We start from the raw sequence: 54,844 nt of genomic DNA on the forward strand, positions 1-54,844 counted from the left end.
GAGGTTGGCGCCCGGAACGTTTTTCTTGATGACTTCGTCGACCCACGACAGGTAGCGCTCGGCGTAGGCCTCGATGGTGTATTCCCAGCCGCCGATCGCGGTGACAGTGAACTCGCCGTGCCAGCGGTCGTTGTCGCCCAGGGTCATCGGGCTTTCCTGCCACTTCTTGTCGCCGATCGGCCGTACCTTGAGTACGGCGGCCAGCTTGTCGTGGCCTTCCTTGTAGATGTCGGCGCTGACGGCAACTTTTTCGCCGATCACGCGCTTGATGGGAAAGCGACCGTTGTCGACCTGCGGCGCGATCGCTTCGATGATCACACGGGGGTAGTCTTTTGGAACCATTGTGCTGCTCCTAATTGCTGAACCGGCAAGGCCGGAAGTACACTCAAAGAAACGTCCAAGGCTCAGCCGGCGCGACGACGGGCGCGCCAGGCCCGGGCGCCCGAGGCGAGCCGTCGCCGCCGGGCGAAGAGGATCAAATCATTTCAGCAGCGAGTCGTAGAGCGCCTTGGTCTGCTGCGCGATGCTGGCCCAACTGAAGACATCGCGCGCCCTCTGCTGGCCGGCGGCGGCCATCGCCTCGGCGAGTTCGGGGTCGTCGAGCACCTTGTTGATGGCCGCCGCGAGGTCGCGCGAAAAGACATCCGGTACGACGGGTTCGAAGGGTGCGACGTGCAACTGCTCGAGCGGTACCAGGAAGCCAGTGACGCCATCGACCACGACCTCCTTGATGCCGCCGACCGCACTCGCCACGACTGCCGTGCGACAGGCCATGGCTTCCAGGTTGATGATCCCGAAAGGCTCGTAGATCGATGGACAGCAGAATACCGTGGCGTGCGAATAGAGCTGGATCGCTTCGTCCTTGGTGACCATTTCCTGAATCCAGATCACGTTCCGGAAGCCTTCCTGGCGGACGTGCTTGATCGCCGCTTCCATCTCGGCGAGAACCTCCTTCGTATCGGGAGCGCCGGCGCAGAGGACGATCTGGGCGTCGGGATTGATGTACTTGACCGCGTTGACCAGGTGCACGATGCCCTTTTGGCGCGTGATCCGGCCGACGAAGAGGACAATGGGCCTGGCCGGGTCGACGCCATATTTCTCCAGGGCGGACGTCTCGTCAGTTGGGTGGTACTGGTCGACATTGATGCCGTTGTAGATCACGGTGATCTTCGCCGGGTCGATGTCGAAGTGCTCGAGGATGTCGTTCTTGGTCCCCTGTGAAACGGCGATCACCGCATCGGCCATACCCAGGGAGGTACGTTCGATCCATGACGACATGTCGTAGCCGCAGCCGAGTTGCTCGCGTTTCCAGGGCCGCAGGGGTTCGAGCGAATGCACGGTATGGACCAGCGGAATGCCGTAGAGGGTCTTCGCGAGAATGCCGCCGAGGTGAGCGTACCAGGTATGCACATGGACAAGATCGGCATCGACCTGCTCGCTCAGCGTTTCGAGATTGGTCTCGAAAGTATCCAGCGCACCGCTGAGCTTGCGGTCCACGTGGGCGAAGCTGCCTTTCCCGAAGGGGAAGCCCTTGACCCGGACACCTTCGTTCACAGTGTCCTGGTCGCCAAAACAGCGAACTTCGACATGCATCAGTTTGGCGAGCTCGCCGGCCAGATACTCGACGTGAACACCGGCTCCGCCGTAGACGTAGGGAGGGTATTCTCGCGTGAAGAGCAGTACTTTCATCGAGGCACTTTCTATGCTGTGGTTGTGAGTGGGACGTGTTTGCGCACGTCTTCCGAAGTCCCTGCCATTGTATCGGGAAAGGCCTTGGCCGACCAATTCGGCACCTCTCGGCGTACGCTTTTCGCACTCAGGCGGCACCGGCCGTTCGGCCGGCCGGACACGGCGAACACGCGGCCGGTGCGCTGGGCATCCGAGGCGGGCGGCGACGCCAGCCAGCAGGACGGGTAGAATGCGACCGATGAATCTCTTGGCCATCGAAACGTCGACCGAACTGGGTAGCATCGCCGTCTGGCGTGACGGCTACCTGCTGCGGCGCGATTGCCCGGCCGGGCTGGCGCATTCGGAAACGCTGTTGCCCCTGATCGGCGCCACCTTGCACGATATGGGGCTGGGCTTCGCCGACCTGAACGGCATTGCCTTTGCCGCCGGTCCGGGGTCATTTACCGGGCTGCGTGTCGCCTGCGGCGTCGCGCAAGGCTTGGCGATGGCGCACGGACTGCCGGTTTTTCCGGTCGGTACGCTGGACGCCATGGCTTTGGCCAGCGGCGGCGAACGCGTCATCGTGGCGCTGGATGCGCGCATGGACGAAGTCTATTACGGGCTGTTTGTCGCGGCAGCACCGCTAGGCCCGATGGCGGTCTGCGCGCCGTCTCTCGTTCCGTTGCCCGACACCGGCGGCTGGCTGGCCTGCGGCAATGGCTTGCTAGCCTATCCGTCGCTGCGTGAGCGGTTGTCGGTTTGTGTGACACATTGGCAGCCCGACCGAATGCCTGACGCCGGTGCTGTCGCCCGTCTGGCGGCGCGGCATCTGCGGCGCGGCGCGGGGGTCGATGCGGCCGAAGCCGCTCCACTGTACGTTCGCAACAAGGTGGCCTTGACGGTTGTCGAGCGCCTGGCCCGGGGAGGCCGAGCGTGAGTGCCGTGCTACTGCCGCGCGTCGAGATGGTCCCCGTGCGTGTCGACGATATCGACGAGGTTCTGGCGATCGAAAGTCGCGTCTATCCTTTCCCCTGGACGCGCGGCAATTTCGTCGATTCGATCTCTTCCGGCTACAGTGCCTGGGGGTGTCGCATCGACGGCGAACTGGTCGGCTATTTCGTCCTGATGCTGGCGCTCGACGATGCTCATCTGCTCAACCTCAGCGTGGACGAGAAGCGTCAGCGCATGGGTTTTGGTGCGCGTTTGCTGCAACACGCCATGTTGGCCGCGCGACGGGCGGGTGCGACGACGCTCCTGCTCGAGGTGCGGCCATCCAACGAGAGTGCGTTGGGGCTTTACCGGCTCTTCGGATTCGAGCAGATCGGTGTGCGGCGCGGGTATTACCCGGCTGCCGCCGGGCGCGAGGACGCTCTGGTCCTGCGGCGCTCGCTGCTCGGGGTTTCGGCATGAGCGAGGAGAGGCGGTCGGCTGCCGGCTTGCCGCGCGCGCATCTGTTGCGCGAAATGGGCTTGACGCCGCAGTGGCGACTGCGCGAAGCGCTGGCGGCAGGGCGTCAGCGGCTCGCCGAGTCGGCAAACCCGGCGACGGCGACGGCCGGTCGCCGGGCGGTCGAGGAGGATCTCACTGGCCGGCCGGCGAGTCTTTCCATGGCCGCATCGCCCACCGATCGCGCGGCACGGATTGCTCGCCTGGGCTGGGACGAGTTGCGCGCCGCCGTCGCCGACTGCCGGGCCTGCGGACTTTGTGCCGAACGGCGTCAGGCGGTACTTGGCGTGGGGGATGCGGCGGCCGATTGGTTGTTCATCGGTGAAGGGCCGGGGGCTGAGGAAGATGCACGGGGCGAACCTTTCGTCGGTCCGGCCGGCAAGCTGCTCGACGCGATGCTCGCGGCAATCGATTTGCGGCGCGGTGACGATGTCTATATCGCCAATGCGGTCAAGTGCCGGCCGCCCAACAACCGAACACCCGAGACGGCAGAGATGGCGGCTTGCGCACCCTATCTGCAGCGCCAGATCGCGTTGCTGCAGCCGCGGCTGATCGTCCTTCTGGGCCGTGCCGCCGTGCATGCCTTGCTGGGCGACGTTGGTTCGCTGGCCAGCCTGCGCGGCAAACCCTTCGCGTTCTCCTTGCCCGAAGGTAATGGGCGCCCGATCCCAGTGGTCGTCACCTACCATCCGGCCTACCTGTTGCGCAGCCTGACCGACAAGGCCAAAGCGTGGGAGGACCTGTGCCGGGCACGCGCCCTGATGCGAGAGGCGAAGGCGGCGGGTAAGCCAGCCGCCTGACGGCCGCTTGCGCGACCTCGAAAAATCGCCTACCTTTTCCTTCTCGCTTTCCGACTTTCGAGGCCAATTCCATGCACCTGCCAATCGCCGCGCTTCTCGTGCTGCTCGCCGGCCTGCTTTCCGGCTGTGGCTACAACACCTTTCAGAGCGGTGACGAAGCGATCAAGTCGGCCTGGTCGGAGGTGCTCAATCAGTACCAGAGACGGGCTGACCTGATTCCGAATCTGGTCGGCACGGTCAAAGGCTACGCCAGCCACGAGAAGGATGTGCTGACGCAGGTGACGGAGGCGCGCGCCCAGGTCGGCGCAATCCAGGCGACGCCGGAACTGGTCAACAATCCGGAAGCCTTTGCCAGATTCCAGCAGGCGCAAGCCGGTCTGTCGAGCGCCTTGTCGCGCTTGCTGGTCGTCGCCGAGAACTACCCGCAGTTGAAAGCCGACACCGCGTTTCGTGACCTGCAGGCGCAGCTCGAGGGGACCGAAAACCGCATTACCGTCGCTCGCAACCGCTACATCAAGGCGGTCGAAGGCTATAACGTGGCGGTGCGCAGTTTTCCGAACAATCTCACGGCGATGGTTTTCGGGTATTCCGTCAAGCCGAACTTCGGCGTGGAGAACGAGAAGGCGGTCTCGACGGCACCGAAGGTGGACTTCGCCGCGCCATCAGCACCGACTTCGGTGAGGTCGACCACCAGTCAGTAGTCCGATGTGGGCTTTCTTCGCCCGGCTGGCTGCCTGGCTCTGCTGCCTGGCCATTCTGGGATCTGCGGGTCTTGCCGCGGGCGACGATGGGTCGCCGGCAGTTCCTCCGCTTGCCCGGGTTGGTGACCTGACGGCGACACTCAATGGCGAGCAGATTCGCTTCCTGGAAAGCAAACTGGCCGCTCTGGAGCGTGCGAAGGGGGTGCAGATCGCTGTCCTGATTGTTCCGACGGTAAAACCCGAAACCATCGAGCAGTATGCGCTGCGCGTCGTCGAGGCGTGGCGGCTCGGTCGTCAAGGGGTGGACGACGGCGCGCTGCTGCTTGTCGCCAAAGAGGATCGGAAAATGCGCATCGAGGTGGGCTATGGGCTCGAGGGTGTGCTCAACGACGCCAGCGCGAAGCGGATCATCAGCGAGACGATAGGCCCGCGCTTCAAGCAGGGCGATTTCTACGGCGGCATCGATGCCGGTGTCGAGGCCATGATCAGGCTGGCAAGCGGCGAAGCGCTGCCGGCACCGAGCGTAGGCTCGGCGCCCGCGCGCGCCGCCGGCGACGATAGTTTCGAGACCCTGCTGATCGTCGGAGTCATCCTGGTGTTGGTTCTTGGTGGCGTGCTGCGCGCCATTTTCGGGCGACTTCTGGCCGCCGCCATGGTCGGCCTGGCCGCCGCCGGGATCGCGTCCTGGCTGGTCTCGTCGATCCTGGTCGCACTTGTCGTCGGCTTCGCCGCTTTCATTGCTTCGCTGTTTCTCGGTACCTTGGGGGGCGCCGGCTGGTCATCGGGGGGCGCTTCCTGGGGCGGCGGGCGCACGGGGCGCGGGGCGGGCGGCGGCCGTTCCTGGGGAGGTTTTTCCGGTGGCGGCGGTGGCTTTGGCGGCGGTGGCGCGTCGGGAGACTGGTGATGCGACTGAGGAGACTGCTACGTCATCTGGTCCTGCCGGACTGGTGGGTCAGGCGGGTTTTCTCGCCGCGGCTGCGGCAGCGCATCGAGCAGGCGGTGGCCGCGTCGGAGTCGGCGCATTGCGGCGAGTTGCGCATCGTCATCGAAGGTGGGTTGCCTTTGTCGGTTCTGTTGCGCGACGAGCCGGCGCGCGCCCGCGCCATCGAGCTATTTTCGCAGTTGCGCGTATGGGACACCGCCGAGAACAGCGGCGTCCTGATCTATCTGCAGTTGCTCGACCGAAAGGTGGAGATCGTCGCCGATCGTGGTGTCGACGCCAAGCTTGGCCAGGACTTCTGGGACGGCGTCTGCCGTGCCATGGAGAAGGCGTTTCGGGCCGGTGATTACGAAGGCGGCACGCTGTTCGCTCTGACGACGATCAGCGAAGCCTTGCGACTCCACTTTCCGGCGTCGGGCGACAATCCGAACGAACTGGCCGACACGCCCTTGCTGCTCTAGCTTTCGGCATAGCGGATACGCTTGCTCGACCGGGTCGGCTGCGTCAGGTGGTCGAGCGGCAAGACGTGCGTCTGCTTGACGGTTTGCAGGGCGATGCTGGTCTTGATGCGGGCGACCCCGGGGAGCCGCAGCAGCCGTTTCATCATCAGCTCGGAAAACGCCGTCAGATCGGGAACGACCAGGCGCAGCATGTAATCGGCGTCGCCGCTGACCGAGAAGCAATCCATGACTTCCGGCATGGCGGCGACCGCCTGTTCGAAAGCTTCGCTGGCGGTGTCGCTGTGGCGTTCGAGAATGACCTGGGCAAAGGCGCTGATCCCCAGGCCAAGTGCCGACGGAGCGAGCATCGCCACGTAGCCGGCGATGACGCCGTCTTCCTCGAGGCGTTGGATGCGGCGGCTGATCTGCGACGCCGAAAGACGAATTTGTTCGCCAAGCGTCGCGTTGGTCGCGTTGCCCTTGCGCTGCAGCGCATCAAGCAGTGCAAGATCGTATCGATCGATGGTGATTTTTGACATTCTTGGCCAGATTCATGCACGAAATGTGCAGATTATAGGCATGTCCCCAAGTATTTCAAACACCTTTTTGCGCCTTCCGGCGGGCCCTCCGGGCCAACCATCGGCGATCAGTCGCCAAGCACGTCGGTGTTGGCCGGTGGAGTGAAGCGGAACAATGAGGCGTCGAGGCGGGGATTGCGCTCGAGACGGGTAAACCGTAAAGAGGTTGTTTGACCAAGGGTGTCCAACAGTTCCATCGCCTGCAGATCCTTGCCGGCGAAGCCCAGGCTGACTCGTTCGAAACCGCTGTCGGGAGCTCGCGGGATGGCGTCCACCCATTGCAGGCCGTTCTTTTCTCCCGCTTCGTGCAAGCTGAAGTTCTTCTCGATCGTACTGTCGCCGGCGAGCAGCGCGGCCGGCGTGGCACCGAGCGCAGCGCCGGCCTTTCTTACGGTCACCTGGCGAAGGTCGGGGTCGTGGATCCACACCTTCTCGCCGTCGCCGACCAGCAACTGCGCGTATGGCTTGTCGATCTGCCAGCGAAACTTTCCCGGCCGGGCGAACATCATCACGCCGCTCGCGAGCTGCGGTTTTTGTCCGTTGCGGCCGACGACGCTTTGCGCGAAGTCGGCTCGTACGCTCCTCGTCGACTCGAAAAACTGATGCAGCTTGTCGATCGCACCGGCGCCGGCGGCCGGGGCGGTCGCCAGGCAGACGGCGACGAGCAGTGTGCGGCAGATCATTCGTCATCCTTTCGGGCAAGGACTTCCCGACCACCACGGGCGTCCATCGCCGAGACCAGGCCGGCCTTTTCCATCGCCTCGATCAGGCGTGCCGAGCGGTTGTAGCCGATGCGCAGATGACGCTGAACCAGTGAAATCGAAGCACGCCGGTTTTTCAGCACAACCTCGACGGCCTGGTCGTAAACTGGATCGGCTTCGCCATCGGTGTCCAGGCCGCCATCCCCGCCGCTTTCGACGTCGTCTTCGGTGCCGCCCCCGAGAACACCTTCGACATAGGCCGGGGCGCCCGCTTTCTTCAGGTAGTCGACCACCCGGTGGACTTCCTCGTCGGCGACGAAAGCACCGTGAACGCGCGTCGGGTAGCCGGTGCCTGGCGCGAGGAAAAGCATATCGCCCTGGCCGAGCAGAGTTTCCGCGCCCATTTGGTCGAGCACGGTGCGCGAGTCGATTTTCGACGAGACCTGGAAGGATATTCGCGTCGGGATGTTGGCCTTGATCAGGCCGGTGATCACATCGACCGACGGCCGTTGCGTCGCCAGGATCAGATGAATTCCCGAGGCACGGGCTTTCTGCGCGAGGCGAGCGATGAGTTGTTCGACCGTCTTGCCGGAGACCATCATCAGATCGGCGAGTTCGTCGATTACGACGACGATGTAGGGCAAGAGGCTCAGAGGTTCGGGAGTGTCGGGAGTCAGCGAGACCGGGTTGGGGATTTTTTCGCCGCTTTTTTGAGCCTCCCGAATGCGGTGGTTGAGTCCCACCAGATTGCGCACGCCCATGGCCGACATCAGCTTGTAGCGCTTCTCCATCTCGCCGACGCACCAGTTGAGGGCGTTGGCCGCCTGCTTCATGTCGACCACGACCGGCGCCAGCAGGTGGGGGATGCCTTCGTAGATCGAAAGTTCGAGCATTTTCGGGTCGACCAGGATCAGTCGCACCTGATCGGGTTCCGCCTTGTAGAGCAGCGACAGGATCATCGCATTGATGCCGACCGATTTGCCGGAACCGGTCGTTCCGGCGACCAGGAGGTGAGGCATCTTGGCCAGGTCGACGACCGTCGGCTGGCCGCCAATGTCCTTGCCGAGCGTCATTGTCAGCGGCGAAGCCATGTCGCTGTATTCCTTGCTGGCAATGACCTCAAGCAGGCGTACCATTTGCCGCTTCGGGTTCGGCAACTCGAGTGCCATCGACGACTTGCCCGGAACTGTCTCGACGACGCGCACCGAAACCAGCGACAAGGAGCGGGCCAGATCTTTCGCCAGATTGAGAATCTGCGCCCCCTTGACACCAACCGCCGGCTCGATCTCGTAGCGCGTGATGACCGGGCCGGGGTAGGCTGCGGTAACGGCTACCTGGACGCCGAAGTCGGCCAGCTTGCGCTCGATCAGACGCGAGGTGAACTCGAGCGTTTCCGGTCGGATCTGGTCGGTGTGCGGAGACGCCGGTTCGAGCAGATGGAGCGGCGGCAGCATGCCGCCGGCCACCGCCTCGGGGAACAGGGGAGCTTGCCGCTCGCGATCGATCCGCTTTTCGATCTTGGCCGGCAGCGGCGCCGGTGCCGGCGGCGCTGGTTCGTCGGCCGCGGCCGGCGGATCGGCCGGCGCCTTGGCTGTCGGTGGCGAGGCAATGGGGCTGGCTGGCTCGCTGAGCACCGGTTCATGACGAACGCTCTCGGGCGGCCGTATGAGCTTCGGCGACGGCTTGGCCGTCGCCCGGCTTTTATCGAGTGGTGTCGGATCGTGGGCTTCTCCCCGCTTCTTCTCTTCTTCGACCACGGCTTGACGCTCGCGGGCGACCTCGCGGCCGATACGCCGATCCTGCCAGCGCTCGAAGAGTTTGCCGACGCCGCGGATCGTTGCTTCGAAGAGCGAACCGACGCGTTCGGCGGCGGTGATCCACGACATTCCGGAGAAAATGCTCCAGCCGAGCATGAGCATGGCAAACAGGGCCAGTGTGGCGCCGGTGTAGCCCAGGTAGCGCACGGCGAAGACGCCCAATTCGGTGCCGATGACGCCTCCCGGACCCGCCGGCAGCGTCGCCTTCAGCGTGTAGAAGCGCAGCGTCTCCAGTCCGCTGCTGGCCACGAGCAGGACGACAAAGCCGGCGATGGCGATGTACAGAGGGCGTCGATCACCTCCCCGTTGGCCGTCCAGATTCCGGTAGCCCCACCACACGAAGGCGATCAGCAGGATCGTCCACCACCAGGCGGAAAGGCCGAAAATGTAAAGCATCAGATCGGCCAGCCAGGCGCCGCTGCGACCGGCCGGGTTGTGCAGGGTCGTCGTGTGTACGGCGTGCGACCAGCCCGGGTCGGCGCGATGATAGCCCCACAGCGCAAGCGCGAGAAAGCCGGCGACGGCGGTCAGGACAAGCCAGCGTGCTTCCAGCAGCAGACGGGCAATTTTTTCCGGCAACGGGCTCGGCGCGCTCGACGCGTAGGCGGCTCGGCCGGCAGTCTTGTTCAGCAAGGCCATTGGTGTGAAGTCGCTCGCTGCGGATTAGGGTCGGCCGGCCGGCGCTGGCGCGGCGCCGGCGAGCAGGCGCTTTTCAATGATCACGATGCGCCCCTCTTCGACCCGGAAGTAGCCTCGGTTCTCGAGATCCTTCATCACCCGGCTAACCATCTCGCGCGAGGCACCGATCATCTTGGCGATGTCCTGCTTGGTCAGGCGGCGCTTGATCACCCGCTGGCCACGTTCTTCTTCGGAAAAATCGATCAGCAGCTTGGCGACCCGGCCATAGACATCGAGCAGGGCCAAGCTTTCGATGTTGCGGTCCGCTTCGCGCAAGCGCTGGACAAGGCTCTTCATGATGTTCAGGCAGAGATCGAAATTCTCGGCCAGGCAGCGCTTGAAGTCGCTCTTGGTGATCACCAACAGTTCGCAGGTCTCGGTCGCGACGACATCGGCCGAGCGGGGGCTGCCATCGATCAAGCCCATTTCACCAAAGAACTCGCCCGGGCCAAGCAGGGTCAAAATAACCTCCCGCCCTTCTTCATCGCTGTTGAGCACCTTGGCGCCGCCGCTGATCAGCACGTAAAGGGAGTCCGTGCTGTCGCCTGCGCGTACGATGGTCGTCTGGCGCGGTACTCGGCGATGAAAGGCGACCTTCGCGATCTGTTCGAGCTGCGAATCCGGTACGCCGGCGAACATCGGGATGCTGTGCAGCAAAGTCAGGCTGGGTCCTCTTCTGGGTAGCTCGACCTGTGTGTTCATGAGGCATTCTTTCGTCAAGTGAAATGATTTCTATCAAAGGCTTGCGCGCCGATTATAAGGCACTTTGCAGGTCTTCGACGTACCCGAGGCAGCAACTTGCCGCGGGGAGCGCCGAAGTTGCCGGTTATAATTTTTCCATGACCCATCACCCGAGCCAATCAAGATGACCTCAGATACTCGCCATTGCCGCTTGCTGATCCTCGGATCCGGTCCTGCCGGATATACCGCCGCCGTATACGCCGCGCGTGCGAACCTGAAGCCCGTACTGATCACCGGTCTCGCGCAGGGCGGTCAGTTGATGACCACCACCGACGTGGACAACTGGCCGGCGGACGCGCAAGGCGTGCAGGGTCCCGATCTGATGCAGCGCTTCGAAGAGCATGCGCGTCGTTTCGCCACGGAGATCGTGTTCGATCATATCCACACGGCTCGCCTGACCGAAAAGCCATTCACGCTATTCGGTGATTCGGGCACCTATACCTGCGACGCACTGATCATCGCCACCGGCGCCTCGGCCCAGTACCTCGGACTGCCATCCGAGGAGGCGTATGCCGGGCGTGGCGTTTCAGCGTGCGCCACCTGCGACGGCTTTTTTTATCGTAATCAAGCGGTCGCCGTGATCGGCGGCGGCAACACCGCCGTCGAGGAGGCGCTTTACCTGGCCAATATCGCCAGTCATGTGACGCTGGTCCATCGACGTGACAAACTGCGCAGCGAAAAGATCCTGCAGGACAAACTGTTCGCCAAAGAGAAGGCGGGCAAGGTGACGATCCGCTGGAACAGTGTCCTCGACGAGGTGCTCGGTGATGCGTCCGGCGTCACCGGCATGCGCATCCGGAACAAGCTCAGCGGCGAGGCCGAGGACATTGCGCTGATGGGAGTCTTCATCGCCATCGGTCACAAGCCGAACACCGAACTCTTCGCGGGCCAACTCGAGATGGAAGGCGGCTATCTGATCACCTACGGCGGGCGGCAGGGCAACGCTACAGCCACTTCGCGGCCGGGGGTTTTCGCGGCCGGCGACGTGCAGGATCACGTCTATCGCCAAGCCTGTACTTCCGCCGGCAGCGGCTGCATGGCGGCGCTCGACGCCGAGCGCTACCTCGACAGCTTGGGCCTCGCCGGCTGAAGCTCGGCGCCGCCGCCGAGCAGGCCGACACAAGGTGGTGCTCAACGAAATGTGCCTAGGGAGAGGGACCTCCGATGACGCGGGGACATCGACCAAGCCCGGACGATTTGGCGGCTTTTCACGCTGCGGTGGCGGGTACGACGCCGTTGCGTCACGTCGACCGGGTCAGCTTCGAAGCGCCGAAACCCCGGCCGCAACCGCGTCAGCGCCAACTCGACGACGCAGCGGTAATTGGCGAACTGCTGTCCGGGCCGCTGGCGATCGATGACTGGCTCGACCTGGGCGGCGCCGACTCTTTCCTGCGCACCGGCCTGCCGCGCACGGTGCTGCGCGACCTGCGCCGCGGTCGCTGGAGCATTCAGGATCATCTCGATCTGCACGGCATGAACCGCCAGCAGGCGCACGAGCAGGTGACACGATTTCTCGTCGAGTCGCGCGGCGCCGGCAAACGCTGCCTGCGCATCGTGCATGGTCGCGGGAACGGTTCGCCGGGACGTGAGTCGGTCTTGCGCCAACTGGTCAAGGGCTGGCTGAGCCGCTGTCAGGAAGTCGTGGCATTCTGTCACGCACCGCCCAGCGATGGTGGTGATGGCGCTCTGTGGGTGCTGCTGAAGGCCGACAGCCGGCGCTGCTGAGATCGAAGCAGAGCGGACGCCGCGGGCGCACTCCATCGCCGGCGGGTGAGATCGGTTTGGCTCAACGGCCCGGACAGTCATCCGGCAGAGCGCCTGGTGTCGTCCTGATCCTAGGGGCTTGCGACAAGACGGACGCTCGGCGCGCCGAAAAGAGGCGTCGCCGTCGGTCAAATCGCCGATTCGTCGGTCTCGCCGGTGCGGATCCGCACCACCTGCTCGACCGTGGTGACGAAGATCTTGCCGTCACCGATTTTGCCGGTGCGCGCCGCTTTGACGATCGAGTCGATGGCGCCGTCTACCGCGCCGTCGGCAACGACGATCTCGATCTTGACCTTGGGCAGGAAATCGACCACGTACTCCGCTCCGCGGTAGAGTTCGGTGTGACCTTTCTGGCGGCCAAAACCTTTGACTTCGGTGACGGTCAGGCCAGTGACGCCAATTTCGGACAAGGCTTCGCGCACTTCGTCGAGCTTGAAGGGTTTGATGATGGCTTCAATTTTTTTCATGGCCTAGGCTCCGGGAAAGATCGTAAGGAAATCGTATCAGAAATCGGGTATCGACAAGCGATCAGTACAGGTCGCGGTAGCGATTGGTGATTGGATAACGCCAATCCTTGCCAAAGCCGCGCGGTGTGACGCGGATTCCGACCGGCGCCTGTCGCCGTTTGTATTCGCTGATCTTGAGCAGATGCACGACGCGGCGAACGTCGGCTTCGGCATAGCCGCGGCCAATGATTTCGCGTGGGCTGAGATCTTTCTCCATGTAGGCTTCAACGATGGCGTCGAGTACGTCGTAGGGGGGCAAACTGTCCTGGTCGGTCTGATTCGGTTTCAGTTCGGCCGATGGCGGGCGGCTGATGATCCGTTCGGGAATCGCGTCGGAGCGCGTGTTTCGCCAGCGCGCCAAGCGGTAGACAAGAGTCTTGGCGATGTCCTTGATGACCGCGAAGCCGCCGGCCATGTCGCCGTAGAGCGTGCAATAGCCGACCGCCATCTCGGACTTGTTGCCGGTCGTCAGCACCAGCGAGCCCGTCTTGTTCGAGATTGCCATCAGGAGCATGCCGCGAATCCTGGCCTGCAGATTTTCTTCGGTGGTGTCGGCCGGGAGACCGGCGAACTGCTTCTCGAGCATCGCGCCGAAGGTCTTCATGGCCGGTTCGATCGCGATTTCGTCGTAGCGCACACCAAGCAGGCGCACCATTTCGCGCGCTTCGGCCAGACTCAGTTCAGCCGTGTACGGCGACGGCATCATGACCGCCCGCACCTTGTCGGCACCGAGCGCGTCGACGGCGATGCACAAGGTCAGTGCCGAATCGATGCCGCCGGAAAGGCCGATGATGGCACCGGGAAAGCCATTCTTGCCGAGGTAGTCGCGCACGCCGAGCACGAGAGCCTGATAGACCTCCTCCTCCAGGCAGGGCGGCGTGGCGATCGGCCCGGCTTGCGGTTCGCTGTCGACCAAATCGATGATTCCCAGCGCTTCCTCAAACTGCGGCAACTGGTAGCGCAGCGTGCCGCGTGAGTCCAGGGCGAACGATCCCCCATCGAAGACCAGTTCGTCCTGCCCACCGGCCAGGTTGGCATAGACCACTGGAAGACCGGTGCTGGCGATGCGTTGCCGGAGAACGTCGGTGCGGCGCTCCCGTTTGCCGATGTGGTAGGGCGAGGCGTTGAGGACGAGCAGGACTTGGGCACCGGCTTCGCGGGCCAAGTCGGCCGCACCGGCTTCCCACACGTCGGCACAGATATTTACCCCGCAGCGCACGCCCTTCAAGGTCAGAACACACGGGCCTTCGCCGGAGTCAAAGTAGCGCTCCTCGTCGAAGACCTCGTAGCTGGGCAGCCGCTGCTTGTAATACGTCGCCACTCGCCGGCCGTCGCGGATCAGCGTCGCCGCGTTGTAACAGCGTGCGCCGCGCTTTTCCGGGTGGCCGACCAGCATGGCGATTCCCCTGACCCGGCTGGCCAGCAGATCGAGCTCTCGCTCGCAAGCGATACAAAAGTCGTCACGCAGCAGCAGGTCCTCGGGTGGGTAACCGCAAAGGGCCAGTTCCGGCGTCAACAGAAGATCGGCACCCTGGCCCTGAGCGGTCGCCGCAAAATCGGCCAGCCGCGCCGCGTTACCGGCGAAATCGCCGACCGTGGCGTTGACCTGGGCGATGGCAATCTTCAGCGCCATGAAGAGAAGCGCCGCCGCGAGGGGCGCTCGCGCGGTCCTCGCTCAGCAGGGGGCGCGGTTCGTTCAGAAAGCCGGCTTGTCTGCGGCATCGGCGTAGCGCTGCACACCGTCCATGATTTCCTTCTTGGCTTCCTCGCTGCCCAGCCAGCCGGCAATCTTGACAAACTTGCCGCGCTCGAGATCCTTGTAGTGCGCAAAGAAGTGCGCGATCTGATCGAGAATCACCTGGGGAAAATCGCGTGGCGTCTCAAGGTCGCGATACATCGGCGTCAGGCTATCGACCGGAACCGCCAACAGCTTGCCGTCCGGTCCGGCTTCGTCTTCCATCGCCAGCAGACCGATCGGCCGGCAACGTACCACGACGCCTGGAGGCAAGGCAAACTGGGTGACTACCAGCACATCAACCGGGTCCCCGTCGCCGGCGATGGTGTGGGGAATGTAGCCGTAGTTGCAGGGATAGTGCATCGCCGTCGACATGAAGCGATCGACAAAGACCGCGCCGCTGTCCTTGTCTACTTCGTACTTCACCGGATCCGCGTGCATTGGAATCTCGATGATGACGTTGAAATCGTTGGGGAGCGACTTGCCGGAGGGCACGCGGTCTAGGCCCATGGTCGTGATCTTTCTACGGGTTGCGAAGTGGCGATTATAACCGCCTGTCGGCGATCCGGTCGGTTTGGCACCAGACGCATTCCGCGCCAAGGCGGCCTAGGTTCGCCACCGGTGCGGTTGCCGCGGCAAGCGAAGCGCCGGACAAACAAAACTGTCGGGCGTCGGACGCTGGCCGGCAGGCGCCTCGCGCCTGCCGGGGGGAATCACTTCTTGTAGATGCCGACGCCGAGAATACCCTCGTAGCCGGGGACACGGGCCACATAGCTCGATTTTGGAGCGAACTTCTTGGTCTGCGGGTCGGTGTAACTATAGTCGACCCAACCAGTTCCCTTCGCCTTGCCCAATTCGATCATCTCTTTGATAAAGAACTTGCCGTCCGGATCCTTCAGGTCCATCAGGTTCTTGCCGATCAGAGCCTTGTTCGCTCCCTGGGCAACTACGGTGCCGTCGAATTTGACGGCGAAGATGTACAAGTCCTTGTTGTGCCACTTGCCTTCCTTCTCGGAGAAATCGGCGAACGCCTTGTCCGGACCCACCGCCTTGATGTGCGCCAAGCCGTTCTCGGCCATCGCCTTGGCTTCGTCGGCCGTACCGCGCTCCTGCGCGAAGGCGAGCGAAACCGAGGCGAGCATGAACAAAGACAAAGCCAAGTGGCGGAAGAAGTGCGCGAGTTTCATGTTGTCTCCTTTTTAACGTGGATGAGTGCTGCGGGTGAAGTGCTCGGTTTAGGAAGTGTGCCTGGTCACTCTGCTGTGCCCTCCGTGGGTCAAGCCGTCTGTCTGGCTAGCGCCGGAAGCGGTTTACCAGGGCATGCAGGTTCGGCCATGCGATTGAGGTCCTGTGCTTCACCCTGGCTGCTGGCGGCGGCACTGTGGTTCGATTCGGCCATCTGCGCGATGCGCTCGACGTTTTGTGAGATCAGCGTACTCGCTTCGCTCTGTTCATGGGCCGCGGTGGAAAGGTCGGTGAGACGGGTCAGCGCGGCGGCGGAGCATTCACTGAGCTCTTCCAGCGGCCGCTGCAGGTTGCCGACCAAAGTGACACCGGCGTTGACCTGGCGGCCCGTCTCGCTCATTCTCTCGACGGCTTCCCCCGTCTGGGTCTGGACGGCATCTATCGTCCGTTTGATCTCGTCGGTAGACTTGCCGGTCCGCTCGGCAAGCTTGCGCACTTCGTCGGCCACCACCGCGAACCCCCGGCCCTGCTCGCCGGCCCGTGCCGCTTCGATCGCGGCGTTGAGTGCCAGCAGGTTGGTCTGGTCGGCAATCTCCTTGATCACGTTGGCGATATGACTGATCTGTTGCGAACTGGCTTGCAGCCCTTCGATGGTGCGCGCAGTGGTGCCGACGCTCTCGGCGATCTTGTTGATCTCGGTTGCTGCCTCCTCGACCAGTTTCTTGCCGTCGTTGGCGATGCGTGCCGTCTGCTCGGCGACGTCGCGAGCCGAGCCGGCATTATCCGACACCTGACCGATGCTGACCGTCAACTGTTCGACTGCCGCCGCGGTGCTCGATACGGCCTCGCTCTCGGCGCGCAGTGATTCACTGATGCGGTTGGCGGTGGTCGATACGCCAGTCGCCGACTCTCGCACCCGGCCGGCGTTGCCGGCGATGTCGGACAGCACGGCGCGCAGACTTTGCTGCATGCGCTGTAGGGCCTCGAGCATCTGCCCGACTTCGTCGTTGCCGGCGAGGGCGACGTCGGTCGTCAGGTCACCCGCCGCGATCCGGTGCGTCGCGTCGGTTGCCCGGGCGATGCGCCGGGAGATGTCGCGCGCCATGAAAAAGCTGACCCCGACCGAGGCCACGATGGCCAGCAGGAAGGTGACCAACGCTGCCGTCACGGCACGCCGGTACGCGATTTGAGCACGATCGAAAGCCTGATGGCCGAGCTCGTATTCGACCTTGACCAACTGGTCGGTCAGTTGACTGAGCTTCTTGAAATTGTCGTCGGCATTCTGCATCGACGCCAGCGCGGTATTGATATCTATGGTCGCCAGATCGACGGCCTGCGAGGCGCTCTTGCGGTAGGTGGCAAGCATGTCGGCGATCTGCTTGCCCAACTGCTTTTCCTGGTCGGAGAGGGAAGGCTCTTCCAGCCACTTCGAGAAGTCGGCGACGAACTGATCGGCCTGGGTGAGCAAGGCCTTGGCGTCTTCTGCGACGCGCTTTTCGTCGAATGCGCCGGCCCAGGTCATCAAGCGATAGACGCCCGAATGAAATTCGAGGATATCGGCCTTCGTATCACTGGCAACGTGGAGGTTCTTTGTCCGGACATTGTGCAGATCGGCGAGTGCCCGGTGCAGCGTGTTCGCCGACTGATAGCTGACGCCGGCGAAGATGAGCAGAAAGACGATCGCAACCGTCGGCGCAAGCAGAATTTTCCGGAACAGGTTCAAGGCAGTCTCCTCCGATCTTTTCGGATCGTTCCACACCCGCGCGTCGACACCCGGGACGACGGCGACTGAAATTGTTAGCGAAACTCCCGCCGCGGTTTCGCGCTGCCTCGTCGGGATCAGGGCGGCGGAAAACGAAGTCGCCGCGCAGCCGCCACCATCGGGCGACGCCGAATCATTCTACGGCACACGATGCTCGCCGAGAACATCATCATGAGATGATGGTACCGAACGCGGACTGATCGTGCAACGGGGGAGGAATAGAGGAAGGATTCGGAATGGCTCTGTTGGCCGGCGCTCGATGCTGCTAGACTAGCCACTGGCTCAAGGCGCGTACGGAGAGTCGGCAGGTGCCGGCGTTCGGTACCGTCGGACAAAAAGGAGAGATGACATGGGCTTGTTGGATTTTGTCAAGGAAGCAGGCGAAAAGCTTTTTCGTGCCGGAGAAACCGATGCCGCGTCGCAAGCGGTGGCCAGCACGCCCGATGATGACGCGGCCAAGGCACATCTGGAGGAGATGAACCGTACCGCCGGCGAAGCCATCGAGGCCTACGTCGCTACCCAGGGTCTGCCGGTAACCGGGTTGACGGTGACTTTCGACGGTGCGACCGCAACGGCGACCGTATTCGGTGTCGCCGGCGACCAGGCGAGCAAGGAGAAGATCCTGCTGTGCTGCGGCAACGTGGCTGGTGTCTGCCAGGTCAAGGACATGCTGTCGGTTGATCAGAGTGCGCCGGAAGCCACTTTCTACACCGTCGTTCCCGGTGACAATCTGTCGAAGATCGCCAAGCGGCACTACGATAATCCGAACAAGTACATGCTGATCTTCGAAGCCAATCAGCCGATGCTCAGCCATCCGGACAAGATCTATCCCGGCCAGGTGCTGCGGATTCCTGCCGACGAATGAGGCACGCGCCGGTCGACCGCGGCTTGGCGACCGTGCGACGGAAATTCGGTAGTGGCGCGTTCCGAGGCCACCCGGCATTCTTGAGGAGCTGACGATGGGTATCGTCTGGACAATCGTTCTGGGTTTCGTGGTTGGCGTCATCGCCAAATTGATTCATCCCGGCAGGGAGAACATGGGTTTCATCGTCACCGTGCTGCTGGGCATCGGCGGCTCTTTCCTGGCCGGGATGGTCGGTCAGTTGCTTGGCTGGTACCGGGCGGGCGAGGGGGCGGGATTCATTGCTTCGGTAATCATGGCGATCGTTTTGCTGGTCATTTACGGCAAGCTGCGCGGCAGTTCAAACTAGCTGGATCGGTCGCTGGCCGGTGGGCGCCGCCATGCAGGGCTAATCACCGGCCGGCCGACGTGGCGCCGCCAGGCGGTCGATCATGGCGCGCACGGCCTTGATCTGCTGGCCATCACGGGTGTGGTATTCGCTGCCCGAGTAGCCCCACCAGTCCCAACAGGCAAGCGGGTTGTTCACCCACTTCCAGGAACCGAGCGCCAGACCGTGGCGTGGAGTGGTCTGCGGGTACAGGACGATTAGCCGGTTGTTGTCTGCCCAAGCGTTATAGCCGGCGCCGTCGACGAAACGGCGTCCGATGTCGGTCGCGCTTTGGCGGCAGCCGTGGAAGACCACGTGGATGCGACAGGCGGAGACGCGACAGGCGGATGGAATGTAGGCGTAGCCTTCGTCGGCCAGACCGGCGTCGACGGCTCGGCCGTCCACGAAAGGGCGCTGGTCGAAGCTCAGAATCTTCCCGCCCGCCGTCGATGGCCGTAGTGGGCCAAGGAGATGAGTGAGCATTTCGCCGGCTGCGTCGAGGTCGCCACAACGGTTGATGAACGGGGGATGCGCGCTAGAGCAGGGGTTGGGCTGCGGATCGGCAACCGATATCATCGCGTGTCCCGCGTCGGGCAGCTTGACGAAGCGAATTGCCGTCGGACTGAGCCACTGGCCATAGAAATCCGCCAGACGGTCCATCACCGATGTTTCGACCTTGTCGTCGTTGCCCCCGGAAAACAGCCACGCCCGGTGACGGCGCAGGTTGTCGAGGGAATCGATTCGACCTGTTCGCGCCAGTTCCTCGGCGCGCGCTCGCAGGTCGGCGACGGATGGTAACTCTCCCCAGAACGAAGGCGACATGCAACTGGTCAGCGCGCGCCAGCTCGACCCTTGAGCGCAGTAGTACGGCCCACCGGCGATGACGCCGGCGCCACGCACCAGTTTCGAGTGCGCCACCTCGAACTGTACCGCCATGTAGGCACCCGACGAGACGCCGGAGACGGTCAGATCATCGAGGCTGGCCGCGAGGGCCGGCAAAGGTGGCGCTGCGCAGACCGTCTGGCAGGCGAGGCTGAGCGCGAGAAGAGTGGCCGGCGGGCGGCGCAGGCGGGATACGGTCATGGCGCTTCGGAAAAGGCGGCGAAAAGCGGCAGTTTACGGCGAATACGGGTCGCCAGGGCAAGCCCCGACGCTCCGGGCGGATTCCCTGATCGCCGCGGCCTTGGTGAGCCGGGCCTTGTCTGCGCTGTCGGTCGCCCCTAAACTGGTCGCGTTATTATTTTCCTGCCGCGCTTGGCGCGGATCATCGTGTATAAGTCAAGCGTCGCTGTCGATTCCAAATTTCCCCGCGTGGGGACCACGATTTTCACCGTCATGTCGAAGCTTGCGGCGGACTGCGGAGCGATCAATCTGTCGCAAGGATTTCCCGACTTTCAAGCGGACTCCTCGTTGTTCGACGCGACTTGGCGTGCCATGCGCGAGGGGCACAACCAATACCCACCGATGGCCGGCGTTCCCGAATTGCGGGAAGCGATCGCCGGCAAGGTGGCGGCGCTTTACCACGCGCGCTACGATGTGGAGCGGGAAATTACCGTTACGGCCGGAGCGACGCAGGCCATCTTCACGGCGATCGCGGCTTTTGTACGCGCCGGCGACGAAGTGATCGTCTTCGCGCCAGTTTACGACAGCTACGTGCCGGCTATCGAAAGCGCGGGAGGCACGGCCGTGTACGCCAGCCTGAACTTCCCCGACTACCGGCCGGACTGGCAGCAGGTCGGCTTGCTGCTCAACAAGCGCACGCGAATGATCATCATCAATTCGCCGCATAACCCGACCGGCAGCCTGCTAAGCGCCGACGATCTGGCCGAGTTGGCTGGGCTGACGCGCGATACGGACATCGTGGTTCTGTCGGACGAAGTGTACGAGCATATAGTTTTCGACGGCGCGCGACATCACAGCGTCGCGAGCCATCCTGAACTCGCCGCACGCAGCCTGATCGTGTCCTCCTTCGGCAAGACCTATCACATCACTGGCTGGAAGGTCGGTTACGTGCTGGCCGCCGGCGAGTTGATGGCCGAGTTCCGCAAAGTTCACCAGTTCAACGTGTTTACGGTCAATACGCCCTGCCAGTTGGGAATTGCCGACTACATGCGCGATCCCGGGCGCCATCTTGGGCTGGCGGAATTCTATGCTGGGAAACGGGAATTCTTTCGCCGCCAGTTGCTGGGTTCGCGTTTCGAGCTGTTGCCCTGTCATGGCACGTATTTTCAGCTGGCACGCTACGATTCCCTCTCCGACCTGTCCGACCGCGAGTTTGCCTGCTGGCTGACTCGTCACGTGGGCGTGGCGGTGATCCCTGTGTCGGCTTTCTACCCCGACGGTCGTGACGACCATGTCGTTCGCTTCTGCTTTGCCAAACAGGAAGCGACGCTGGCTGCGGCGGGGGAAAAACTACGCCGCGCTTGACGGGCTTCACAGCGTTGTGGCCTTGCTCCTATAATCGCTGGCGCTTCAAGGAGCCGGCCAAGCGTCCGGTAGAGTCCAATGGAAAGTAAAGGATACGGCATGAGCATGGTGCAGGAGTTCAAAGAGTTTGCCATGAAGGGCAATGTCATGGATCTCGCGGTCGGCGTGATCATTGGCGGCGCTTTCGGCAAGATTGTCGATTCGGTAGTGGGTGATCTGATCATGCCCTTCGTCGCCTGGATAATGGGCGGCAAGCTGGATTTTTCGGGAATGTTTCTTGTTCTGGGGACCATTCCCGAAGGTACGGCGAGAACAGTGGATGCCCTGAAGAAGGCGCAGGTGCCGATTTTTGCCTACGGCAGTTTCCTCACCATTCTGGTGAACTTCATCATCCTGGCCTTCATCATTTTCGTCATGGTCAAGCAGGTCAATCGCCTCAAGAAGAGTGAACCCCCGGCCCCACCGGCGTCGCCGCCGGAGCCGGCGGAAGAAGTCTTGTTGCTGCGCGAGATTCGCGACAGCCTGAAAAAGTAGCCGGCGCTCGTTCCCGGGAATCAGGTCCGGAGTGGCGCCGCGTTGTGTCGGCAACTTCGCTGCTTGGGCCTTCCGTCAGTGACCGGCGAGTCGTTTCTCGGCCACGTCGGACGGCCCGACGGCCAGCGCAGCGAGCTTTGCGTTGTCGGCGGCGATGACCAGCGTCAGTTGCTCGGGGTCGATGTACTTGCGAAAAGCGGCGTTGACCTGCTCTACGGAAAGCGCCACTACCTTGGCCTCGAAATCCTTGGAGAACTGCCAGTCGCGGCCCAGATCGAGAAAAGACGACCAGCGTGCGGCCAGTGTGCTGTCCTGCGAGCGGCTCACGGCACGCGACTCGATGATTCCCTTCTTCGCTTCGGCGACTTCCTGTTCGGTGAAGCCGTCCCGGCGCGCCCGTCGAAGTTCTTCGTAGATCGCCTGCTCGGCGCGGCCGAGGTTCTGTGGCGCGACCATGGCCGTCAGCGACCAGGTCGATAGCCGCTCCCGGCTGCCAAGCGACAGGTTCGACGTGACGCTGTAGCTAAGACCCTCCCGTTGACGTAGTCGGTCGATGAGCCGGCTTGATAGCCCGCCACTGCCGCCAAAGATGTTGTTCGCGACGTAAAGCGCAGGCGCATCCGCATCGTCGTCGCGTAGCAAGAGGTCGATCCTGGCGCGAAGAAAGGCGTTTTCTTTGTCTGGCGTGTTGATTTCGATCCGACTCGGCACAACCGCGCGGAACTGGCGATCAACGCGGCCATAGGGCGCTTTCGACTGATGGCCCGGAAACAGCCGCCCAAGTTCGTCCGCGATCGCTTTTTCGTCGAAGTCACCGACGATGGCGATCTCGCCCCGCGCTGTGCCGATCAGCTCACGGTGGTAGCGAATCACATCGTCCAGCGTCGTCTGTCGGACTTGCTCGATACGTTCGGCCAAAGGCGTGTAGTAGCGGGGATCGCCAGCCGGATAGGTGTTGAAATGCGCCCGCATGGCGTCGCTCGAGCGCTCCTCCGGGTTGTCGAGTTGCGATTGCAGGGCGGTCAGATACTCACGCTTGAGTTCCTCGAACTCGGCGGCCGGAAAGCTCGCGTCCTGAATGAGTTGCGCCACCAAGGCAAGCGCTGCGGCGAGATGGTCGCGGTTCGTTTCGAAGTGCGTCAGGCTGCCACGCACCTTCAGGCGAATCAGCTCGTCGGCAATCTGCTGGCGGGTCAATCGACCGGTGCCGCGGGCCAGCATGGCGATCGCCAGCGGACCGGTGACGTTGCGTTTGGCCAGCGATTTCTCATCGCCCCAGCGAAAGCTCATCGCGACGTTTACGGTCTGGCCGCGGTTTTTTTTGGCCAGCAAGGCGATTTTCAGATTCCCGAAAGTCCTCAGTTGGGTGCGCGCGCTGATGTTTTCGTGTGAGGGATCGAAAGCCTCGCCGATGTCTCCCCTTTCCCGTGGCCGGAAATCGGCCAGCAGTTGGGCGGCGCTGGGAGCTTGCGGGACGACGGCGCGTTGCGGTGAATCCTCCGGGATGAAGGTGCCGAGAACACGGTTGTCACGCACGAAGTACTTGCTGGCCGCGGCGTCGACTTGCGCCGGCGTGATCTGGTCGAGCCGATCGCGAGCGTAGAAGAAAAGCCGCCAGTCGCCCAGCGCGATGTACTCGGAAAGCAAGACGGCGAACGCCTCGGGGTCGGCCAGCGCACGCTCGTGCGCGGTACGTGACTGTTCGACGGCGCGGGCGAGTTCGGAGGCCGTTGCTCCGTCGTGCGCCAGGCTTCCTTCGACGACCTCGATCATCCGGTTGCGGACGCGTTCGACAGATTCGCCCTTGTTGACCGTGGCGCCGAACACCACGAAACCCGGTTCGCGACTATCGACCGGGTAGGCGAAGACCTGTGCCGCCAGTCCGGGCTGGACCAGTTCCCTGTACAGGCGGCCGTTTGGCGTGTCGCCAAGAATATCGCTGGCCATGCTTATGGCGTCCGAATCGCCGTGTAGGCTCGATGGGGTACGGTAGGCCAGCGTGACGAGCGGCACCTCACCCTTGCGCCGGACGAAAAACTGACGCTCGCCGTCGGCCGTTGGTTCGACTGTCCAGTGTTCAGGCAGTTTACGGGCTGGCCTGGGCAGTTTGCCGAAGGTCGCTGCGATGCGCTCGATCGTCTTCCGCTCGTCGAACTTCCCGGCCACGGCCAGCACCGCGTTGTCTGGCTGATAGTACCTGCGGTAGAAGGCTTGCAGGTTCTCGATCCTGACATTTTCGATATCGCTGCGTGCGCCGATGGTTGTGTTGCCATAGTTGTGCCAGTCATAAAGCATGGCCTGCATGCGCTTGAGCATGACGCTGGCCGGATCGTTCTCGCCCATCTCGAATTCATTGCGCACGACGCTCATCTCGGTGTCGAGGTCTTTCCTGGCGATGAAGGAATTGACCATGGCGTCGGCGTTCCACGCCAGCGCCCAGGCCATGTTGTCTTCGCTGGCGGCAAAGGTCAGGTAGTAGTTGGTTCTATCGAGCCAGGTCGTGCCATTGATCTGAAAGCCCCGTGCCTTGAACTCACGCGCCGGATCCGGAAAGTTCTTCGAGCCTTTGAAGATCAGATGCTCGAGCAGGTGAGCCATGCCGGTCTCCCCATAGTTCTCGTGCCGCGAACCGACGAGGTAAGTGACGTTGACTGTGGCGGTGGCTTTTGCGGCATCGGGGAAAAGGATGAAGCGCAAGCCATTGGCGAGCTGGTATTCGCTAATCCCCTCGACGGTGTTGAGTTTCCTGACGCCGGCCGGAAGTGGCGCTGTCGCTTGTGTTCCGGCCTGTGTCCAAGCAGGCAACAGGCTCAGAAATAGCCATGATAGGAGAGAGGTTGTAGCTTTCATCCATCGGTTCATGACGACGACTCCAGGCGCTAGCCGGTTGATTGAAAACGATCTGATTCCTGGCGGGCGCTGCGCTTGCCGGCGGCAGGAGCGACGATTATAGGCTGGCTGTCGGCAAAGGAAACGGCCCGCGCAGAGGGAGGGGCTGGGCGGGCCGTGTGGTACCGTCACCGTCACGCAGGGGGAGGAGGAGGGGGAGGATGCGTGCCAGCGACAGGTGGGAGAATAGCGAATCCTTTGCGGCGGATCTGTTGCTTCTCTGTCCTGGTTGTGTAACGGGCTGTGATCCGCTCGTCAACGCCAGTCTTCTACGGTCTATTGCCTTCTGCCAGCCAGAGCTGGCATCATCGACGCTTGGCGTCGTGGCATCGCAGTCAGCAGATCAACGCTGGCGACTCGCCCGGTGAGTTCTCATTGAACCAGTGACAAAATTAAGGAGAGCGTGATGAGTCAGGAAGCGGACGACCTGGGTATGGCAACCGTCGTGCTTGAGCGCCTTGAGAAGGAGCGGCTACCGCGGGCGCTCGACCTGAAAGCGAAAGTGGATGCGGGCGAGCGGCTCGACGAAATGGACATCGCTTTTCTGGAGAGGGTTTTTGCCGATAGCGAGGACGTCAAACCGTTCCTGGCCCGGCACCCGGAGTATGCCGAGTTGTCGGCCAGAATGGCCAGTTTATACGAGGAGATCACCGCCAAGGCGCTCGCCAACGAGAAGTCCTGACCTGGCCACTGAAGCGGTAAGGTGAATTCGTTCTCCACCTCGCCCCCACGCGCGAGATTCCCTCGGTTTTTCGTCGGCCAGGGGGTTGCATGCTCTCAAGATTTTTTGGTACTAGTTTCGGAGCTGGTTCTCCAGGAACGAGCGGGAGGGATTGTGGCCGAGAGCGGAGTAAAGCCTCGTTTGCCGAAGTTTTGGCGCACTTGAATTTCGGGGAGCTTTCTTCCACTCCTCCAGCCTTGCCCATAGCCTTTCCCTGTCGAAAACTTCAAACAGGCGCCAGGTCGCTACCGATTGGTAGGTGGTCGAGGTGGGTGTCCGTGTCCACGCGCACTTGAGCTCGCTCATCTACGAGCAGTCGCAGGTCGCCAGGCGGGTGGGCGCGTCATGGTAGGTGCGGCGTGTCGCTTGCGGAGTGGGCGCGGGCCTTCCCGCTGTGGTTCATAACGCATGGGAGTAGCGATGGGTATCGACGACAGTAATCCGTTCAAAGCGCCGGTCGCCCGGGTGCATGACCATCACAACGCGTCGTCCTTCGGGAACTTCGTTCCCGAAGGACGACGCGTAACCGCCGGTCACGGCTACCAGTGGCTGTTGCGCGGCTGGGAAATGTTCCGCAGCGCGCCCGGAACCTGGGTCGGCATTACCATCGTCCTGATCGTCGTGATGATGGCCATCGGCATGATTCCGGTCATCAACCTGGCCGTGAACCTGCTCGGTCCGGTGTTTATCGGCGGCATCGTCATCGGTTGTCGGGCCATCGAGGATGGCGAAGGGCTGCGCTTCGTACACCTCTTTGCCGGCTTCTCGAGCAAGCCCGGCGGCTTGCTGCTCGTCGGCCTGCTCTACCTCGTGGCGGTGCTGTTGGCGGCCGCCGTTTTCGGTATCATGGTGGCCGTTGGTGCGGTCGGCAGTGGCGGTGCTCCGAATCCGTTTTCGGGGAGCTTCATCGTCGCGGTCATCGTCGTGGCCGCCATTTTCCTGCCCTTGGCGATGGCCGTGTGGCTGGCTCCGCCGCTCGTCGTGTTCCACGATTTCTCCGCCTTTCAGGCGCTGCAGACCAGTTTCATGGTCGCTTTGCGAAATGCCGTGCCTTTCCTGGTGTACGGTCTGGTTTTCCTGCTCGCCGCCATCGTCGCTTGTCTGCCGCTGTTCCTGGGCTGGCTGGTGCTGGTGCCGGTACTCTACGCGTCGCTTTATGCCTGCTACAGGGACGTGTTTTTCGAGCCGTGACCACTCCTCCGGCTCGCTTGGACAACGTTCACCGCGTCGCGACGCCAGAGGGCTGCGACATCGAGTTACGCGCGGCCGGGCCGGTGGTTCGCGCACGCGCCTGGTTTCTGGATTTCCTCGTTCGTTTCGGCGTGTGGCTGTTGCTGGCGATCGGCGCAACGATTTTCGGCCAACTCGGGGTCGGCATGCTACTGCTCGGCGCTTTTCTGCTCGAGTGGTTCTATCCGGTCGTTTTCGAGGTCTACCGGAACGGTCAGACGCCTGGGAAGAAGGCTTGTGGGCTGGCCGTCGTCCTTGACGACGGACGCCCGCTTGGTTGGAGCGCCGCCGGTATCCGAAACGCCTTGCGCGGCGTGGACTTTCTGCCGTTCGGCTATGCCCTTGGCTTCATCGTCAGTTTGCTCGACGTGCAAGGCAAGCGCCTGGGTGACCTCGCGGCAGGCACGCTGGTGGTGTATCTCGATGTGCCAAGGCCGAAGGCTGTCGGCGCGGACAATGATGCGGGTAGCGAAGCGCCGCCTTTTCCTCTGACGCGGGAGGAGCAGGTCGCGGTCATCGAGTTTTGCCAGCGCGCCTCCCAGTTGACCCCTGAGCGGGCCGCGGAGATAGCGGCGGCCGCCGGCCCGTTGACGGTCGATCTCGATGGCGAGGCGGCGCCGCGGCGCCTGTTACGCATCGGTAATTTCCTGCTTGGTGAAGAGGCCCGAAAAGTTGATGCTTGAACGAGGAGACTGAAAGACACTATGAACGCCTACCCCGGCCCCGCGCTGCTTACCCTTGCTACGTCGTTTCTGCTATTTGCCTGTGCCGCCTACGTTGGCCGCTGTCGAGTCAAGTTTGGCATCAAGGCGCCGGCGACGACGGGTCACCCGCAGTTCGAGATCGCCTATCGCATCCAGATGAATACGCTCGAAAATGTGGTGCTCTTCCTGCCGGTGTTGTGGCTCTTCGCGATCCATCTGTCGAGCTTTTGGGCGACCGCATTGGGCACTCTCTGGCTCATCGGCCGGATCTGGTACGCGTTGTCCTACGCGCGCGATCCACGCACACGCGGCAGTGGTTTCCTGCTGTCGATGCTCTCTTTCGGCGCGCTCGGCGTCGGCGGTGCCTGGGCCGTGCTGTATGGACTGCTCGTCTGAAGGCCGGCGTGGCGCCGGCGTCGGACCGCTCGGAGCCTGACGCAGGCGGTGCCCAAGGGCTGCCGCCGCGCCGGCTGCAACCCCTCCGTGCGCTGCTACCCTACCTGACACCTTACCGCGGGCAGATCGGGCTGGCTTTGCTTTTTCTGCTGCTCGCGGCCGGGGCGACACTGACCCTACCCTACGCGGTGAAGCTATTGGTCGACGGCGGCCTGGTCTTGCCGGTCGGTGCCGACAGTGTCCAGCGGCTGGCGTCGATCCGCCGGCATTTTCTTGGCCTGTTCGGGGTGGCGGTCGTCCTGGGGCTGGCTACTGCCGCACGCTTCTACATGGTGAGCTGGATCGGCGAGCGAGTGACGACCGATCTGCGACAGGCGGTATACGCGCACGTGCTGCGGCAGAGCCCGCAGTTCTTCGAGACCTTGAAGACCGGCGAGGTGTTGTCGCGACTGACGACGGACACGACGGTGATCCATCACGCCGTCGGCTCAAGTGTGAGCATGGGGTTACGCAATATCGTCTTGCTGGCCGGTGGCCTGACGATGCTGGTGGCGACCACGCCACGCCTGATTCTCACCGTGGTCGGCATCATCGTTCTCGTCGTGTTGCCGGCGGGTCTGATCGCTCGCCGCGTGCGCAAGCTGTCGCGCGCCAGCCAGGATCGCATCGCCGATACCAGCGGGATCGCTGGCGAGATCCTCAACGCGATTCCCGTGGTCCAGAGCTACACTCGCGAGAGCGCCGAGGCGGCGCGCTTCTCGGCCGCCAACGAAGAGGCTTTCGCCGCGTCGCTACGGCGTACCGGCACGCGCTCGGCGCTGACGGCCTTCGTCATCATCGGCGTCTTCGGCTCGTTGCTCTACGGCATGTACGGTGGCGTGCAGGCCGTTTTCGCGGGCGAAATCACGGCCGGGCAATTGAGTCAGACGGCGCTCTACGTGGTGGTCGTGGCCGGCAGCGTTGCGGTGCTTGCCGAGGTGTGGGGGGATTTGTTGCGCGCCTCGGGGGCTGCCGAAAGGCTCATGGAGTTGCTGTCCACCCGTTCGTCGATCATCGAGCCACAGCAGCCGGTGGCGTTGCCGGTGCCGCTTGGTGGCCTGCGGGTGTCTTTCGAGGGAGTGCGTTTTGCCTATCCGTCGCGTCCGGAGCCGATGGTTCTGCAAGATCTGGAGCTCAGCATCGAAGCCGGCCAGACGGTGGCGCTGGTCGGACCCTCCGGGGCTGGCAAGACGACTGTCTTCCAGTTGTTGCAGCGCTTCTACGATGTGCGCGATGGGGTCATCCGGATTGACGGCGTCGATCTGCGGCGTTGCCGGCTCGCCGAACTGCGGTCACGCATTGCCGTCGTGCAACAGGAAGCAGCGATCTTTTCCGGCAGCATCGACGACAACATTCGCTACGGCAGACCCGGCGCTTCGGTAGACGAGGTCAGGTTGGCGGCAGGTGCCGCTTTCGTCGACGAATTCGTGCGCCAACTTCCCGCTGGCTACGCCACGCTGGTCGGCGAGCGCGGCGTCCGGCTGTCCGGTGGGCAACGTCAGCGAATCGCCATCGCGCGCGCGATCCTCAAGGACGCTCCCTTGCTGCTACTCGACGAAGCGACCAGCAGTCTGGATTCCGAAAGCGAGCGCGTTGTGCGGGCGGCGCTGGAAGCGGCAATGGGTGGTCGTACGACAATCGTCATTGCTCACCGCCTGGCGACAGTGCAGGGGGCCGACCGCATCCTCGTGCTCGATCACGGCCGGGTCGTCGAAGCCGGGAAGCATGCCGAGCTCGTGGAAAGGGGCGGCCTCTATGCTCGACTGGCGGCGCTTCAGTTCAGTGTCTGACGGGGAGAGGAGCGTCGGCGCAAGAAAGCGCTTCGCTTTTGTGGCGCGGCGACCGTCGGGGTCATGCGGGATTCCGTCCTGCGCCAATCAGCTTCGGCGGAACGGCGCGAGTTCGCCGTCCGGCTGGCGATAGGAAGACGCTTCGTCGAATAGCCACGCGCGAAAAGCGGCGACGGCTGTCTGCTGCTCGTCCGTCGGACGACAGACGAAGAAGTAGGAGAAAGGTGATTCGACGGCCAGTCCGAAAGGAGGGCGCAGCGATCCGCGGGCCAGATCGTCGGCTGCCAGGGCGTGACGTGCGAGAGCCACACCCTGGCCGGCAGCCGCCGCCATCAGCATCAGACTCGAGTCGTCGAACACGGCGCCACGTTGCGGTTCTTCGACGACCAGTCCGGCGGCCGTGAACCACGGTTGCCAGAGTTCATCGTTCGATCGCAACAGTGGCAGCTCGATCAATTGCGCCGGGTCGAGCAGCGCGTGACGCGCCATGAAATCGGGCGAGCATACCGGGTAGTACCAGTCCTTCATCAGCAGTCGATAGCTCAGTCCGGGATATCGGCCATGTCCAAAGCGCAGGGCGACGTCGGCTTCGCCCCCCTTGATGTCGGCCAGCCTGGCGGTCGATTGCACTTCGACATCGAGATCACGGTGACGGGAAATGAAGTTCCCAAGCCTCGGCAGCAGCCAGCGGGCGGCGAATGACGGCATGCAGGTGACGCGTAGACGGCGGTAGGCGCGTGCCGCGATCAGTTGATCGGTCGCCTTGCCGATGTCCGTCAGCGCCCGTGAAACCTGTTCGGCATAGGCGGCGCCTTGCGCCGTCAGCTTCAGGCCGCGGCCGTGGCGTTCGAACAGGGCGACGCCGAGATAGTCCTGCAGCTGGCGCAACTGATGACTCACCGCGCTGTGCGTCAAATGAAGCTGCGCGGCAGCGCCGGTGACGCTCTGGCTGCGCGCGGCCGCGACGAAGACGCGCAGACTGCCGAGCGGTGGAGTGCGGCGGTTATCAGTCAATTTCGTTCACATGTCACGTGAGAACAATTCGCTTGTCCTTGCGCTCCTGGCAGACAAAAATGCCCGGACCTGTCGAACATCGGACAGGCATCGTGGCCCGTAAAGGAGGATATCATGGCAGCCCTCTTACCCTACCTCGAGTTCGAGTTGAATGCAGCCGAGGCGGTTTCCATCGACCGCCTCGCCGGCTGGACGGTGATTTCAGTCAATGGTCGTATCTGGCTCACCGAGGAGAAGGGCGGCCGAGATGTCTGGCTGCTTCCTGGCGGGCGTCACCGCATCGTGGGAGCGGGCCGCACGGTCGTCGAGACGTGGCCGATGACCGATGCCGAGCTGCCGATGAGAATTCGCCTGGCACCTCCGCCGGGCACATTGGGCCGCACGTGGTGCCTGCCGAAGCTTCGGCTGGGTGGCGCCCCGGCCTGCGCCTGAATCGGCGGAGGGCTTGGCGTCTACGGTCGGGACTCTTTGATCGACAGCCACATCCAACATTCCTGAGCGCATACCCTTGACGATCGGAGAAACACATGACGAACTTGACGGAAGCGGCACCTTATCAATTGCTTGGCCTTTACGATTCACCCTTCGTGCGGCGGGTCGCCGTGACGATGCACCTCTACGGGCTACCGTTTGAGCACCTGTCGCTTTCGGTGTTCAGGCATATGGACGCAATGCGGCCGATCAATCCCTTGTTCAAGGTGCCGATGCTGACACTGCCGAGTGGCGAGACGCTTTATGAGAGCGCCTACATCCTCGATTATCTGGACGAACTGGCGGTTGAACGCGGTGTTTCGCCACTCATCCCGCGTTGCGGAGCGGAGCGGTGGCGGGTGCAGCAGTTGATGGCCCTGGCGATCGTGGCGACCGAGAAAGCCGTGGCCATGGAGTACGAGCGCAAGAGGCCGGACGAACGGCAATGGCCCGAGTGGACGGAGCGTCTGCGCGGCCAGATGCGGCAGGCCTTCGCCATGCTCGAAAAGCGGCTCGAAGGCGACTATCTGGTCGGCGACCGCCTGACGCAGGCCGACGTCACGACGGTCGCCGGGATTGGCTTCGTGCGCTACATTCTGCCGCACGAGTGGCCAAGCGCGGACTATCCGGCGCTCGGTGCGCTGGCGCAGCGGCTCGAGGCGAGCGACGCGTTCAAGGCCGTGCCGCTCGACGAATGAGTTGCGTCGCGGGCGTTCTCGCACGATGCGGCCATCTGGCGGGAAAACCGCAGGTGCTCCGATAGAAGAAAGAAACCTGTTGCCGAAGCGTGCGAGAGGCGTTTGCTTTACGCGCCGTTTACTCGCTGGGCCGTTGAATGTTTTCATTAACCTTCCCATTGGAGCTTTATACGGCCACCGAGAAAAAATCCAGGAAGCCGGCGCCGAAGTGATGGCGTTCGACAGGCCGGACCTGTCGTGAGAATGACACGGAAAGCAGGCGCGAGTCTGCTTTCGGTGCTTCATGGGGTCCACTTTGATCTAATCGATTCTGGCCGCCAGAACCTTCCGCACTGGGCAGGCCGGGCTTTCCCCCAGTCTGTTTGCCGGCCGGGTTTTCTGGCCTTCTGAGCGCCGATTCCCTTGCCGCACTTAGCCACCTTCAAGCCCGGAGACTTTCTTCGCTATTTCGTCAGCCCGGCGGCCTTCGGCATGCTGGTACTGTTCATCGTTCAGCAAGCAGGTGTGCGACGACAACCTGGCTGGTGATACAGATTGCTCACGATATTTCCGAGGAGCACATCTCGGCGAGCGATTTCGTCGAGATCATCCTTTCGCAAACCGTCTCCTACGTCGCCGGGGCGGTAGGCTGGATCTTCGCCGAGCGCGTGGGGTTTGCCGCCTACGCTTGCTATATGCTCGATTTTGCGCGGTGCAACCGCTTCCAGACGGCCTTGCTGGCCGATGCCGGGGTGCGCGAGCAGCTCGAGCCCTTTCTTACCAGCGAAACCTTCGATATCGGCTTCGACCTGATCTACAACCTGCGGTACTACCTGCGACTGTCTTTCCAATTGCTCTTCAACGCGCTGGTTCTCGGTTTCGAACGGTTTGCCGCTTGCCTACGCTACCGTATTCGTCGTTCTGGCCACACTGCAGTGGCTGCTGAGAAAACCGCTCGCGGCAGCCTTTCTGCACAACCAGCGGACGACCAACCGCATGCGGGCGCGCAGCTACAACGCCTGGGACAAGGTTTTCAGTGGCAACCGCTACAACTTCACGATCTGGCAACGGGACTTTCGCCAACGTCTGGGCGACGCCATGGTAGCGCAGATTCGAGCGATTCTGGCACCTCGTTCTCAGGGAGGGGAACAAAGAGCGCCGCTGCGCGTTGCTGGCCGACGCCGTGCACTGTGTCCTCGCGCAGCCTACCCGGCTGGTGGGCGCACGGCGGCAATGGTACGGGCAGGTCCACCCTGCTTTCGGCCCTTGAATGCCAGTTGCGTGGCAAGGCCTACTACTGACCGACGCAGGACTGCCTGGCTTTCGAGTTCAACGCTGACGCGTCGGTTGCCGCTACCCCGAAGCGGATCCATGCGACCGGCGATACGGACGAGCGCATCGAGGATCCCGAACAGATCGACGGACTGGAGGCGGCGGAGCAGAAAGCCTACTCATCGGGCGAAAGGCAACTACAGGCGCTGCGGGAGATCGTCGCGCGAACCGATTGTCCAGTCTATCTGCTTGACGAGTGGGACGCCAATCTCGATCACGGGAACCGTGTCGCGGCCCGCGAACTGGTTGATCAGCTAGCGCGGCGCGCGCGTCGTCGAGATCTCGCACCGTGATCGGCGCTAGGCGCGGTGCCTAGGTTCGACGGCGCCGATCCGGCTGTCGGGTGGAAGCAGGGGATTTCTCAAGCGGCCGCCGGTGGCAAGGCCGACGGCGCCATCAGCGCTCCGAGCCGCCGCACCGCGTCTTCGATCTGCGGCGTGTGGGGATTGCCGCAATTGAGTCGCAGGCAATTGCGATACATGCCGCTGGCAGAAAAGAGTTCGCCTGGCACGTAGGCGACACCGGCCGCGACGGCGCGTCCGTGGAGCGCGCTGGTATCGATCTCCTCCGGCAGTTCGACCCACAGGACGAAACCTCCCTGTGGCTGCGTGATGCGCGTCGTCGCGGGAAAGTGTCGCGCTACCGAGGCGATCATCGCATCGACCTGCTGTTCGTAGGTGCGTCGCAAGCCGCGCATGTGGCGCTGGTAGGCACTCGATTCGAGGTACTCGGCGAGAACCATCTGGGTGACCGGATTGGTCGCTCCGCTGGTGATCGTCTTCTGCAAGGCGACTTGCGACCGGTAGCGTCCGGCAGCGACGAAGCCGATTCGCAGGGCTGGCGACAGACACTTGGAAAAGGACGAACAGAGCATCACATTGCCCACCCGGTCGAACGCCTTGATCGGTCGCGGGCGCTCGCCGGCAAAGTGGAGATCGCCGTAGATGTCGTCCTCGATCAGCGCCACGCCGCGGTCGGCCGTCAGCTTGGCCAAGCGACGCTTGTTCTCGTCGGGCATCACGCTGCCCAATGGGTTACTGGCATTGGGTACCAACAGGCAGGCCGCGATGCGGCCGTCGCGCGTGGCGAGATCGAGCGCCTCGATAGACATCCCGTTGCGCGGGTCGGTCGGAATTTCGAGTGCTTTCAAACCGAGTGTTTCGATCAGTTGCAGCATCAAGTAATAGGCCGGCGATTCGACCGCCACTGTGTCGCCGGGTTGGGTGACGGCGCGTAGGCACAGTCCGAGCGCCTCGGTGCAGGAATTGGTGATCACGAATTCACTGGCCGCCAGTGGCCCGGCCCAGCCTACCGAGCGTAGGACCAGTTGGCGGATCAGTGCCGGTTCGTCCATGTTGATGTGGCTGGCGCCTTCGAGCAGTCGTGGATGACGCCTGGCGACGCCGCCGTACAGTCGCCGTAGCGCCGCCACCGGCATCAGCGCGGCGTCCGGCAGGGCGGCGGCAAGCGGCGCCACGCCCGGCTGCATGCCGCTTTGCAGCACGCGCATCAAGCGTTGGCTTACGTCTACCGGGACCGCTTCGTCGGGCGTCGAACGCGCCGTGGGTGGCTCCCGACGTGCCGCCGCGTGGCGTACGAAATAGCCGGATTGCGGTCGTGCCTCGACGAGTCCTTTATCTTCCAAGTGTCTCAGCGCTTGCAGTACCGTCGATACGGACAGACGCCGCTCGCGCGATAGGCGGCGTACCGAAGGCAGTCGCTCGCCGGGCCGAATGTTGCCGGCGACGATGATCCCGCTAAGATCCTCGGCCAGTTTTTCGTAGCGTAACAGTTGATGGTCCATTTATTCTTTACAAGTACAGTTTTGGATCGATCTGATAAGAACAGTTGTTATTTTTTATGATTGTTCTGGTTACAATTCATCTTTTCTGTCACTGTACCATATCCGTTCGCCGGCTTACACTGCTCCAGGTCAAGACAACCGAAGGAGATGGCGCGATGGATCAAGATCTTTACAACAATGAACTCTGCCTGGCCGACAACGTGCCGTTTCGCCTGCTGTCGGCCAAGGGGATGCGAGTGATCTGTACTGCCGGCGTGCTTTGGCTGACCGTCGAAGGCGAAGCCGGCGACATTATTCTCACTGCTGGTGAGAGCCATTTGGTGCGTGGCCGTGGTTTGGCTTTGCTGGAAGCGATCGGCACTGGCCGGGTCAGGTTCGAAAGGGCCGCGCGCCCGCGGCGAGATCTCCGGCCTCGTCTCGTCGCGCTGCTCCTTCGCAAGCGCCGCGCTTGGGCGCCGATTTCTTGCTGAGTAAGCTCGGGGACTTCTGGTCGATGTATAGTACTGGTCACGTGCTGGGAGTTTGACGCAATGACGCTTGTGCTGGTTCTCCCGGCCCCGGGTTAAGCTTTCTGACGGGCGCCAGGAGGCAAACGCGGACTTTTCGGAAAGGATGCCTGATGACCAATCCTCTGCCGTCGCCAGCGAAACGCAAACCCGCGGCTGCAAAGCGGGGGCCGGAGAAACTCGCCGCCGCCAAATCGGCAGCGACTCCCTCCGAGCCCGGACTGGTCGACCAGGTGCGCGCAATGGCAGGCCGCCTGCTGGACATCAGTTCGGCGGCGGGGGTCGCCGGGCGAGCCGTGCAGACGGCGGGCAAGGTATCGAGAGCGTTGCGTCACGGACAGCCTTTCGAGGCGGCGAGTGAAGTCGTCAAAGCCGTCCTGCCAGGCGTCGGCGAGCCGACCGCCTGGCGCAAGACCGGCGAGGCAATCCGCGCCATGCGCGAGGCGGCGGGCCTGACGATCGCCGAAGTCGGTGCGGCCATCGATCTCAAGGATCCGTCGTTGATTGAAGCCTTGGAGAACGGCCGTATCGCGCTCTCTTTCGAACTGATTCTGCGGTTGGCGGCGGTTTTCGGCCGTAGTGACCCGATCGGGTTCGTCATCGGCCTTACCCGTAGTTCGAATCCGGAGCTCTGGAAGAGCCTCGAGGCCCTCGGGGTGGGTAAGCTCGTCTTGCAGACGGTGCGCGAGCATCAGTTCGTCAACGTCTATCGGAGCAATGACGACGCCAGAGGACTCAGCGACGAAGAATTTGCCGAGATTCTGGCGTTTACCCAGGCGGCCTTCGAGATGGCGATGGCGCTGCGCACGCGCTATGCGGCCAGGCCCGCGAGGCTGTCCGGTGATGACGGCGACGGCTGAGCGTCACCGCTCAATGCCGCCGTGCTCTTCGTATCTAGCGCCCGCTGCCGATGCCGGTCGAGCCGCAGTCGCTGCGCACGCTGGTTGTACCCTTGCCAGGCGAGGCTATTTCTGGTATTTAATCAAATTTTTGCAATCCGTAAGAACAGGGTTTTCCGATATGGCTGAAGAGTTGCTGTACAAGCATTTCACACCTTATGTACCGAAAGCGGGCGAGGAGTTCATGAACCGCGAGCAACTGGACCATTTTCGCGGCATCCTGGAGACTCTCAAGCGGCAGTTGATGGAAGACATCGAGCGCACGGTGCACACAATGAAGGACGAGGCGACTGTTTTCGCCGATCCCAACGACCGTGCCAGCCAGGAAACCGACATCGCCATCGAACTGCGCAACCGTGATCGCGAACGCAAACTGATCAAGAAGATCGAGGAAACCATCGATCGTATCGAAAGCGGCGATTATGGCTACTGCGCGGCCTGTGGTGTGGAGATCGGCATCAAGCGGCTGGAAGCGCGCCCGACGGCCACGCTTTGCATCGACTGCAAGACGCTGGAAGAAGTGCGCGAGAAGCAGATCGCGAAGTAGTACCTCGCCCCTGGTAGTTGGCGGCATCCGCGACCAACCAAAACAGAAAGAGGACGCCTCGGCGTCCTCTTTCTGTTTTGGCTACCTGACTCTACCTACCTCTTACTACCACGTCGCCTTGTCGTTACGATCCACCGGCCAGCGCTGCACCGCCTCCTTCTTCGGCGGTCAGTGCTTTCATCGATAGCCTAACGCGACCCTTCTCGTCTGCCTCCAGAACCTTGACCCGCACTTTCTGGCCTTCCTTGAGGTAGTCGGCAACCGCATTGACGCGCTCGTTGGCGATCTGAGAAATATGCAGCAGGCCGTCTCGACCTGGCAGGATGCTGACGATGGCCCCGAAGTCCAGCAACTTGAGTATGGTGCCGTCGTAGACCTTGCCTACTTCAACGTCGGCGGTGATCGATTCGATGCGGGCCCGGGCGGCGTCGGCGGCGTCACCGCTGACTGAGGCGATGGTAATCGTACCATCGTCCTTGATGTCGATGGTCGTTCCGGTTTCCTCGGTGATGGCGCGAATTACTGCGCCACCCTTGCCGATCACGTCGCGAATTTTCTCGGGGTTGATCTTCATCGTATACAGTCGGGGTGCGTAGCTCGATACCTCGTCACGGTGTCCGGACATCGAGCCCTGCATCTGCTTCAGGATGTGCCGTCGGGCTTCACCGGCTTGCGCCAGGGCGACCTGCATGATTTCCTTGGTGATGCCCTGGATCTTGATGTCCATCTGCAGCGCTGTGACACCGGCTTCGGTGCCGGCCACTTTGAAGTCCATGTCGCCGAGATGATCTTCGTCGCCCAGGATGTCGGTCAGTACGGCAACGCGATTGCCTTCCTTGATCAGCCCCATGGCGATTCCGGCGACGTGCGCCTTGAGGGGTACGCCGGCGTCCATCAGCGCCAGAGACGCACCGCACACGCTGGCCATAGAACTCGATCCATTCGACTCGGTGATCTCCGAGACAACGCGTATGGTGTACGAAAAGTCTTCAGGCGACGGTAGCACCGCGAGCAAGGCACGTTTGGCCAAGCGTCCGTGGCCGACTTCTCGGCGCTTCGGTGTGCCGACACGGCCGCATTCTCCGGTCGCGTAGGGTGGAAAGTTGTAGTGCAACATGAAGCGTTCGCGGTATTCCCCCGACAGAGCGTCAATGATCTGCTCGTCACGACCGGTGCCGAGAGTCGCCACGACGATGGCCTGCGTCTCGCCACGGGTGAACAGTGCTGAACCGTGTGCCCGCGGCAGGACACCCGAACGAATCGCGATCGGTCTGACCGTTCGCGTATCGCGGCCGTCGATTCTTGGTTCGCCGGCCAGGATACGACCGCGAACGATACGGGCCTCGGCGTCCGCCACCATGTTTCTGATCGCGTTGGCGTCCGGAGCATTGTCGTCGGCCGTCAAGGCTTCGACCGCGTAGGCAGCGATCTCCTTTAGGCGCTGGCTGCGCAACGGCTTGCTGGTGATCCGGTAGGCCTCCTGAAGTTCGCCTTCGACCAGTTGGTTGAGCTTGCCATGCACTGCCTCGTTTCTGGCGGCAGGTGCCCAGTCCCACTCGGGTTTGCCGGCTTCATCGGTTAGTTCGTTGATGGCGTCGATCACCGCCTGCATTTGCTGGTGCCCGTAAACGACAGCGCCGAGCATGACCTCCTCCGACAACTCCAGGGCCTCTGATTCGACCATCAGGACGGCCGCTTGCGTGCCGGCGACCACCAGGTCGAGTTGGCTCGATTTGAGTTGCGTCGCGGTCGGGTTGACAACATATCGGCCGTCGATATAGCCAACGCGGGCAGCACCGATAGGACCGTCGAAGGGAATGCCGGAAATCGAGAGTGCGGCCGACGCACCGATCATTGCCGGAATGTCGGGGTCGATCTCGGGGTTTAGCGACATCACAGTCGCGACGATCTGCACTTCGTGGTAGAAACCTTCCGGAAACAGCGGGCGCAGCGGACGATCTATGAGGCGCGAGGTGAGAGTTTCCTTTTCCGAAGGGCGGCCCTCGCGTTTGAAGAAGCCGCCTGGAATTCGGCCAGCGGCATAGGTTTTCTCTATGTAATCAACGGTCAAAGGAAAGAAATCCTGACCCGGCTTGGCCATCTTGTTGCCGACAACGGTGACCAGGACGACTGTGTCGTCGATCGAGACCATGACCGCGCCGCTGGCCTGGCGTGCTATTTCGCCGGTTTCCAGGGTCACTTGGTGGGCGCCGTAGGCGAAGGTTTTCTTGACGATAGTAAACATTGTTTCCTTTCTCAATAGTCTGGCGCGCGCCTACCCACGACTCCGGCCGGCCATTCAACCGACGAACGCACCAATTGCCAAGCGAGCCGCCATGGCGAAAAACAGCGGCGCAGCCCGAAACGGGCTGCGCCGCTGACGGCTTCTCGAGTTGCCGGCATGTCCGACCGCGGCGCGGACCGGTGAGCCGGCTTACTTGCGTAGGCCGAGACGCTGTATCAAGGCGCGGTAAGAATCGACGTTGGTGCGCTTCAGATAGTCCAGCAACTTGCGTCGCCGACTGACCATGCGCAACAGGCCGCGACGCGAGTGGTTGTCCTTCTTGTGTTCCTTGAAATGGCCAGTAAGGTCATTGATGCGTGCGGTCAGCAGGGCTACCTGAACCTCGCAGGAACCGGTGTCTCCGGCCGCACGCTGGTAGTCGGCCATGATTTGCGCCTTCTGCGCAACATTGATCGCCATGTCAAACTCTCTTTCGTGAATAGCGGCACAGCCCCAGTTTGATAGAGCCGGTGCCAGATGGAAAAATGTTGCCATTCGCTTGGCGAAGCGAGCCCGGCATTCTAACTTGCGCCCCGAACAGCCACAAGCCTAAGGCCGATTTTTTGCGACGGCCAAGCGCTTAGTCGGTCAGTCGGAGCTCCGAGGCCGTCCAGTGTTAGCCGAAGCCGGGAAGCCAGCCGCTTTGCTGGGGCGGCGTTACGGCCTCCAGCGTTCCCTGAAAAAGCGCTTCGATGACCGGTGGCTCACGCCAGCGTTCGTTCATGAAGGTCAACCCGGCTTCTTCAACCAGAGCGCCTTGCCAGTAATGGTTGGCGATGGTGTCGAGGGTAGACAGGCTCAAACTGTGGGGTAGGCGCAGGTAGTCGAGCCAGCTCGAATCGTGAAACGAGCACAGGTAGGCGCCAGTGCTGCGCGCCTGCACCAGTGTTCGTCCGAAGACTCGCGCCGGGTGCTTGGCGCGAAAGGTTTCCGCGTCGACGCGGGTGGCGAACAACAATAGGGCATGCAGGCGGCTCGGGAAGTGTCGATAGACGCGCTGACGGAAGTACTCCAGATGATACTCGGCAAAATAGTTTTGCACGGTCGTAAACTGGTCTTCGGGTAGCGATTTGCCAAAGGGATTGCCGACCAGGACATCCCAACCTGGCAACTCGGCGTCCTCGTCCAGCCAGGCGTACAACTCGAGTGGGGCGCTGTCCTTGAGCAGATGGCCCATAGTCTGCGGCGTGTTTTCAGCGTCGGCTCACTTGTGGCGGCCGAACTTTTCGACGAGTTGGCCGAGCTTCTGCGCGTGCTGGCGCGCCAGGGTCTCTGCTTCGCGCTTTGCCTGGCGTTGCTCGGCCTGCTTCTGCAAACGCTCCTTGACCAGTTTAGCGGCATGAAGCCGATGAGTTGCGAGAACCTCGCCGGCCGGATTGCCGTCGAGGTCGACGCGTACGGTGGCACGTTCGGTTGTCTTCAGGTAGCGCAGGGAGTGCGTGTGGATCCCCAGTGCAGTACGCAGTTCACTGCGGTTGAGAGCGGGCAGCCGCGCCAGGAGTTGCTTGTCGATGCCGATGGCGAGCGGCAGGCAGTCCCGGAATACCGGGAACTTGTCCTGCAGTTCCTTCAAGAGTTGACGTGCGTTGTGGCCGGGTACGGCGCCAGGAGGGACGGGGGTGTTCATGAAAAGATCTAGAAATGGATGCCGCGCATGATTTGCGAGAAAGCGATCTGGTCGGCCGTCTGCGCTGCCGGTTCCTGCTTCTTTTGTGCCGCCGCGCTCGAATCCGGGAACATCCGAAAGCTCGTATTCATCATGATCTGAGCAGCTTTCGGCGTCAGCGAGTGGAGCAGGGCGCCGAATATTCCCAGCCGGGTGGCGATTCGCACCGGCTTGTGGATGATTGCCTCGACGACCATGTCGGCGGCTTCATCTGGCGACAGCGTCGGAACCTGGTCATACAACTTAGTCGGCGCAATCATCGGCGTTTTGACCAGCGGCATGTTGATGGTTGTGAACTCGATCCCGCGGTCGGCAAACTCGGACGCGGCACAACGAGCCCAGGCGTCCATCGCCGCTTTCGAGGCAACGTAGGCCGAGAAGCGCGGGGCATTGGTAAGGACGCCGATCGACGAAATATTGATGACGTGTCCCTTGCGTTTGGCGATCATTCCCGGCAGGAAGCCCATCGTCAGGCGCAATGCGCCAAAGTAGTTGACTTCCATGGTACGTTCGAAGTCGTGGAAGCGATCGAAGGAAGTCTCGATACCGCGGCGAATCGACCGGCCCGCGTTGTTGACTAGAATGTCGACGCCACCATGTTCCTCGGTCATGCGCTCGACGAAACGCGCGCATTGCTCCGGATCGGCAACGTCTACCGCATGCGTGATCAGGCGCAGACCATCGGCTTCGAACTCGCGTCGGGTTTCTTCGAGTGCTTGCGTGTCACGGGCAATGGTGACCGCAATCGCACCCGCTTCGGCCATCTTGCGGACAGTCGCCTTGCCGATTCCGGAAGAGCCGCCGGTGACGAGAACAACCTTACCTTCGACCTGGCCACGCAACGTCTGATCAATGAACAGGTCCGGGTCGAGGTGGCGTTCCCAGTAGTCCCACAGGCGCCAGGCGTAACTGTCAAGCGGCGGGACAGAGATCCCGGTACCCTTGAGGGCACGCTGCGTTTCCCGGCAATCGAAACGGGTTGGGTAATTGATGAAATCAAGAATGTCGTCGGGTAGGCCGAGATCCTTCATCACCGCGTTGCGGATACGACGAACAGGCGTCAGGGCAAACATGGCTTTGCGCATGGAGCGCGGGATAAAACCCAGCAAGGCGGCATTGACGCGCATCGCCATTTCCGGGGCGTGTGCGGCGCGCGCGAAAGTATTGAGCAAGTCACCGACTCGCATGGGCGTCGGATCGGTCAAATGGAAGCAGTTGCCGTCTTCGTTCTCCAGGTGTGCGATGTGGTCCATGGCGGCGACGATGAAGTCGACCGGAACGACGTTGATGCGGCCGCCTTCGATACCGATGGTCGGCATCCACGACGGAAACATCCGGCGCATTTTCTGGATCAGCTTGAAGAAGTAATAGGGCCCGTCGATCTTGTCCATTTCGCCCGTGCGCGAGTCTCCGACGACGATCGCCGGTCGGAAAATCCGCCACGGGATCTTACATTCCTTACGGACGATTCCTTCAGAGTCGTGCTTGGTACGGAAGTAGGGGTTTTCGAGGTTCTCCGCCTCATCGAACATATCTTCACGAAACAAACCTTCGAAAAGACCCGCTGCCGCGATCGAGCTGACCAGATGGAAATGCCCGGCACCCAGTTCCTCGGCCAGGCGGACCGTGTTACGCGTGCCGTCCACGTTGGCGCGCTGTTGGTCCTCAGCACTCGCCTTGAGGTCATAGATCGCGGCCAAGTGGAAGAAATGGTCGATCTTGCCCTTGAGCTTGTCCCTGTCGGCCGTCGAGACGCCGAGTTCCGGTTGCGTCAGGTCGCCGACGACCGGAACGACGCGCGTTTCGTCGGCGCCCCAGTATTCGTATAGCTGCCGGAGTCGCGGTAGCTCGACGGCACGAGTCAAAAAGTGCACGACGGCGTCGGGGCGGCTCAACAGTTTGGCGACGAGCCGTTTGCCGATGAAGCCGGTGGCGCCGGTCACGAAGTAATTCATCGCTGTCTCCTTGAGTTCATGGTCATCTCCGCGTTGGCATGTTTTTGGTAGACTGGTGCCGTCTAGAGGCCACTTTCCAGGCCTTTAGTGTGCGTACTCTAGATATTGTCACTAGACTGGCTTCCTAGGGCAAGTGAAAAACTTGTTGACCTCTCGACGATGATCTTAAAGGAGATAAAAATGGGCAAGAAACTCAAAGAATTGGCTGGTGGGTTAACGGAAAACCAATTGGCATCGACAGTCAAGGAATCGGCGCAGCAGATTTGGCTGGCCGGGTTGGGAGCTTTTGCCAAAGCGCAGGAAGAGGGCGGCAAAGTGTTCGACGCACTGGTCAGGGAAGGCGAGAGCATTCAGGCGAAGACGCGCCAAATTACCGACGAGAAAATTGCCCAGGTGGCCGGCAAAGCCGCAGGCACGTGGGATCGTCTCGAGCAGGTGTTCGAGGATCGCGTGGCTCGTGCGTTGGGTAGCCTTGGCGTTCCGAGCAGACAGGATATCGACAGCTTGTCCAAGCGCGTCGTCGAGCTGAGTGCTGCCGTGCAAGCTCTGACTGAGGGGAAGGCTGTGGCCAAGGCGGCCGCCAAGCCGGTGGCAGAAGATGAGCCGACGTCGGCCGAGCCGGCAGCGGCCAAATCGGCAGCCCGCCGGCCGGCTACCCGCCGGCCGGCCGCCGCCAAGTCGGCTCCTCCGGTAACGCCGGCCGACGTGCTCAACACCCTTCCGCAAAGTAACGAGTGATCGATTCGCTCGTGGGGGCTGGGTCCAGTCACGCGGCGCGAGGTCCAGGGTCGGTTGGCCGCAAGCTCCAGCCTCCCCCTGCTGCGTGACGCAGGGCGCCGAGAGCGGGTTGACTGCAGCGCGAGGCGAGGGCGCCGATGTGCGTCGAAGGCCCAAGCGGTTGCGCGGCGTTGGGGCGGTCAATGTGATGGTTTGTCTCCCGTCGGGCACATTCGTTTGACTTGCCGGGTTCCTCTTTGAGCGGAGAACTGGTGCCGTAGGTTTCCTATGGCGCGCCAGGGATCCTTTCTGCGACGTTTGGGAGCGACGATGTCGCGCGAGCGGCCGGCGTCATCTTCCTATCCTAACGTGAAGGCGCCGAAAGGCAGCCTGTAGCGCCGCCCGGACGGCGCGCTTCCTGGCCGAGGCTTTGCACTATGGCAGATGCATTGAGATCTTCGAAGGTCGGACTGGCTCTTGCCGGCGGTGGCCCGGTGGGCGGTATTTACGAAGTGGGCGCCATGGCCGCCTTGGCCGAGGCGCTCGACGGCGTCGATTTCGGCGACTTCGACATCTATGTAGGGGTCAGTTCCGGAGCCTTCATTTCGGCTGCGGTGGCCAATGGGCTGGGGCCTGCGACACTGGCACGAATGCTCGTCGAGAACGACTCTGACCAGGTCTTCGATCCGGAGATGTTGCTGCGCCCGGCTTTCGGCGAGTATTTCCGACGCGCCGTGTCGGTACCGCTGCTCTTCTGGTCCTCCCTGCGGCAGTATTTATCCGATCCTTGGCACCTTCGTCTGGTCGAGGCCTTTCAGGCGCTCAGCCACGCCATTCCGGCTGGCCTGTTCGATAGCGCGGGCATCGATCAGCTGCTTCGGAAGCTGTTTTCGACGGGGGGGCGGAGCAACGATTTTCGCCAGCTGAAGCATCGGCTGTTCATCGTGGCGACCGATCTCGACACCGGCGAGTCGGTGGCTTTCGGTTCCTCAGGGCATGATGACGTCCCGATTTCGGTTGCCGTGCAGGCCAGCGCCGCGTTACCTGGCCTGTTTCCACCGGTCAAGATCGGCGATCGTTATTTTGTCGACGGTGCCTTGATCAAGACGCTGCACGCTTCCGTGGCGCTGCACGAAGGGGCCGACCTGGTGATCTGCCTCAATCCGCTGGTGCCCTTCGACTCCCGATTGGCCGCCAAACGTGCGGCGCAGGAGAAGACGAGACCCGAGCCGGCCTATCTGGTCGACGGCGGCCTGCCGGTGGTTCTGTCGCAAACGTTTCGTGCCATCATCCACTCGCGGATGCGTACCGGAATGGATCGCTACCGACTCGAGTTCGAGGGCAAGGACGTGATTCTGTTCGAACCGACGCGCGACGACGCGGACATGTTCTTCACGAACGTCTTTAGCTACCGCGGCCGCAGCCGGCTTTGCGAGCACGCCTATCAACGCACGCGCAGCGACCTGTATCGGCGTCGCCATGAGTTGCGGCCGATTCTCGAGCGCCATGGCATCCATCTCAACCTGGGCGTTTTGAAGGATCATAGCCGTTCGCTGTTATCACGCCGGCGTCGCCCGGATCTGGCGGCCAGCGCTTCGGCGCTGGATTCCTCGTTGCGCGACCTGGAGGCGTGGTTGCAGACGCGGACTTGATCCAGCAGGTCGCGGCGCGAATTCTGCGGCCGGCATTTCCTGGCCGGATCGGCAGTGATATGCTCGCCATTCACGGCGGATGAGGGGCGGCGAATGGAGAGCAAACCCAAGCGGCGAACGCGCGAACGCATCATCGAGACGAGCCTGCGCCTGTTCAATGATTTCGGCGAGCCGAACGTGACGACGACGGTCATCGCCGACGAGATGAATATCAGTGCCGGTAATCTGTACTACCACTTCCACAACAAGGACGAGATCATCGAGACGATCTTCGCGTCGTTCGAGCGGGAGATGGAGGGAACGCTTGCCGTTCCGGCGCGCCGGCTTACCGACATCGAAGACATCTGGCTTTTTCTGCACCTGTTGTTCGAGCAGATCTGGAAGTATCGCTTTTTTTACCGCGATCTGAACGACTTGCTGACGCGCAATCGCTTGTTGGAAATCCATTTCAAGCAGATCCTGACACACAAGGTGCAGACGGCGACGAAGCTGTGCGACGGACTGGTGTTGGCCGGGGCAATGCGCGCCACCGGCGAGCAGGTGCGTGCGCTGGCGACGAACATGGCGGTGATTGCGACTTATTGGTTGTCCTTCGAGTACGCACGTGACCCGCGAGGCAAGCTCGAAAGCGATCGGATCGGGCGCGGTGTGTACCAGGTGATGGCGATGTTGTCGCCGTTTCTCCTTGGCGAAGCGCGAAGTCTGCTCGACAAGCTGTCACGCGAATACGTCGGATCCTGACGTCAGCGCGGCAACATTTCATTCATCTGGAGGACGATCAATGGCCTGGATACCCTTTCCCTACGCCGACACGGCTTACGGTTTCCCCGGGGCGGCTCTCGAACAGCATTGGGGGCGCCTGCATCGCGGCGACTGCGAACCCTTCCCGACCGATCCCAAGGTCCAGGATGCTTGGCGCAGCTACCACGCGGGCGAATTCGGTAAAGCTGTGGAAAGCGGTTTGACGTGTGGAATTGCCGGCTACAACGTGGCTAACAAGGCCGCTGCGATCTATGCCACCTACCTGGAGCGCGACGACGAGCGCAAGCGCAGTTTGCTGCTGGAAGTCGCTCGGCGTTGCGAGGAACAACAGGAAAAGAGGCCAGGCGACGCCAACGCCTGGTATCTTCACGCTTTCGCGCTGGGTCGCTACAGCCAGAGCATCTCGGTCGTCAAGGCGTTGGCGCAAGGGCTTGGCGGAAAGATAAAGCACAGTCTGACGCAGGCCCTGGAGATCGAACCCCGACACGCTGATGCGCACGTCGCGCTCGGCGCCTATCACGCCGAAGTCATTGACAAGGTCGGGGCGCTGGTCGGCGGGCTGACTTACGGGGCCAAGAAGAGTACGGGCAACGAGCTGCTCGAAACCGCTCTGAAGCTCAATCCCGACTCGGCGATCACTCGCATCGAATATGCGAACGCTTTGCTGATGATGTTTGGCAAGGCGCGGATGAAGGACGCCGAACGTCTCTATCGGGAAGCTGCGGCGTTTGTACCGATGGACGCCATGGAGCGTCTCGACGTCGAAGCAGCGAAAGAGGAACTGGCGGACTGAACCCTATGGCGTGCCCGGTCCGAGCATGCCATCGCACCGTCCGCGGCTGCTCAACGTCGGATCAGGGCGAGCACGTCTTCTTCGACGGCCTGCGGAAAGCCGAGACGATCCCAGGGTTCGAGCAGGACGAGCCAGAGCAGTTTTTCGAACTCGTCGGCAAATCGGTCGACAATGTTTTCCGGGTCGTCGACCATGCTCTTGTCGGTGATCAGTCCGAATTGTACGTAGTTGTTGTAGGAGAGAATGCTGACTCCCATGCCGATATCGCCTGCCTGGGGTACCCAGACCATTTGTTGTGCGATCCTGCTGCCGGCAAAGAAGCGGGTCTTCTGAAAGCCGGGGACATTGGTCATCACCGCCGTCGTTTTGTCGGCGAGCTGTTTGAGCACCTTGTCCTGAACGAACTGAGGCGCCATTCCTGCCGCGCCGAGCAGGGAGAAAGTCAACATCGCCTGGTGTGATCCTTTGAGTTCCGCCATTCTGGCGCGCGTTGCATAGAGCCTGGCGAGTGGATTTGCCACGCCGATAGGCAGGTCGAGGGTGACGAGCCCAAAGCGGTTGCCCAGCTCCTCGATGTCTCCAGGCCTCCGCAGATTGACGGGCACCATGACGCGGATGGCCACCGAGCCGACACGGTCGCCTTTGGCCGCCAAGTAGCCGCCCAGGGCACCGGCGACGGAGGAAAGCAGGGTGTCGTTTACCGAGCAGCCAAGAACCTTGCCGACGGCCTTGATGTCGGGCAGTGAGATCGGCTCTGACCAAGCCACGCGTTTTGCCGTTCCCGCCTTGCCCTTGAAGCGTGTCGCGCTGTCGCTGGGCAGCAAGGCGAGTTGGCCGATTTCCCGGGCGAGGGCTCCGGCGGCACGAGCGTAGTTGCGCAGCCTTCCGGGATCTCGACGTAAACCGAGGTATTGGCCCCAAAGATGGCCACCAACGTGTATCGAGGTCAGTGCCAGCTCGCTCAGCGGTTCAAGGATCAGGCGCCAGACACGGTCGCCGGTATCGTCTTCGTCGTCGTCGGCGCTGGCCGCTGATGCGAAAAGCGAATCCGCCGACCCACCGTCTTCCGGAGCGTCGGGCTGTTCGTCGGTCAGCGAGTTGATGACGCCAATCAGCGCGATCCCGTCGGCGATGGCGTGGTGGATGCGGACAACGAGTGCCGAGTTTCCGCTAGCCGTTTCGACGACGTTGAATTCCCAGCGAGGCCGCGCTGCATTGAGTGGTGTGCTGGCCATTTCAGCGACGAACTTTTGCAACTCGTGTTTACCACCAGGGGCCGGGAGCAGCGAATGGCGAACGTGTGCGTCGATGTCGAAGTCGGGATCGTCTACCCACCACGCGCCGTCCGAATCCAGCCGCGCGATCTGACGGAAGCGTCGGTAACGCAGTAGACGCGAAGCGACGGTGCGCTTGAGACGCTCGGCGTCGATGCGGCCACCGAAAAGCATGACGCCGAGGATCTGCATCAGGTTCTCCGGCCGGTCCATGCGTAACCAGGCCGTGTCGACGTGGGAAATGATTTCGCGCGAGCGCATCGAGTCTGCTCCGCCGGAAAATGGCAAGCCCATATAATAGCAAGCCATTTCCATCCGATCAGCGTGCGAAGGAGTTGAACATGAGTGAACTGCAAGCCCGATTCGTAGCCGCCGTTGCCAGCTCGAAGACCCTGAGTGAACGTCCCGACAACGCCACCTTGCTGAAACTGTATGCGCTTTACAAGCAGGCGAGCGAGGGCGATGTCGAGGGCCGGCGCCCGGGCTTTACCGACATGGTTGGGCGAGCCAAGTTCGACGCTTGGGCGGCGCTCAAGGGCACGGCCTCCGACGAGGCAAAGCAGCAGTATGTTGCCCTGATCGACGATCTGAGAGCGCGCTGACGGACGCTAACCGGCGCCTCTCGTCGGCTGCCGTCAGTCAGATTGGAAAGTTCTCGTCGAAAAAGCGTTGCGCCTCACGCTCTATACGTGGCTTGAGTGCGAAGAGCAGGAATCCGAGACGGATGTGCAGGGCGACTTCCTTGGCGTCGAGCGACAGCTCGCCAGAGACGCCGGGCCGCTGAAAGCGCATGACATCCCCGTCCCACGCGTAATCCAGGTCGAACTCTTCCTTCAGCTCGGAAGCCATGTGTTCAGCTGAGGCGCGGGCTTCGGCGCGGCTCTTGCCATGTGGTCGACGAATGTCGATGTCGCTCATCGGAAAGTTCCTCTCGGGACAATGTGAAAGGCGGCACGGTGGACCACGAACCTCGGCCTACCCGCATTCCGGGGAGGGCTCAGTGTGGGGCCGATGATCGTGACCTTCACTATTGGTTGGTGAATATTGCTACGATCGCCAGACGATTTCGGCGCATAGCGACCGGAAGGCAGCATAACGCCGGTGGTCGATTTCGCCATGTCGCAGAGCCGCCTGCACGCGGCAGTCGGGTTCCGTCTCGTGCCGGCAGTCACGGAAGCGGCACTGACCAAGCAGTGGGCGGAGTTCGAGAAAGCCTTGTGCAATATCGTTGCGCGACAAATGTCGCAAGCCGAAAGCCATCAAACCCGGCGAGTCCAGCAGGGCCGTTGTCGTACTGAGGCGATAAAGCTGGGCTCGCGTCGTCGTGTGTCTGCCAGCCTGTAATGCTGGCGAGAACTCCCGGGTTGCCACCTGGGCGTCAGGGACGAGCGCGTTGATCAGCGTCGACTTGCCCATTCCGGATTGACCAATCAGCAGGCTGGTCTGCTCTCGCAGATAAGGCTGCAGGCGCGTGCCTTCGGCGAGGGCGGAAAGCTGCACTACCGGGTAGCCTAATTGCTCAAACGGGGCCAGCGTTGCCGCCGCCGCGGCCACACGCTCGGACAGGTCGCACTTGTTCAGCACGATCACGACCCTGATACTTTGATTTTCGGCGGCGACGATGCAGCGGGTGATCAATTCGTCGGAAAACGATGGTTCGGTGGCGACGACGATGATGATCTGCGTCACGTTGGCGGCGATCAGCTTTTGCCTGACGTTGTCCGAGCGGTAAAGCAGGGTAGTGCGCGCTTCAAGCGAGTTGATCACACCCTGAGTGGGACTCGTGCGCTGCACGCTGACATGGTCGCCGCAGGCCAGCTCGCTTCTCTTGCCGCGTGGAAAACAGAGCAGCAGCGCGCCGTCGGCCAGCTCGACTCGATATTGCCGTCCGTAGGCGGCAACGATGGTGCCGGCAAGCCTCAAATTCCTGCCAGCGCTTCGATTTTGGCCGCGCAAATGAAATCGTTACGCGATAGCCCACCCACGTCATGCGTACTGTAGCTGACGCTGACCTGGCCGTAACCGATTCGCAGTTCGGGATGGTGGTTTTCGCGTTCGGCCAGCCAAGCGACGGTGTTGACGAACAGCAGCGCGGCCGCGTAAGTGGCAAAGGCAAAATCCTTGCGCAGCGCCGCACCCTGCTCGTCTATCGTCCAGCCCGGCAGTCCGCTAAGCAGGGCTGAGGCCTGGGCGGGATCGACGAGATGTTCGCTACCGCGCAAAGTGCGGCAGCATTGTTGCGCCAGTGGCAGTTCGGTCGTCATCGGGCTAGCTCTCCGATCGGGGTTATGCCGCCTGCAGGCAGGCTATACGCCGGGCGGCGGGCGGATGGGAATCGTAGAAAAGCGAGTGCAGCGGGTCGGGAGTCAAGGTCGCCGCATTGTCTTCGTAAAGTTTCACAAGCGCGCTGACCAGGCTCATGGCCGAAGCGTTTTCGGCGGCGTAGCGGTCGGCCGCGAATTCGTCGCGGCGCGACATGAGGCTCAGCAGCGGTGTCATCAGAAAGCTGAAAACGGGGCTGGCGAGCAAGAACAGCAACAAGCCGAGCGCGGTGCTGCGGTTATGGACCCCGAGTCCGTCGTAGAACCAGGGCGCGTTGATCAGTTGCCCGAGCAAGGCAAGGACGACCAAAGAAAGCGCGAAGAGCAGGCCGATCCGCTTGAGCACGTGACGCAGCTTGAAGTGTCCAAGCTCGTGCGCCAGTACGGCCTCCACCTCGGTCGGTTGCAAGCGGTCGAGCAAAGTGTCGAAGAAGACGATGCGTTTGGCTTTCCCGAAGCCGGTGAAGTAGGCGTTGCCGTGGCTTGACCGTTTCGAGCCATCCATTACGTAGAGCCCGGAACTCGCAAAGCCGCAGCGGGCCAGTAGCGCTTCGACGCGTGCCCTGAGGGCCGCGTCATCGAGCGGCGCGAAGTGGTTGAACAGGGGCGCGATCCAAGTCGGATAGACGAAAACGATCAGCAGGTTGAACGCGCACCAGAAGAGCCACACGTAAACCCACCAGCCGCTCCCCATGCTTTCCATTAGCCAGAGAACAGCCAACAGAGCTGGAGTACCGATCACGATAGCAAGCGCTGTCTGCTTCGCCAGGTCCGCGCAAAAGGTTGCCAAGGTCATACGGTTGAAACCGAAGCTTTGCTCGATGACGAACTGTCGGTAGAGGGCCAGAGGCAGGTCGATAAGGGCCGACAAAAAGGCGACGCTGAAGACCAGCGCCACGCCATAGGGTAGGCCGTCGAGTCGTGCCGACCAGAAATCATGCAAAGACTGAAGGCCGCCACCGAAAGTGAGGGTTAGTAGAAAAGTCATTTCGACGGCGAGAACCGTGCGGCTGAAGCGGGTACGCGTCACCGTGTAGTCAGCAGCCTTCTGGTGGGCGTCGAGTTCGATCCGATCGGCGAAGGCTGCCGGCACCGCTCCTCGGTGTGCGATGACGTGTGCGATCTGACGCTGCGCCAGCCACAGGCGCAACACGGAGCTTGCCGACACGGCGGTCAGAAAGATCAGAGCGAGAACGCTGTCCATAGGACTGTGACACAATGCCAGTTCTTAAGTTTAGGCGGATTATATGGCACTGGATGGAAATCACCTCGTTTGGTTGGACATGGAAATGACCGGCCTCGACCCGGAGCGCGACCGGATCATTGAATTGGCCATCGTCGTGACCGATAGTAAGTTGACGACGATTGCCGAATCACCCGAGTGGGCTGTCCACCAGGATGATGGCTGTCTCGATGCCATGGACGACTGGAACCGGAAAACCCACGCACGCTCGGGGCTGGTCGAACGCGTCAGGTCGTCCACGCTCGACGAGATGGCGGTCGAGGCGGCCGCTCTCGCTTTCGTCCAGCAGTACGTCCCACAGGCGGCCAGTCCCCTGTGCGGCAACTCGGTGGGGCAGGACCGTCGTTTCATGGTGAGATACATGCCACGTTTCGAATCGTGGTTTCACTATCGCAACCTTGACGTCAGCACGCTCAAGGAGTTGTGCCGGCGCTGGAAGCCCGATGTGGCAAAGGGTTTTATCAAGCGGGCAGACCACACGGCGCTGGCTGATATCCGCGAGTCGATTGCCGAGTTGAAGTACTACCGCGAGCACTTCATCAAGCTTTGAACGCGCACGACCGATGATCGCCGCGCTTCGCTCAGCCAGCCGACGCCGCCTCCAGCCTCTCGCGGCGGTATAGCCGAAGTTTTTCACTATCGCGCCGGTCACTCGGGCGACCGCCTTCCCAGATCTTTCGCCAGCCGTCGCTCACCGTCGGCCATCCATCCTTGGGCAAGCCGTGGATCAGCAGCAAATCACAGCGCGCGCCGGCGGCTGATCTCGCGGCCAGCGTGCGTATTCCCTCGAAGTAATCCAGCGAAGCGAGAAGGGAATCGGCCAAATTGGCGCTGGCAATGCAGTTGTGTTCCTTTGGTAAGGCCATGGCCAGCGACGCCGACATCGGCCGGTAGGTTTTCCCGTGGTCAATCCACGGCATCAGGAGTGTTGCAATCAACAGCCAGAAGAGCGTCAAGCCGGCCATCCAGTGCGTGATGCCGCGCATCGGCGAGCGCGGGCTGGTGACGATCAGCCAGCACCAGACGAGGCTTGCGAGCAGCGCGAGGGAGGCGCCAAGAAGGCTGAACGCACCGACAAATCCGGGTTCGAGCCGGCTGGCCTGTTGGGCCAACCTTGCTGGCCAGCCGAAGATGATCGCGCTCCAGGCGATCCAAACCAGTCCCGCACAAAGGCTGAATGTAATCATTCCGAACCAGTCGAAAGCGTTGGCCGCTCCCCTGCGCAGTGAAGTGACACCTGGAACGGCAAGCAGCACGAGTGGCGGTAAGAACAGCAGGGCCGGCGCACTGCGGGCGGGGAAAGAATAGCTGATGCCGACCAGCGTAATCAGAAAAGCGAGAATCGGCAGGGCCAGGGCCGGCGTCGACAACTGTCGACGTTTGGCCCAGAGAGTCCAACCGGCGAGGGGCAGAGCTGGCCACGCGTACCACGTGAGCATCGTCAGAAAGCCCCACAGATTGAGTAGCGGCTGCAGATTGCCGCGCATCTGCATCAGCTCGTTACGCCAGAAGGCCGACAGGTAGTCGGGTGCGTTGGCCAGCAAGGCGAGTTGCCACGCACCGGCGAGCGCGAACGCAAGCAACAGGGAGCCAAGCAGGAGAAGCCACTGCTGGCGCCTTGGCGAACTGCGCCAGGCAACCACAATGGCCACTGGCAGCAGCGGCAGCATCGGCGCCAACCCGTTGGCGAGGAAGCCCAGTCCGAGCGCCGAACCGAAGTAGGCCGCGCCGAGCGCCGGCTTTCGACTCAGCAGTGCCAGTCCCCAGTAGGCGGCGGCATGCGCTGTTAGCGCCGCCAGCATGGGTTGCGCCTCATGGGCATGGAACAGGAAACCGATGCTGCCCGCCAGCAACAGAGGCGCCGCCGGTGCCTGCTCGCGGCCGTGCAGTTCGCGCGCGGCAAGCAGCATGAAGGCGAGAGCCAGCAGCGTGCATACGCCGCTGGCCAGGCGTGCGCCTTCGTGTGTTGGCAGAAGCCACGAGAAGGCATGGCCACCCAGTGCTGCCATCCAGTAATAAAGCGGTGCGTCGGGGTAGGGGCGGCCAGCGAGGCTGGGCGTCAACCAGTTGCCGTTTGTGACGATGTCGTGCACCAGGCCGATAGTGACCGCGTCATCGTTCTTCCATGGGTCGTGGCCGACCAGACCCGTGAAAATGTAGAGGACGAGCAGGACCGCCAAGGTCAAGCCGCTGGGCGGCAAGGGAATTCCCCTAATGCGGAGATTCTCCGGGTGGTCTGGCATCTGAAGGCGGCTGGTGCCGGTGCGGGTGAAACGAAAAAGGCAGCCGCGGGGCTGCCTGCCTTCGGTGTCGACTCAAGTCGACCGCGCGTAACCTAGGCCGACTTGCGAATCGCCCCGTATTTCTGATTGAACTTCTCGACACGGCCAGCGGTATCGATGATCTTCTGTTTGCCGGTGTAAAAAGGATGACACGCCGCACACACTTCGACATGTAAGGCCTTCTTCATCGTCGAGCGAGTGGTGAAGGTGTTGCCGCAGGAGCAGGTCACCGTGATTTCGTTATAGGCAGGGTGGACGTTGGCTTTCATCTGGTACATTTCCTGTATGTGTTAGATCCGTCAGTCCAAACGGTAAGGAGGGACGAGCGGAGCATGATTCCTTTGGCTAAACGGCGATTATCGACGATTTTTTTTGCCTCTGCAATCGCCGGCGTGGCAGACCGGCACCGGGGGGATGGCCTATGGACGACTGGCAATAAGGGGTGTCGCTGGGTTCAGCGGCGCATGGAGTCGAAGAATTCGCCGTTGTTCTTGGTCGCCTTGATCTTGTCGAGCAGAAACTCCATTGCTTCGAGATCGTCCATGTTGTAGAGCAGTTTGCGCAGAACCCACATTTTCTGCAGCACGTCGGGTTTGAGCAGGAGCTCCTCGCGGCGCGTGCCCGAACGGTTGACATTGATCGCAGGGTAAACGCGTTTCTCGGCCATGCGGCGGTCGAGATGGATCTCCATGTTGCCCGTCCCCTTGAACTCCTCGTAAATGACGTCGTCCATGCGGCTGCCGGTATCGATCAGCGCAGTGGCGATGATCGTCAGCGATCCTCCTTCCTCAATATTCCTTGCCGCGCCAAAGAAGCGCTTTGGCTTCTGCAGCGCGTTGGCATCGACGCCGCCGGTAAGAACCTTACCCGAAGCCGGCTGCACCGTATTGTAGGCACGCGCCAAACGGGTGATGGAGTCGAGCAGGATGACCACGTCGCGTTTGTGTTCGATCAGGCGTTTGGCTTTTTCGATCACCATCTCGGCGACTTGTACGTGGCGCGTGGCAGGCTCGTCAAAGGTCGAGGCGACCACTTCGCCGCGGACCGAACGGGTCATTTCGGTGACCTCTTCGGGGCGTTCGTCGATCAACAGAACGATCAAGGTCACGTCCGGGTGGTTGGTCGTGATCGCATGCGCGATGTGTTGCATCATTACGGTCTTACCACTCTTCGGACTGGCGACGAGTAGGCCGCGCTGACCCTTGCCGATCGGTGCGATGATGT

General features: G+C 62.2%; 57 protein-coding genes (2 of these 57 running past the window's edge). 29 read left to right on the forward strand and 28 right to left on the reverse strand.

Annotated features, from left to right (window positions below; genetic code table 11):
* Both Q1M07_RS12630 and glgA read right to left on the reverse strand, forming a co-directional pair.
* On the reverse strand, positions 1 to 342 hold the start of the coding sequence (locus Q1M07_RS12630; RefSeq protein WP_300454248.1) for an alpha-1,4-glucan--maltose-1-phosphate maltosyltransferase. Its footprint begins 1,617 nt before the window's first position; 342 of the gene's 1,959 nt are visible here — the first part of the coding sequence; the start codon lies at positions 340 to 342; its stop codon lies off the left edge, out of view.
* Between the two features lie 138 nt (positions 343 to 480).
* Positions 481 to 1,689, reverse strand: a complete 1,209-nt coding sequence (gene glgA, locus Q1M07_RS12635) for a glycogen synthase (protein ID WP_300454249.1) — start codon at positions 1,687 to 1,689, stop codon at positions 481 to 483.
* Between the two features lie 238 nt (positions 1,690 to 1,927).
* Here glgA and tsaB point away from each other — a divergent pair, with 238 nt between their 5' ends.
* The 6 genes from tsaB to Q1M07_RS12665 all read left to right on the forward strand — a co-directional run bounded on the left by tsaB (position 1,928) and on the right by Q1M07_RS12665 (position 6,016).
* Positions 1,928 to 2,605, forward strand: a complete 678-nt coding sequence (tsaB, locus tag Q1M07_RS12640; RefSeq protein WP_300454251.1) for a tRNA (adenosine(37)-N6)-threonylcarbamoyltransferase complex dimerization subunit type 1 TsaB — start codon at positions 1,928 to 1,930, stop codon at positions 2,603 to 2,605.
* Entirely contained in the window at positions 2,602 to 3,078 is a 477-nt protein-coding gene (gene rimI, locus Q1M07_RS12645) for a ribosomal protein S18-alanine N-acetyltransferase (protein ID WP_300454252.1), read from the forward strand. Before tsaB ends, rimI begins: the two co-directional genes overlap by 4 nt.
* Positions 3,075 to 3,914 (forward strand): uracil-DNA glycosylase, encoded by an 840-nt coding sequence (locus Q1M07_RS12650; protein WP_300454253.1) that lies wholly within the window; start codon positions 3,075 to 3,077, stop codon positions 3,912 to 3,914. The genes rimI and Q1M07_RS12650 overlap by 4 nt, the downstream gene beginning before the upstream one ends.
* A 71-nt stretch (positions 3,915 to 3,985) precedes the next feature.
* Positions 3,986 to 4,615, forward strand: a complete 630-nt coding sequence (locus tag Q1M07_RS12655; RefSeq protein WP_300454254.1) for a LemA family protein — start codon at positions 3,986 to 3,988, stop codon at positions 4,613 to 4,615.
* 4 nt (positions 4,616 to 4,619) lie between these two features.
* On the forward strand, positions 4,620 to 5,519 hold the full coding sequence (locus Q1M07_RS12660; RefSeq protein ID WP_300454256.1) for a TPM domain-containing protein: 900 nt from the start codon (positions 4,620 to 4,622) through the stop codon (positions 5,517 to 5,519).
* Positions 5,519 to 6,016 carry a TPM domain-containing protein gene (locus Q1M07_RS12665; protein WP_300454257.1) on the forward strand — a complete coding sequence of 166 codons (498 nt, stop codon included), beginning with the start codon at positions 5,519 to 5,521 and terminating at the stop codon, positions 6,014 to 6,016. Before Q1M07_RS12660 ends, Q1M07_RS12665 begins: the two co-directional genes overlap by 1 nt.
* Here Q1M07_RS12665 and Q1M07_RS12670 read toward each other — a convergent pair.
* The 4 genes from Q1M07_RS12670 to Q1M07_RS12685 form a co-directional block, all read right to left on the reverse strand.
* A complete protein-coding gene (locus Q1M07_RS12670; RefSeq protein ID WP_300454258.1) occupies positions 6,013 to 6,534 on the reverse strand; it encodes an Lrp/AsnC family transcriptional regulator in 522 nt (173 codons plus the stop codon). The genes Q1M07_RS12665 and Q1M07_RS12670 overlap by 4 nt on opposite strands.
* A 107-nt stretch (positions 6,535 to 6,641) precedes the next feature.
* On the reverse strand, positions 6,642 to 7,256 hold the full coding sequence (gene lolA, locus Q1M07_RS12675; protein WP_300454259.1) for an outer membrane lipoprotein chaperone LolA: 615 nt from the start codon (positions 7,254 to 7,256) through the stop codon (positions 6,642 to 6,644).
* Positions 7,253 to 9,730, reverse strand: a complete 2,478-nt coding sequence (locus tag Q1M07_RS12680; protein ID WP_300454260.1) for a DNA translocase FtsK — start codon at positions 9,728 to 9,730, stop codon at positions 7,253 to 7,255. The genes lolA and Q1M07_RS12680 overlap by 4 nt, the downstream gene beginning before the upstream one ends.
* Positions 9,731 to 9,754: 24 nt before the next feature.
* Entirely contained in the window at positions 9,755 to 10,471 is a 717-nt protein-coding gene (locus Q1M07_RS12685) for a cyclic nucleotide-binding domain-containing protein (RefSeq protein ID WP_300454261.1), read from the reverse strand.
* Between the two features lie 163 nt (positions 10,472 to 10,634).
* On the opposite strand from Q1M07_RS12685, the gene trxB reads away from it, so the two are divergent.
* Positions 10,635 to 11,600 (forward strand): thioredoxin-disulfide reductase, encoded by a 966-nt coding sequence (trxB, locus tag Q1M07_RS12690; protein WP_300454262.1) that lies wholly within the window; start codon positions 10,635 to 10,637, stop codon positions 11,598 to 11,600.
* Between the two features lie 74 nt (positions 11,601 to 11,674).
* Positions 11,675 to 12,235 (forward strand): Smr/MutS family protein, encoded by a 561-nt coding sequence (locus Q1M07_RS12695; RefSeq protein WP_300454263.1) that lies wholly within the window; start codon positions 11,675 to 11,677, stop codon positions 12,233 to 12,235.
* Between the two features lie 167 nt (positions 12,236 to 12,402).
* Here the strand turns inward: Q1M07_RS12695 and Q1M07_RS12700 are convergent, their stop codons facing one another.
* From Q1M07_RS12700 to Q1M07_RS12720, 5 genes are all read right to left on the reverse strand, one after another.
* On the reverse strand, positions 12,403 to 12,741 hold the full coding sequence (locus Q1M07_RS12700) for a P-II family nitrogen regulator (protein ID WP_300454264.1): 339 nt from the start codon (positions 12,739 to 12,741) through the stop codon (positions 12,403 to 12,405).
* A gap of 61 nt (positions 12,742 to 12,802) precedes the next feature.
* Entirely contained in the window at positions 12,803 to 14,413 is a 1,611-nt protein-coding gene (locus Q1M07_RS12705) for an NAD+ synthase (RefSeq protein WP_300454265.1), read from the reverse strand.
* Positions 14,414 to 14,476: 63 nt separating this feature from the next.
* The gene (ppa, locus tag Q1M07_RS12710; RefSeq protein ID WP_300454267.1) at positions 14,477 to 15,025 is read right to left on the reverse strand and encodes an inorganic diphosphatase; all 549 of its coding nucleotides are present in this window, start codon (positions 15,023 to 15,025) and stop codon (positions 14,477 to 14,479) included.
* A 203-nt stretch (positions 15,026 to 15,228) separates the two neighbouring features.
* The gene (locus tag Q1M07_RS12715) at positions 15,229 to 15,702 is read right to left on the reverse strand and encodes a cache domain-containing protein (RefSeq protein ID WP_300454268.1); all 474 of its coding nucleotides are present in this window, start codon (positions 15,700 to 15,702) and stop codon (positions 15,229 to 15,231) included.
* A gap of 89 nt (positions 15,703 to 15,791) precedes the next feature.
* On the reverse strand, positions 15,792 to 17,423 hold the full coding sequence (locus Q1M07_RS12720; protein ID WP_300454269.1) for a methyl-accepting chemotaxis protein: 1,632 nt from the start codon (positions 17,421 to 17,423) through the stop codon (positions 15,792 to 15,794).
* Positions 17,424 to 17,811: 388 nt separating this feature from the next.
* Between Q1M07_RS12720 and lysM the strand changes: the two genes are divergently transcribed.
* Entirely contained in the window at positions 17,812 to 18,327 is a 516-nt protein-coding gene (lysM, locus tag Q1M07_RS12725) for a peptidoglycan-binding protein LysM (protein ID WP_300454270.1), read from the forward strand.
* Between the two features lie 94 nt (positions 18,328 to 18,421).
* Positions 18,422 to 18,673: a GlsB/YeaQ/YmgE family stress response membrane protein gene (locus tag Q1M07_RS12730; protein ID WP_300454271.1), complete on the forward strand. Its 252-nt coding sequence runs from the start codon at positions 18,422 to 18,424 to the stop codon at positions 18,671 to 18,673.
* Between the two features lie 39 nt (positions 18,674 to 18,712).
* On the opposite strand, the gene Q1M07_RS12735 is transcribed toward Q1M07_RS12730, so the two are convergent.
* On the reverse strand, positions 18,713 to 19,774 hold the full coding sequence (locus tag Q1M07_RS12735; RefSeq protein ID WP_300454272.1) for a PHB depolymerase family esterase: 1,062 nt from the start codon (positions 19,772 to 19,774) through the stop codon (positions 18,713 to 18,715).
* 186 nt (positions 19,775 to 19,960) lie between these two features.
* Between Q1M07_RS12735 and Q1M07_RS12740 the strand changes: the two genes are divergently transcribed.
* Positions 19,961 to 21,118, forward strand: a complete 1,158-nt coding sequence (locus Q1M07_RS12740; RefSeq protein ID WP_300454273.1) for a pyridoxal phosphate-dependent aminotransferase — start codon at positions 19,961 to 19,963, stop codon at positions 21,116 to 21,118.
* A 99-nt stretch (positions 21,119 to 21,217) separates the two neighbouring features.
* Positions 21,218 to 21,652: a large conductance mechanosensitive channel protein MscL gene (mscL, locus tag Q1M07_RS12745; RefSeq protein WP_300454348.1), complete on the forward strand. Its 435-nt coding sequence runs from the start codon at positions 21,218 to 21,220 to the stop codon at positions 21,650 to 21,652.
* 75 nt (positions 21,653 to 21,727) lie between these two features.
* On the opposite strand, the gene Q1M07_RS12750 is transcribed toward mscL, so the two are convergent.
* Positions 21,728 to 24,502, reverse strand: a complete 2,775-nt coding sequence (locus tag Q1M07_RS12750) for a pitrilysin family protein (RefSeq protein WP_300454275.1) — start codon at positions 24,500 to 24,502, stop codon at positions 21,728 to 21,730.
* 445 nt (positions 24,503 to 24,947) lie between these two features.
* On the opposite strand from Q1M07_RS12750, the gene Q1M07_RS12755 reads away from it, so the two are divergent.
* From Q1M07_RS12755 to Q1M07_RS12775, 5 genes are all read left to right on the forward strand, one after another.
* Positions 24,948 to 25,223 carry a hypothetical protein gene (locus Q1M07_RS12755; protein WP_300454276.1) on the forward strand — a complete coding sequence of 92 codons (276 nt, stop codon included), beginning with the start codon at positions 24,948 to 24,950 and terminating at the stop codon, positions 25,221 to 25,223.
* Positions 25,224 to 25,682: 459 nt separating this feature from the next.
* Positions 25,683 to 26,453 carry a BPSS1780 family membrane protein gene (locus Q1M07_RS12760; protein WP_300454278.1) on the forward strand — a complete coding sequence of 257 codons (771 nt, stop codon included), beginning with the start codon at positions 25,683 to 25,685 and terminating at the stop codon, positions 26,451 to 26,453.
* Between the two features lie 17 nt (positions 26,454 to 26,470).
* Positions 26,471 to 27,175, forward strand: a complete 705-nt coding sequence (locus Q1M07_RS12765) for an RDD family protein (protein WP_300454279.1) — start codon at positions 26,471 to 26,473, stop codon at positions 27,173 to 27,175.
* 21 nt (positions 27,176 to 27,196) lie between these two features.
* Entirely contained in the window at positions 27,197 to 27,592 is a 396-nt protein-coding gene (locus Q1M07_RS12770) for an MAPEG family protein (protein WP_300454280.1), read from the forward strand.
* A 59-nt stretch (positions 27,593 to 27,651) separates the two neighbouring features.
* Positions 27,652 to 29,421, forward strand: a complete 1,770-nt coding sequence (locus Q1M07_RS12775) for an ABC transporter transmembrane domain-containing protein (protein WP_300454349.1) — start codon at positions 27,652 to 27,654, stop codon at positions 29,419 to 29,421.
* A gap of 87 nt (positions 29,422 to 29,508) precedes the next feature.
* On the opposite strand, the gene gcvA is transcribed toward Q1M07_RS12775, so the two are convergent.
* Entirely contained in the window at positions 29,509 to 30,435 is a 927-nt protein-coding gene (gene gcvA / locus Q1M07_RS12780; RefSeq protein ID WP_300454281.1) for a transcriptional regulator GcvA, read from the reverse strand.
* 114 nt (positions 30,436 to 30,549) lie between these two features.
* Between gcvA and Q1M07_RS12785 the strand changes: the two genes are divergently transcribed.
* From Q1M07_RS12785 to Q1M07_RS12795, 3 genes are all read left to right on the forward strand, one after another.
* A complete protein-coding gene (locus Q1M07_RS12785; RefSeq protein WP_300454282.1) occupies positions 30,550 to 30,867 on the forward strand; it encodes a DUF2917 domain-containing protein in 318 nt (105 codons plus the stop codon).
* Between the two features lie 95 nt (positions 30,868 to 30,962).
* Positions 30,963 to 31,604, forward strand: coding sequence for a glutathione S-transferase family protein (locus tag Q1M07_RS12790; protein WP_300454283.1), 642 nt, complete (start codon positions 30,963 to 30,965; stop codon positions 31,602 to 31,604).
* Positions 31,605 to 31,966: 362 nt separating this feature from the next.
* Entirely contained in the window at positions 31,967 to 32,884 is a 918-nt protein-coding gene (locus tag Q1M07_RS12795) for a hypothetical protein (RefSeq protein ID WP_300454285.1), read from the forward strand.
* 392 nt (positions 32,885 to 33,276) lie between these two features.
* Here Q1M07_RS12795 and Q1M07_RS12800 read toward each other — a convergent pair whose 3' ends face one another.
* A complete protein-coding gene (locus tag Q1M07_RS12800; RefSeq protein ID WP_300454286.1) occupies positions 33,277 to 34,719 on the reverse strand; it encodes a PLP-dependent aminotransferase family protein in 1,443 nt (480 codons plus the stop codon).
* A gap of 44 nt (positions 34,720 to 34,763) precedes the next feature.
* On the opposite strand from Q1M07_RS12800, the gene Q1M07_RS12805 reads away from it, so the two are divergent.
* The 3 genes from Q1M07_RS12805 to dksA all read left to right on the forward strand — a co-directional run bounded on the left by Q1M07_RS12805 (position 34,764) and on the right by dksA (position 36,671).
* On the forward strand, positions 34,764 to 35,189 hold the full coding sequence (locus Q1M07_RS12805) for a DUF2917 domain-containing protein (protein WP_300454287.1): 426 nt from the start codon (positions 34,764 to 34,766) through the stop codon (positions 35,187 to 35,189).
* 149 nt (positions 35,190 to 35,338) lie between these two features.
* Positions 35,339 to 36,085 (forward strand): helix-turn-helix transcriptional regulator, encoded by a 747-nt coding sequence (locus tag Q1M07_RS12810; protein ID WP_300454288.1) that lies wholly within the window; start codon positions 35,339 to 35,341, stop codon positions 36,083 to 36,085.
* A gap of 160 nt (positions 36,086 to 36,245) precedes the next feature.
* The gene (gene dksA, locus Q1M07_RS12815) at positions 36,246 to 36,671 is read left to right on the forward strand and encodes an RNA polymerase-binding protein DksA (RefSeq protein WP_300454350.1); all 426 of its coding nucleotides are present in this window, start codon (positions 36,246 to 36,248) and stop codon (positions 36,669 to 36,671) included.
* A 124-nt stretch (positions 36,672 to 36,795) separates the two neighbouring features.
* On the opposite strand, the gene pnp is transcribed toward dksA, so the two are convergent.
* The 5 genes from pnp to Q1M07_RS12840 all read right to left on the reverse strand — a co-directional run bounded on the left by pnp (position 36,796) and on the right by Q1M07_RS12840 (position 42,576).
* Positions 36,796 to 38,916: a polyribonucleotide nucleotidyltransferase gene (gene pnp / locus Q1M07_RS12820; RefSeq protein ID WP_300454290.1), complete on the reverse strand. Its 2,121-nt coding sequence runs from the start codon at positions 38,914 to 38,916 to the stop codon at positions 36,796 to 36,798.
* 189 nt (positions 38,917 to 39,105) lie between these two features.
* Positions 39,106 to 39,375: a 30S ribosomal protein S15 gene (gene rpsO / locus Q1M07_RS12825; RefSeq protein WP_300454291.1), complete on the reverse strand. Its 270-nt coding sequence runs from the start codon at positions 39,373 to 39,375 to the stop codon at positions 39,106 to 39,108.
* Between the two features lie 196 nt (positions 39,376 to 39,571).
* Positions 39,572 to 40,132, reverse strand: a complete 561-nt coding sequence (locus tag Q1M07_RS12830; protein ID WP_300454292.1) for a hypothetical protein — start codon at positions 40,130 to 40,132, stop codon at positions 39,572 to 39,574.
* A 27-nt stretch (positions 40,133 to 40,159) separates the two neighbouring features.
* Positions 40,160 to 40,582: a ProQ/FinO family protein gene (locus Q1M07_RS12835; protein WP_300454293.1), complete on the reverse strand. Its 423-nt coding sequence runs from the start codon at positions 40,580 to 40,582 to the stop codon at positions 40,160 to 40,162.
* An 8-nt stretch (positions 40,583 to 40,590) separates the two neighbouring features.
* Positions 40,591 to 42,576 (reverse strand): SDR family oxidoreductase, encoded by a 1,986-nt coding sequence (locus Q1M07_RS12840; protein WP_300454294.1) that lies wholly within the window; start codon positions 42,574 to 42,576, stop codon positions 40,591 to 40,593.
* Between the two features lie 180 nt (positions 42,577 to 42,756).
* Between Q1M07_RS12840 and Q1M07_RS12845 the strand changes: the two genes are divergently transcribed.
* The 4 genes from Q1M07_RS12845 to Q1M07_RS12860 all read left to right on the forward strand — a co-directional run bounded on the left by Q1M07_RS12845 (position 42,757) and on the right by Q1M07_RS12860 (position 46,500).
* The gene (locus Q1M07_RS12845; protein WP_300454296.1) at positions 42,757 to 43,314 is read left to right on the forward strand and encodes a phasin family protein; all 558 of its coding nucleotides are present in this window, start codon (positions 42,757 to 42,759) and stop codon (positions 43,312 to 43,314) included.
* Positions 43,315 to 43,730: 416 nt separating this feature from the next.
* Positions 43,731 to 44,945 (forward strand): patatin-like phospholipase family protein, encoded by a 1,215-nt coding sequence (locus Q1M07_RS12850; RefSeq protein WP_300454297.1) that lies wholly within the window; start codon positions 43,731 to 43,733, stop codon positions 44,943 to 44,945.
* Positions 44,946 to 45,038: 93 nt separating this feature from the next.
* Positions 45,039 to 45,686, forward strand: coding sequence for a TetR/AcrR family transcriptional regulator (locus Q1M07_RS12855; RefSeq protein ID WP_300454298.1), 648 nt, complete (start codon positions 45,039 to 45,041; stop codon positions 45,684 to 45,686).
* A gap of 40 nt (positions 45,687 to 45,726) precedes the next feature.
* Positions 45,727 to 46,500: a hypothetical protein gene (locus tag Q1M07_RS12860; RefSeq protein WP_300454300.1), complete on the forward strand. Its 774-nt coding sequence runs from the start codon at positions 45,727 to 45,729 to the stop codon at positions 46,498 to 46,500.
* A gap of 50 nt (positions 46,501 to 46,550) precedes the next feature.
* On the opposite strand, the gene Q1M07_RS12865 is transcribed toward Q1M07_RS12860, so the two are convergent.
* Positions 46,551 to 48,035, reverse strand: coding sequence for a wax ester/triacylglycerol synthase family O-acyltransferase (locus Q1M07_RS12865; protein ID WP_300454301.1), 1,485 nt, complete (start codon positions 48,033 to 48,035; stop codon positions 46,551 to 46,553).
* Between the two features lie 80 nt (positions 48,036 to 48,115).
* Here Q1M07_RS12865 and Q1M07_RS12870 point away from each other — a divergent pair, with 80 nt between their 5' ends.
* Positions 48,116 to 48,376 carry an acyl-CoA-binding protein gene (locus Q1M07_RS12870; protein WP_300454302.1) on the forward strand — a complete coding sequence of 87 codons (261 nt, stop codon included), beginning with the start codon at positions 48,116 to 48,118 and terminating at the stop codon, positions 48,374 to 48,376.
* Between the two features lie 37 nt (positions 48,377 to 48,413).
* Here the strand turns inward: Q1M07_RS12870 and Q1M07_RS12875 are convergent, their stop codons facing one another.
* The 4 genes from Q1M07_RS12875 to Q1M07_RS12890 all read right to left on the reverse strand — a co-directional run bounded on the left by Q1M07_RS12875 (position 48,414) and on the right by Q1M07_RS12890 (position 51,299).
* The gene (locus Q1M07_RS12875) at positions 48,414 to 48,692 is read right to left on the reverse strand and encodes a polyhydroxyalkanoic acid system family protein (RefSeq protein ID WP_300454303.1); all 279 of its coding nucleotides are present in this window, start codon (positions 48,690 to 48,692) and stop codon (positions 48,414 to 48,416) included.
* Positions 48,693 to 48,821: 129 nt separating this feature from the next.
* Complete coding sequence (gene rsgA / locus Q1M07_RS12880; protein WP_300454304.1) at positions 48,822 to 49,697, reverse strand: ribosome small subunit-dependent GTPase A; 876 nt, start codon at positions 49,695 to 49,697, stop codon at positions 48,822 to 48,824.
* Positions 49,694 to 50,038, reverse strand: coding sequence for a 4a-hydroxytetrahydrobiopterin dehydratase (locus tag Q1M07_RS12885; RefSeq protein WP_300454305.1), 345 nt, complete (start codon positions 50,036 to 50,038; stop codon positions 49,694 to 49,696). Before Q1M07_RS12885 ends, rsgA begins: the two co-directional genes overlap by 4 nt.
* Before the next feature lie 22 nt (positions 50,039 to 50,060).
* A complete protein-coding gene (locus tag Q1M07_RS12890; protein WP_300454351.1) occupies positions 50,061 to 51,299 on the reverse strand; it encodes a M48 family metallopeptidase in 1,239 nt (412 codons plus the stop codon).
* Positions 51,300 to 51,342: 43 nt separating this feature from the next.
* On the opposite strand from Q1M07_RS12890, the gene orn reads away from it, so the two are divergent.
* Complete coding sequence (orn, locus tag Q1M07_RS12895; protein ID WP_300454306.1) at positions 51,343 to 51,888, forward strand: oligoribonuclease; 546 nt, start codon at positions 51,343 to 51,345, stop codon at positions 51,886 to 51,888.
* A 31-nt stretch (positions 51,889 to 51,919) separates the two neighbouring features.
* On the opposite strand, the gene Q1M07_RS12900 is transcribed toward orn, so the two are convergent.
* The 3 genes from Q1M07_RS12900 to rho all read right to left on the reverse strand — a co-directional run.
* Entirely contained in the window at positions 51,920 to 53,581 is a 1,662-nt protein-coding gene (locus tag Q1M07_RS12900; protein ID WP_300454307.1) for a glycosyltransferase family 39 protein, read from the reverse strand.
* Positions 53,582 to 53,673: 92 nt separating this feature from the next.
* Positions 53,674 to 53,889, reverse strand: coding sequence for a 50S ribosomal protein L31 (rpmE, locus tag Q1M07_RS12905; protein ID WP_015767774.1), 216 nt, complete (start codon positions 53,887 to 53,889; stop codon positions 53,674 to 53,676).
* Between the two features lie 185 nt (positions 53,890 to 54,074).
* Positions 54,075 to 54,844: the 3' portion of a transcription termination factor Rho gene (gene rho / locus Q1M07_RS12910; protein WP_300454310.1), read on the reverse strand. 487 nt of this gene lie beyond the right edge of the window; the window shows 770 of its 1,257 coding nt (coding positions 488-1,257); the start codon falls outside the window, past its right edge — the gene reads right to left on this strand; it ends in the stop codon at positions 54,075 to 54,077.

The organism is Accumulibacter sp., from assembly GCF_029255285.1.
In the GTDB taxonomy this organism is placed as follows: Bacteria; Pseudomonadota; Gammaproteobacteria; order Burkholderiales; family Rhodocyclaceae; genus Accumulibacter.

What these genes read in the sequence shown, in the direction of transcription:
- pnp (WP_300454290.1), bottom strand. Translation starts at nt 38,916, where the DNA reads ATGTTTACTATCGTCAAGAAAACCTTCGCCTACGGCGCCCACCAAGTG.
- Q1M07_RS12885 (WP_300454305.1), bottom strand. Translation starts at nt 50,038, where the DNA reads ATGACGACCGAACTGCCACTGGCGCAACAATGCTGCCGCACTTTGCGC.
- Q1M07_RS12730 (WP_300454271.1), top strand. Translation starts at nt 18,422, where the DNA reads ATGGGTATCGTCTGGACAATCGTTCTGGGTTTCGTGGTTGGCGTCATC.
- Q1M07_RS12755 (WP_300454276.1), top strand. Translation starts at nt 24,948, where the DNA reads ATGAGTCAGGAAGCGGACGACCTGGGTATGGCAACCGTCGTGCTTGAG.
- Q1M07_RS12835 (WP_300454293.1), bottom strand. Translation starts at nt 40,582, where the DNA reads ATGAACACCCCCGTCCCTCCTGGCGCCGTACCCGGCCACAACGCACGT.
- glgA (WP_300454249.1), bottom strand. Translation starts at nt 1,689, where the DNA reads ATGAAAGTACTGCTCTTCACGCGAGAATACCCTCCCTACGTCTACGGC.
- Q1M07_RS12715 (WP_300454268.1), bottom strand. Translation starts at nt 15,702, where the DNA reads ATGAAACTCGCGCACTTCTTCCGCCACTTGGCTTTGTCTTTGTTCATG.
- Q1M07_RS12660 (WP_300454256.1), top strand. Translation starts at nt 4,620, where the DNA reads ATGTGGGCTTTCTTCGCCCGGCTGGCTGCCTGGCTCTGCTGCCTGGCC.
- Q1M07_RS12875 (WP_300454303.1), bottom strand. Translation starts at nt 48,692, where the DNA reads ATGAGCGACATCGACATTCGTCGACCACATGGCAAGAGCCGCGCCGAA.
- Q1M07_RS12845 (WP_300454296.1), top strand. Translation starts at nt 42,757, where the DNA reads ATGGGCAAGAAACTCAAAGAATTGGCTGGTGGGTTAACGGAAAACCAA.
- Q1M07_RS12750 (WP_300454275.1), bottom strand. Translation starts at nt 24,502, where the DNA reads ATGAAAGCTACAACCTCTCTCCTATCATGGCTATTTCTGAGCCTGTTG.
- Q1M07_RS12705 (WP_300454265.1), bottom strand. Translation starts at nt 14,413, where the DNA reads ATGGCGCTGAAGATTGCCATCGCCCAGGTCAACGCCACGGTCGGCGAT.
- Q1M07_RS12850 (WP_300454297.1), top strand. Translation starts at nt 43,731, where the DNA reads ATGGCAGATGCATTGAGATCTTCGAAGGTCGGACTGGCTCTTGCCGGC.
- Q1M07_RS12855 (WP_300454298.1), top strand. Translation starts at nt 45,039, where the DNA reads ATGGAGAGCAAACCCAAGCGGCGAACGCGCGAACGCATCATCGAGACG.
- rpsO (WP_300454291.1), bottom strand. Translation starts at nt 39,375, where the DNA reads ATGGCGATCAATGTTGCGCAGAAGGCGCAAATCATGGCCGACTACCAG.
- Q1M07_RS12900 (WP_300454307.1), bottom strand. Translation starts at nt 53,581, where the DNA reads ATGCCAGACCACCCGGAGAATCTCCGCATTAGGGGAATTCCCTTGCCG.
- Q1M07_RS12650 (WP_300454253.1), top strand. Translation starts at nt 3,075, where the DNA reads ATGAGCGAGGAGAGGCGGTCGGCTGCCGGCTTGCCGCGCGCGCATCTG.
- Q1M07_RS12800 (WP_300454286.1), bottom strand. Translation starts at nt 34,719, where the DNA reads ATGGACCATCAACTGTTACGCTACGAAAAACTGGCCGAGGATCTTAGC.
- Q1M07_RS12790 (WP_300454283.1), top strand. Translation starts at nt 30,963, where the DNA reads ATGACGAACTTGACGGAAGCGGCACCTTATCAATTGCTTGGCCTTTAC.
- Q1M07_RS12890 (WP_300454351.1), bottom strand. Translation starts at nt 51,299, where the DNA reads ATGGACAGCGTTCTCGCTCTGATCTTTCTGACCGCCGTGTCGGCAAGC.
- Q1M07_RS12860 (WP_300454300.1), top strand. Translation starts at nt 45,727, where the DNA reads ATGGCCTGGATACCCTTTCCCTACGCCGACACGGCTTACGGTTTCCCC.
- Q1M07_RS12670 (WP_300454258.1), bottom strand. Translation starts at nt 6,534, where the DNA reads ATGTCAAAAATCACCATCGATCGATACGATCTTGCACTGCTTGATGCG.
- lysM (WP_300454270.1), top strand. Translation starts at nt 17,812, where the DNA reads ATGGGCTTGTTGGATTTTGTCAAGGAAGCAGGCGAAAAGCTTTTTCGT.
- mscL (WP_300454348.1), top strand. Translation starts at nt 21,218, where the DNA reads ATGAGCATGGTGCAGGAGTTCAAAGAGTTTGCCATGAAGGGCAATGTC.
- Q1M07_RS12655 (WP_300454254.1), top strand. Translation starts at nt 3,986, where the DNA reads ATGCACCTGCCAATCGCCGCGCTTCTCGTGCTGCTCGCCGGCCTGCTT.
- Q1M07_RS12810 (WP_300454288.1), top strand. Translation starts at nt 35,339, where the DNA reads ATGACCAATCCTCTGCCGTCGCCAGCGAAACGCAAACCCGCGGCTGCA.
- Q1M07_RS12760 (WP_300454278.1), top strand. Translation starts at nt 25,683, where the DNA reads ATGGGTATCGACGACAGTAATCCGTTCAAAGCGCCGGTCGCCCGGGTG.
- Q1M07_RS12785 (WP_300454282.1), top strand. Translation starts at nt 30,550, where the DNA reads ATGGCAGCCCTCTTACCCTACCTCGAGTTCGAGTTGAATGCAGCCGAG.
- Q1M07_RS12870 (WP_300454302.1), top strand. Translation starts at nt 48,116, where the DNA reads ATGAGTGAACTGCAAGCCCGATTCGTAGCCGCCGTTGCCAGCTCGAAG.
- Q1M07_RS12665 (WP_300454257.1), top strand. Translation starts at nt 5,519, where the DNA reads ATGCGACTGAGGAGACTGCTACGTCATCTGGTCCTGCCGGACTGGTGG.
- Q1M07_RS12770 (WP_300454280.1), top strand. Translation starts at nt 27,197, where the DNA reads ATGAACGCCTACCCCGGCCCCGCGCTGCTTACCCTTGCTACGTCGTTT.
- lolA (WP_300454259.1), bottom strand. Translation starts at nt 7,256, where the DNA reads ATGATCTGCCGCACACTGCTCGTCGCCGTCTGCCTGGCGACCGCCCCG.
- Q1M07_RS12840 (WP_300454294.1), bottom strand. Translation starts at nt 42,576, where the DNA reads ATGAATTACTTCGTGACCGGCGCCACCGGCTTCATCGGCAAACGGCTC.
- ppa (WP_300454267.1), bottom strand. Translation starts at nt 15,025, where the DNA reads ATGGGCCTAGACCGCGTGCCCTCCGGCAAGTCGCTCCCCAACGATTTC.
- Q1M07_RS12685 (WP_300454261.1), bottom strand. Translation starts at nt 10,471, where the DNA reads ATGAACACACAGGTCGAGCTACCCAGAAGAGGACCCAGCCTGACTTTG.
- Q1M07_RS12695 (WP_300454263.1), top strand. Translation starts at nt 11,675, where the DNA reads ATGACGCGGGGACATCGACCAAGCCCGGACGATTTGGCGGCTTTTCAC.
- Q1M07_RS12700 (WP_300454264.1), bottom strand. Translation starts at nt 12,741, where the DNA reads ATGAAAAAAATTGAAGCCATCATCAAACCCTTCAAGCTCGACGAAGTG.
- trxB (WP_300454262.1), top strand. Translation starts at nt 10,635, where the DNA reads ATGACCTCAGATACTCGCCATTGCCGCTTGCTGATCCTCGGATCCGGT.
- orn (WP_300454306.1), top strand. Translation starts at nt 51,343, where the DNA reads ATGGCACTGGATGGAAATCACCTCGTTTGGTTGGACATGGAAATGACC.
- tsaB (WP_300454251.1), top strand. Translation starts at nt 1,928, where the DNA reads ATGAATCTCTTGGCCATCGAAACGTCGACCGAACTGGGTAGCATCGCC.
- Q1M07_RS12865 (WP_300454301.1), bottom strand. Translation starts at nt 48,035, where the DNA reads ATGCGCTCGCGCGAAATCATTTCCCACGTCGACACGGCCTGGTTACGC.
- Q1M07_RS12680 (WP_300454260.1), bottom strand. Translation starts at nt 9,730, where the DNA reads ATGGCCTTGCTGAACAAGACTGCCGGCCGAGCCGCCTACGCGTCGAGC.
- dksA (WP_300454350.1), top strand. Translation starts at nt 36,246, where the DNA reads ATGGCTGAAGAGTTGCTGTACAAGCATTTCACACCTTATGTACCGAAA.
- Q1M07_RS12735 (WP_300454272.1), bottom strand. Translation starts at nt 19,774, where the DNA reads ATGACCGTATCCCGCCTGCGCCGCCCGCCGGCCACTCTTCTCGCGCTC.
- Q1M07_RS12830 (WP_300454292.1), bottom strand. Translation starts at nt 40,132, where the DNA reads ATGGGCCATCTGCTCAAGGACAGCGCCCCACTCGAGTTGTACGCCTGG.
- rpmE (WP_015767774.1), bottom strand. Translation starts at nt 53,889, where the DNA reads ATGAAAGCCAACGTCCACCCTGCCTATAACGAAATCACGGTGACCTGC.